At 70.3% G+C, this 54,377-nt stretch carries 57 protein-coding genes and 1 pseudogene (2 of these 58 running past the window's edge); 32 read left to right on the top strand and 26 right to left on the bottom strand.

Features of this window, described 5'->3' with window-relative positions; translation table 11 throughout:
* From glgX to AB0K35_RS14340, 9 genes and pseudogenes are all read left to right on the top strand, one after another.
* Nucleotides 1-1,861, top strand: the 3' portion of a protein-coding gene (gene glgX, locus AB0K35_RS14380) for a glycogen debranching protein GlgX (protein WP_238672071.1). The gene continues 257 nt to the left of window position 1, outside the view; the window shows 1,861 of its 2,118 coding nt (coding positions 258-2,118); its start codon lies beyond the left edge, outside the window; it ends in the stop codon at nt 1,859-1,861.
* Between the two features lies 1 nt (nt 1,862).
* Nucleotides 1,863-4,169, top strand: coding sequence for a malto-oligosyltrehalose synthase (gene treY / locus AB0K35_RS14375; protein ID WP_363885570.1), 2,307 nt, complete (start codon nt 1,863-1,865; stop codon nt 4,167-4,169).
* Entirely contained in the window at nt 4,166-5,890 is a 1,725-nt protein-coding gene (treZ, locus tag AB0K35_RS14370) for a malto-oligosyltrehalose trehalohydrolase (protein WP_363885568.1), read from the top strand. The genes treY and treZ overlap by 4 nt, the downstream gene beginning before the upstream one ends.
* A 50-nt stretch (nt 5,891-5,940) precedes the next feature.
* Nucleotides 5,941-7,131 carry a helix-turn-helix domain-containing protein gene (locus tag AB0K35_RS14365; RefSeq protein ID WP_363885566.1) on the top strand — a complete coding sequence of 397 codons (1,191 nt, stop codon included), beginning with the start codon at nt 5,941-5,943 and terminating at the stop codon, nt 7,129-7,131.
* 124 nt (nt 7,132-7,255) lie between these two features.
* Nucleotides 7,256-7,417, top strand: coding sequence for a hypothetical protein (locus tag AB0K35_RS14360; protein ID WP_238672078.1), 162 nt, complete (start codon nt 7,256-7,258; stop codon nt 7,415-7,417).
* 349 nt (nt 7,418-7,766) lie between these two features.
* Nucleotides 7,767-8,159, top strand: a complete 393-nt coding sequence (locus tag AB0K35_RS14355) for a hypothetical protein (protein ID WP_363885564.1) — start codon at nt 7,767-7,769, stop codon at nt 8,157-8,159.
* A gap of 622 nt (nt 8,160-8,781) precedes the next feature.
* Nucleotides 8,782-9,972: pseudogene (locus AB0K35_RS14350) on the top strand (helix-turn-helix domain-containing protein).
* Between the two features lie 124 nt (nt 9,973-10,096).
* Nucleotides 10,097-10,258: a hypothetical protein gene (locus AB0K35_RS14345; protein WP_363885562.1), complete on the top strand. Its 162-nt coding sequence runs from the start codon at nt 10,097-10,099 to the stop codon at nt 10,256-10,258.
* The gene (locus AB0K35_RS14340) at nt 10,206-11,489 is read left to right on the top strand and encodes a helix-turn-helix transcriptional regulator (protein WP_363885560.1); all 1,284 of its coding nucleotides are present in this window, start codon (nt 10,206-10,208) and stop codon (nt 11,487-11,489) included. Before AB0K35_RS14345 ends, AB0K35_RS14340 begins: the two co-directional genes overlap by 53 nt.
* A gap of 40 nt (nt 11,490-11,529) precedes the next feature.
* Here AB0K35_RS14340 and AB0K35_RS14335 read toward each other — a convergent pair whose 3' ends face one another.
* Nucleotides 11,530-12,576, bottom strand: a complete 1,047-nt coding sequence (locus AB0K35_RS14335; RefSeq protein ID WP_363885558.1) for an aldo/keto reductase — start codon at nt 12,574-12,576, stop codon at nt 11,530-11,532.
* Between the two features lie 72 nt (nt 12,577-12,648).
* On the opposite strand from AB0K35_RS14335, the gene AB0K35_RS14330 reads away from it, so the two are divergent.
* Nucleotides 12,649-13,185 (top strand): TetR/AcrR family transcriptional regulator, encoded by a 537-nt coding sequence (locus AB0K35_RS14330; RefSeq protein ID WP_363885556.1) that lies wholly within the window; start codon nt 12,649-12,651, stop codon nt 13,183-13,185.
* Nucleotides 13,186-13,340: 155 nt separating this feature from the next.
* A complete protein-coding gene (locus AB0K35_RS14325) occupies nt 13,341-13,706 on the top strand; it encodes a VOC family protein (protein ID WP_363885554.1) in 366 nt (121 codons plus the stop codon).
* On the opposite strand, the gene AB0K35_RS14320 is transcribed toward AB0K35_RS14325, so the two are convergent.
* Both AB0K35_RS14320 and AB0K35_RS14315 read right to left on the bottom strand, forming a co-directional pair.
* The gene (locus AB0K35_RS14320) at nt 13,703-14,917 is read right to left on the bottom strand and encodes a DUF6357 family protein (RefSeq protein WP_363885552.1); all 1,215 of its coding nucleotides are present in this window, start codon (nt 14,915-14,917) and stop codon (nt 13,703-13,705) included. The two genes, AB0K35_RS14325 and AB0K35_RS14320, sit on opposite strands and share 4 nt — an antisense overlap.
* A gap of 4 nt (nt 14,918-14,921) precedes the next feature.
* A complete protein-coding gene (locus AB0K35_RS14315) occupies nt 14,922-15,575 on the bottom strand; it encodes a hypothetical protein (RefSeq protein ID WP_363885550.1) in 654 nt (217 codons plus the stop codon).
* Nucleotides 15,576-15,774: 199 nt separating this feature from the next.
* On the opposite strand from AB0K35_RS14315, the gene AB0K35_RS14310 reads away from it, so the two are divergent.
* Complete coding sequence (locus AB0K35_RS14310) at nt 15,775-16,116, top strand: GlsB/YeaQ/YmgE family stress response membrane protein (RefSeq protein WP_363885548.1); 342 nt, start codon at nt 15,775-15,777, stop codon at nt 16,114-16,116.
* A 42-nt stretch (nt 16,117-16,158) separates the two neighbouring features.
* On the opposite strand, the gene AB0K35_RS14305 is transcribed toward AB0K35_RS14310, so the two are convergent.
* Nucleotides 16,159-16,548 carry a hypothetical protein gene (locus AB0K35_RS14305; RefSeq protein WP_363885546.1) on the bottom strand — a complete coding sequence of 130 codons (390 nt, stop codon included), beginning with the start codon at nt 16,546-16,548 and terminating at the stop codon, nt 16,159-16,161.
* Between the two features lie 79 nt (nt 16,549-16,627).
* Between AB0K35_RS14305 and AB0K35_RS14300 the strand changes: the two genes are divergently transcribed.
* A complete protein-coding gene (locus tag AB0K35_RS14300) occupies nt 16,628-16,960 on the top strand; it encodes a hypothetical protein (RefSeq protein WP_238672090.1) in 333 nt (110 codons plus the stop codon).
* A 217-nt stretch (nt 16,961-17,177) separates the two neighbouring features.
* Here the strand turns inward: AB0K35_RS14300 and AB0K35_RS14295 are convergent, their stop codons facing one another.
* The 5 genes from AB0K35_RS14295 to AB0K35_RS14275 form a co-directional block, all read right to left on the bottom strand.
* Entirely contained in the window at nt 17,178-17,600 is a 423-nt protein-coding gene (locus AB0K35_RS14295) for a DUF2089 domain-containing protein (protein WP_238672091.1), read from the bottom strand.
* An 11-nt stretch (nt 17,601-17,611) separates the two neighbouring features.
* Nucleotides 17,612-17,869 carry a hypothetical protein gene (locus AB0K35_RS14290; RefSeq protein WP_238672092.1) on the bottom strand — a complete coding sequence of 86 codons (258 nt, stop codon included), beginning with the start codon at nt 17,867-17,869 and terminating at the stop codon, nt 17,612-17,614.
* Complete coding sequence (locus AB0K35_RS14285; protein ID WP_238672093.1) at nt 17,869-18,246, bottom strand: DUF2089 domain-containing protein; 378 nt, start codon at nt 18,244-18,246, stop codon at nt 17,869-17,871. Before AB0K35_RS14285 ends, AB0K35_RS14290 begins: the two co-directional genes overlap by 1 nt.
* Nucleotides 18,247-18,512: 266 nt before the next feature.
* The gene (locus AB0K35_RS14280; protein WP_363885543.1) at nt 18,513-19,397 is read right to left on the bottom strand and encodes a S41 family peptidase; all 885 of its coding nucleotides are present in this window, start codon (nt 19,395-19,397) and stop codon (nt 18,513-18,515) included.
* A 56-nt stretch (nt 19,398-19,453) separates the two neighbouring features.
* Complete coding sequence (locus AB0K35_RS14275) at nt 19,454-20,119, bottom strand: TetR family transcriptional regulator (RefSeq protein ID WP_363885541.1); 666 nt, start codon at nt 20,117-20,119, stop codon at nt 19,454-19,456.
* Nucleotides 20,120-20,221: 102 nt separating this feature from the next.
* On the opposite strand from AB0K35_RS14275, the gene AB0K35_RS14270 reads away from it, so the two are divergent.
* Nucleotides 20,222-21,136 (top strand): SDR family NAD(P)-dependent oxidoreductase, encoded by a 915-nt coding sequence (locus tag AB0K35_RS14270; protein WP_238672096.1) that lies wholly within the window; start codon nt 20,222-20,224, stop codon nt 21,134-21,136.
* Nucleotides 21,137-21,370: 234 nt separating this feature from the next.
* Here the strand turns inward: AB0K35_RS14270 and AB0K35_RS14265 are convergent, their stop codons facing one another.
* Nucleotides 21,371-22,045 (bottom strand): winged helix-turn-helix transcriptional regulator, encoded by a 675-nt coding sequence (locus AB0K35_RS14265; protein ID WP_363885539.1) that lies wholly within the window; start codon nt 22,043-22,045, stop codon nt 21,371-21,373.
* A 75-nt stretch (nt 22,046-22,120) separates the two neighbouring features.
* On the opposite strand from AB0K35_RS14265, the gene AB0K35_RS14260 reads away from it, so the two are divergent.
* Together AB0K35_RS14260 and AB0K35_RS14255 are read left to right on the top strand one after the other, a co-directional pair.
* Nucleotides 22,121-22,621, top strand: coding sequence for a pyridoxamine 5'-phosphate oxidase family protein (locus tag AB0K35_RS14260; RefSeq protein ID WP_363885537.1), 501 nt, complete (start codon nt 22,121-22,123; stop codon nt 22,619-22,621).
* Nucleotides 22,622-22,679: 58 nt separating this feature from the next.
* Nucleotides 22,680-23,246 (top strand): dihydrofolate reductase family protein, encoded by a 567-nt coding sequence (locus tag AB0K35_RS14255; RefSeq protein WP_238672099.1) that lies wholly within the window; start codon nt 22,680-22,682, stop codon nt 23,244-23,246.
* 5 nt (nt 23,247-23,251) lie between these two features.
* Here AB0K35_RS14255 and AB0K35_RS14250 read toward each other — a convergent pair whose 3' ends face one another.
* On the bottom strand, nt 23,252-23,971 hold the full coding sequence (locus tag AB0K35_RS14250; RefSeq protein WP_363885535.1) for a DsbA family oxidoreductase: 720 nt from the start codon (nt 23,969-23,971) through the stop codon (nt 23,252-23,254).
* A gap of 115 nt (nt 23,972-24,086) precedes the next feature.
* Here AB0K35_RS14250 and AB0K35_RS14245 point away from each other — a divergent pair, with 115 nt between their 5' ends.
* Nucleotides 24,087-24,518 carry a helix-turn-helix domain-containing protein gene (locus tag AB0K35_RS14245; protein WP_363885533.1) on the top strand — a complete coding sequence of 144 codons (432 nt, stop codon included), beginning with the start codon at nt 24,087-24,089 and terminating at the stop codon, nt 24,516-24,518.
* Nucleotides 24,519-24,523: 5 nt separating this feature from the next.
* Here the strand turns inward: AB0K35_RS14245 and bla are convergent, their stop codons facing one another.
* The 3 genes from bla to AB0K35_RS14230 all read right to left on the bottom strand — a co-directional run bounded on the left by bla (nt 24,524) and on the right by AB0K35_RS14230 (nt 28,964).
* Nucleotides 24,524-25,450, bottom strand: a complete 927-nt coding sequence (gene bla / locus AB0K35_RS14240; RefSeq protein ID WP_363885531.1) for a class A beta-lactamase — start codon at nt 25,448-25,450, stop codon at nt 24,524-24,526.
* Nucleotides 25,451-25,476: 26 nt separating this feature from the next.
* The gene (gene rph / locus AB0K35_RS14235; protein WP_363885529.1) at nt 25,477-28,098 is read right to left on the bottom strand and encodes a rifamycin-inactivating phosphotransferase; all 2,622 of its coding nucleotides are present in this window, start codon (nt 28,096-28,098) and stop codon (nt 25,477-25,479) included.
* A gap of 164 nt (nt 28,099-28,262) precedes the next feature.
* Nucleotides 28,263-28,964, bottom strand: coding sequence for a DUF4396 domain-containing protein (locus AB0K35_RS14230; RefSeq protein ID WP_238672103.1), 702 nt, complete (start codon nt 28,962-28,964; stop codon nt 28,263-28,265).
* 175 nt (nt 28,965-29,139) lie between these two features.
* Between AB0K35_RS14230 and AB0K35_RS14225 the strand changes: the two genes are divergently transcribed.
* The 5 genes from AB0K35_RS14225 to AB0K35_RS14205 all read left to right on the top strand — a co-directional run bounded on the left by AB0K35_RS14225 (nt 29,140) and on the right by AB0K35_RS14205 (nt 31,961).
* The gene (locus tag AB0K35_RS14225; protein WP_238672104.1) at nt 29,140-29,391 is read left to right on the top strand and encodes a hypothetical protein; all 252 of its coding nucleotides are present in this window, start codon (nt 29,140-29,142) and stop codon (nt 29,389-29,391) included.
* 99 nt (nt 29,392-29,490) lie between these two features.
* A complete protein-coding gene (locus AB0K35_RS14220; protein ID WP_363885526.1) occupies nt 29,491-30,237 on the top strand; it encodes an MBL fold metallo-hydrolase in 747 nt (248 codons plus the stop codon).
* Nucleotides 30,238-30,304: 67 nt separating this feature from the next.
* Nucleotides 30,305-30,832, top strand: a complete 528-nt coding sequence (locus AB0K35_RS14215) for a pyridoxamine 5'-phosphate oxidase family protein (protein WP_238672106.1) — start codon at nt 30,305-30,307, stop codon at nt 30,830-30,832.
* 20 nt (nt 30,833-30,852) lie between these two features.
* Complete coding sequence (locus tag AB0K35_RS14210) at nt 30,853-31,503, top strand: TMEM175 family protein (protein WP_363885524.1); 651 nt, start codon at nt 30,853-30,855, stop codon at nt 31,501-31,503.
* Nucleotides 31,504-31,517: 14 nt separating this feature from the next.
* Nucleotides 31,518-31,961 carry a DUF5990 family protein gene (locus AB0K35_RS14205; protein ID WP_363885522.1) on the top strand — a complete coding sequence of 148 codons (444 nt, stop codon included), beginning with the start codon at nt 31,518-31,520 and terminating at the stop codon, nt 31,959-31,961.
* 12 nt (nt 31,962-31,973) lie between these two features.
* On the opposite strand, the gene AB0K35_RS14200 is transcribed toward AB0K35_RS14205, so the two are convergent.
* Both AB0K35_RS14200 and AB0K35_RS14195 read right to left on the bottom strand, forming a co-directional pair.
* Nucleotides 31,974-33,065, bottom strand: coding sequence for a winged helix DNA-binding domain-containing protein (locus tag AB0K35_RS14200; protein WP_363885521.1), 1,092 nt, complete (start codon nt 33,063-33,065; stop codon nt 31,974-31,976).
* Nucleotides 33,066-33,074: 9 nt separating this feature from the next.
* Nucleotides 33,075-34,262 (bottom strand): DUF418 domain-containing protein, encoded by a 1,188-nt coding sequence (locus tag AB0K35_RS14195; protein ID WP_363885519.1) that lies wholly within the window; start codon nt 34,260-34,262, stop codon nt 33,075-33,077.
* Between the two features lie 187 nt (nt 34,263-34,449).
* Here AB0K35_RS14195 and AB0K35_RS14190 point away from each other — a divergent pair, with 187 nt between their 5' ends.
* Nucleotides 34,450-35,046: a hypothetical protein gene (locus AB0K35_RS14190; RefSeq protein ID WP_363885517.1), complete on the top strand. Its 597-nt coding sequence runs from the start codon at nt 34,450-34,452 to the stop codon at nt 35,044-35,046.
* A gap of 63 nt (nt 35,047-35,109) precedes the next feature.
* On the opposite strand, the gene AB0K35_RS14185 is transcribed toward AB0K35_RS14190, so the two are convergent.
* Complete coding sequence (locus AB0K35_RS14185) at nt 35,110-35,826, bottom strand: carbonic anhydrase (RefSeq protein ID WP_363885721.1); 717 nt, start codon at nt 35,824-35,826, stop codon at nt 35,110-35,112.
* A gap of 122 nt (nt 35,827-35,948) precedes the next feature.
* Here AB0K35_RS14185 and AB0K35_RS14180 point away from each other — a divergent pair, with 122 nt between their 5' ends.
* Entirely contained in the window at nt 35,949-36,455 is a 507-nt protein-coding gene (locus tag AB0K35_RS14180) for a hypothetical protein (protein WP_363885515.1), read from the top strand.
* 101 nt (nt 36,456-36,556) lie between these two features.
* Here the strand turns inward: AB0K35_RS14180 and AB0K35_RS14175 are convergent, their stop codons facing one another.
* Nucleotides 36,557-37,567 carry a saccharopine dehydrogenase NADP-binding domain-containing protein gene (locus tag AB0K35_RS14175; protein ID WP_238672114.1) on the bottom strand — a complete coding sequence of 337 codons (1,011 nt, stop codon included), beginning with the start codon at nt 37,565-37,567 and terminating at the stop codon, nt 36,557-36,559.
* Nucleotides 37,568-37,661: 94 nt separating this feature from the next.
* On the opposite strand from AB0K35_RS14175, the gene AB0K35_RS14170 reads away from it, so the two are divergent.
* Nucleotides 37,662-38,615 carry a helix-turn-helix domain-containing protein gene (locus AB0K35_RS14170; RefSeq protein ID WP_363885513.1) on the top strand — a complete coding sequence of 318 codons (954 nt, stop codon included), beginning with the start codon at nt 37,662-37,664 and terminating at the stop codon, nt 38,613-38,615.
* An 8-nt stretch (nt 38,616-38,623) separates the two neighbouring features.
* On the opposite strand, the gene AB0K35_RS14165 is transcribed toward AB0K35_RS14170, so the two are convergent.
* From AB0K35_RS14165 to AB0K35_RS14145, 5 genes are all read right to left on the bottom strand, one after another.
* Nucleotides 38,624-40,666 carry a glycogen debranching N-terminal domain-containing protein gene (locus tag AB0K35_RS14165; RefSeq protein WP_238672189.1) on the bottom strand — a complete coding sequence of 681 codons (2,043 nt, stop codon included), beginning with the start codon at nt 40,664-40,666 and terminating at the stop codon, nt 38,624-38,626.
* An 11-nt stretch (nt 40,667-40,677) separates the two neighbouring features.
* Nucleotides 40,678-41,040 carry an SCP2 sterol-binding domain-containing protein gene (locus AB0K35_RS14160; protein ID WP_238672116.1) on the bottom strand — a complete coding sequence of 121 codons (363 nt, stop codon included), beginning with the start codon at nt 41,038-41,040 and terminating at the stop codon, nt 40,678-40,680.
* Nucleotides 41,041-41,121: 81 nt separating this feature from the next.
* Nucleotides 41,122-42,330 carry a hypothetical protein gene (locus AB0K35_RS14155; RefSeq protein WP_363885511.1) on the bottom strand — a complete coding sequence of 403 codons (1,209 nt, stop codon included), beginning with the start codon at nt 42,328-42,330 and terminating at the stop codon, nt 41,122-41,124.
* Nucleotides 42,317-42,829, bottom strand: a complete 513-nt coding sequence (locus tag AB0K35_RS14150) for a sigma-70 family RNA polymerase sigma factor (RefSeq protein WP_238672118.1) — start codon at nt 42,827-42,829, stop codon at nt 42,317-42,319. Before AB0K35_RS14150 ends, AB0K35_RS14155 begins: the two co-directional genes overlap by 14 nt.
* A 72-nt stretch (nt 42,830-42,901) precedes the next feature.
* A complete protein-coding gene (locus AB0K35_RS14145) occupies nt 42,902-43,912 on the bottom strand; it encodes a carboxypeptidase-like regulatory domain-containing protein (protein WP_363885509.1) in 1,011 nt (336 codons plus the stop codon).
* A 242-nt stretch (nt 43,913-44,154) separates the two neighbouring features.
* Between AB0K35_RS14145 and AB0K35_RS14140 the strand changes: the two genes are divergently transcribed.
* From AB0K35_RS14140 to AB0K35_RS14130, 3 genes are all read left to right on the top strand, one after another.
* Nucleotides 44,155-45,105 (top strand): SRPBCC family protein, encoded by a 951-nt coding sequence (locus tag AB0K35_RS14140; RefSeq protein ID WP_238672120.1) that lies wholly within the window; start codon nt 44,155-44,157, stop codon nt 45,103-45,105.
* A gap of 29 nt (nt 45,106-45,134) precedes the next feature.
* Nucleotides 45,135-46,307: a zinc-dependent alcohol dehydrogenase gene (locus AB0K35_RS14135; RefSeq protein ID WP_357364941.1), complete on the top strand. Its 1,173-nt coding sequence runs from the start codon at nt 45,135-45,137 to the stop codon at nt 46,305-46,307.
* Between the two features lie 355 nt (nt 46,308-46,662).
* Nucleotides 46,663-47,238, top strand: a complete 576-nt coding sequence (locus AB0K35_RS14130; protein WP_363885507.1) for a GNAT family protein — start codon at nt 46,663-46,665, stop codon at nt 47,236-47,238.
* A 3-nt stretch (nt 47,239-47,241) separates the two neighbouring features.
* Here AB0K35_RS14130 and AB0K35_RS14125 read toward each other — a convergent pair whose 3' ends face one another.
* A complete protein-coding gene (locus tag AB0K35_RS14125; RefSeq protein WP_363885505.1) occupies nt 47,242-48,261 on the bottom strand; it encodes an LD-carboxypeptidase in 1,020 nt (339 codons plus the stop codon).
* 402 nt (nt 48,262-48,663) lie between these two features.
* Here AB0K35_RS14125 and AB0K35_RS14120 point away from each other — a divergent pair, with 402 nt between their 5' ends.
* Complete coding sequence (locus AB0K35_RS14120) at nt 48,664-49,050, top strand: DUF2267 domain-containing protein (RefSeq protein ID WP_363885503.1); 387 nt, start codon at nt 48,664-48,666, stop codon at nt 49,048-49,050.
* Between the two features lie 34 nt (nt 49,051-49,084).
* Here the strand turns inward: AB0K35_RS14120 and AB0K35_RS14115 are convergent, their stop codons facing one another.
* Nucleotides 49,085-50,563 carry a glutamate--cysteine ligase gene (locus AB0K35_RS14115; RefSeq protein ID WP_238672125.1) on the bottom strand — a complete coding sequence of 493 codons (1,479 nt, stop codon included), beginning with the start codon at nt 50,561-50,563 and terminating at the stop codon, nt 49,085-49,087.
* 153 nt (nt 50,564-50,716) lie between these two features.
* Here AB0K35_RS14115 and AB0K35_RS14110 point away from each other — a divergent pair, with 153 nt between their 5' ends.
* Nucleotides 50,717-51,055, top strand: a complete 339-nt coding sequence (locus AB0K35_RS14110; protein WP_112602008.1) for a DUF3817 domain-containing protein — start codon at nt 50,717-50,719, stop codon at nt 51,053-51,055.
* 60 nt (nt 51,056-51,115) lie between these two features.
* Here the strand turns inward: AB0K35_RS14110 and AB0K35_RS14105 are convergent, their stop codons facing one another.
* Nucleotides 51,116-51,664, bottom strand: coding sequence for a hypothetical protein (locus AB0K35_RS14105; RefSeq protein ID WP_238672190.1), 549 nt, complete (start codon nt 51,662-51,664; stop codon nt 51,116-51,118).
* Between the two features lie 142 nt (nt 51,665-51,806).
* On the opposite strand from AB0K35_RS14105, the gene AB0K35_RS14100 reads away from it, so the two are divergent.
* Together AB0K35_RS14100 and AB0K35_RS14095 are read left to right on the top strand one after the other, a co-directional pair.
* Complete coding sequence (locus tag AB0K35_RS14100; protein WP_363885501.1) at nt 51,807-52,931, top strand: Vms1/Ankzf1 family peptidyl-tRNA hydrolase; 1,125 nt, start codon at nt 51,807-51,809, stop codon at nt 52,929-52,931.
* A protein-coding gene (locus AB0K35_RS14095; RefSeq protein ID WP_238672127.1) for a thiamine pyrophosphate-binding protein crosses the window boundary here: on the top strand, nt 52,924-54,377 show its 5' portion. It continues 301 nt past the right edge of the window; 1,454 of the gene's 1,755 nt are visible here — the first part of the coding sequence; the start codon lies at nt 52,924-52,926; its stop codon lies off the right edge, out of view. Before AB0K35_RS14100 ends, AB0K35_RS14095 begins: the two co-directional genes overlap by 8 nt.

Here is a 54,377-nt window from a genome sequence, read left to right as displayed (position 1 = left end):
CTGCAACCCGCACAAGCTGCTGATCGACCCGTACGCCAAGGCCATTGACGGTGACGTCCACTGGGACCCGGCGGTCTACGACTATGACCTGAACGAGCCGGAGCGGATGTCGGAGACCGACTCGGCGCCGTTCATGCCGAAGTCCGTGGTGGTCAACCCGTACTTCGACTGGGGCAACGACAAGCCACCGCGCACCCCTTACCACCATTCGGTGATCTACGAGGCGCACGTGCGTGGGCTGACCATGCGGCACCCGGACATCCCGGAGGAGCTGCGCGGCACGTACGCGGCCATCGCCTCCCCGCCGATGATCGACTATCTGACCCGGCTCGGGGTGACGGCGATCGAGCTGATGCCGGTGCACCAGTTCATCCACGACAACCGCCTCGTCGACCTGGGGCTGCGCAACTACTGGGGTTACAACACCATCGGCTTCTTCGCCCCGCACCACGGCTACTCCGCGCTGGGCCGGACCGGCCAGCAGGTGCAGGAGTTCCGGGGCATGGTGAAGGCGCTGCACGCGGCCGGCATCGAGGTCATCCTCGACGTGGTCTACAACCACACCGCCGAGGGCAACCACCTCGGCCCGACGCTGAGCTTCAAGGGCGTGGACGCCCCGAGCTACTACCGGCTCAGCGAGGAGGACCGGCGCTACTTCGTCGACTACACCGGCACCGGCAACAGCCTCAACGTGCGCAGCCCGCACTCACTGCAACTGATCATGGATTCGCTGCGGTACTGGGTGACCGAGATGCACGTCGACGGCTTCCGGTTCGACCTGGCCGCCACCCTGGCCCGCGAGTTCTACGAGGTGGACAGGCTCTCCACCTTCTTCGAGGTGGTGCAGCAGGACCCGGTGGTCAGCCGGGTGAAGCTCATCGCCGAGCCGTGGGACGTCGGCCCCGGCGGCTACCAGGTGGGCAACTTCCCGCCGCTGTGGACGGAGTGGAACGGCAAGTACCGCGACACGGTGCGGGACTTCTGGCGCGGTGAGCCGGCCACCCTCGCCGAGTTCGCGTCCCGCATCTCCGGTTCCGCCGACCTCTACCAGGACGACGGCCGCCGACCGTTCCACAGCATCAACTTCGTCACTGTGCACGACGGGTTCACCCTCAACGACCTGGTGTCCTACAACGACAAGCACAACGAGGCCAACGGCGAGGAAAATCGCGACGGGGAGAGCCACAACCGGTCCTGGAACTGCGGGGTCGAGGGCGACACCGACGACGAGGCGGTCCTCGCCCTGCGGGCCAAGCAGCGGCGCAACTTCCTGGCCACACTGATGCTGTCGCAGGGCGTGCCGATGATCGGTCACGGTGACGAGTTGGGCCGCACCCAGCACGGCAACAACAACGTCTACTGCCAGGACAGCGAGCTGGCCTGGGTCGACTGGGACAACGTCGACGAGCATCTGCTGGAGTTCGTGCAGACGCTCACCGCGTTCCGCAAACGCCACCAGGTGTTCCGGCGTCGCCGGTTCTTCACCGGTCTGCCGGTGAACGGGCGCGGCATCGACGAGCCGCTGCCCGACCTGGCCTGGCACACCCCGGACGGGCGGGAGATGACCGGCGAGGACTGGGGCAACGACTTCGGCCGCTCGGTGGCGCTCTTCGTCAACGGCGAGGGCATCCGCGAACGCGGCCAGTACGGGCAGAAGCACCACGACGCGTCGTTCCTGCTCTGCTTCAACGCCCACGACGCGCCGCTGGACTTCACCATGCCCGGCAGCGAGTACGGCCAGAAGTGGGAACGGGTGATCAGCACCGCCGAACCCGAGCCTGGCGATGCCACGGTGATCAGCGCGGGCGGCACCATCCGGGTGCCGGACCGGTCCCTCGTCGTGTTGGAGAGGACGATCTGACATGCCGGCCACCCCTCCCACTTCCACCTACCGCATCCAGGTCCGCCCCGGCTTCGACCTGGACGCCACCGCCGCGGTCGTCGACTACCTGGACGACCTCGGCGTCACCCACCTCTACACCGCCCCACTGCTGACCGCCACGCCCGGCTCTCAGCACGGCTACGACGTGGTCGACCACCGGGCCGTCAACCCGGAGCTGGGCGGGGAGGCCGCCCGGCAGCGGCTGCTGCGCGCGCTACGCGACAGGCAGCTCGGCCTGGTCGTCGACATCGTGCCCAACCACGCCGGAGTCGCCGTCCCGGCCGCCAACCCCGCCTGGTGGGACGTGCTGCGCCGGGGGCGCGACTCGACGTACGCCGACTGGTTCGACATCGACTGGGACCGGGGCCGGCTGCTGCTGCCGGTGCTAGCCGACGACGAGGCAGCCCTCGACGACCTCAAGCTTGTCGACGGGGAGCTGCGCTACCACGAGCACCGCTTCCCGATCGCCGACGGCACCGGCGATGGCACCGCCGCCGAGGTGCACGACCGGCAGCACTACGAGCTGGTCTCCTGGCGGCGCGGTGACGCCGAGCTGACGTACCGCCGGTTCTTCGCCATCGCGGGCCTGGCGGGTCTGCGCGTGGAGGACCCGGCGGTCTTCGCCGCCACCCACGAGCTGATCCTGCGCTGGGCCGCCGCCGGGGAGGTCGACGGCATCCGCGTCGACCACCCGGACGGCCTGCGCGACCCGGCCGGCTACCTGGCCCGGTTGCGGGCCGCCGCGCCCGACGCCTGGCTCGTGGTGGAGAAGATCCTTGAGTACGGCGAGGAGCTGCCGGACTGGCCGGTGGACGGCACCACCGGTTACGACGCCCTGGCCATGGCCGGCGGGCTCTTCATCGACATCGACGCCGAGGGCGACTTCACGGTGCTGGACACCCAGCTTGCCGGCCGGCGTACCTCCTGGGAGAACCTGACCCACACCACCAAGCTGGCCGCCGCCACCCAACTGCTCGCCGCCGAGCTGACCCGGCTGGCCGCCCTCGTCCCCGAGGTGCCCACCGAGCAGGCCCGCGCGGCGCTCGCCGAGCTGGCCGCCGCGTTCGACGTCTACAGGGGCTACCCGCCGCACGGAGCCCGGCACCTCGCCGCCGCCCGCTCCGAGGCCGGCCGCCGCCGCCCCGACCTGGCCGCCGCCCTGGACGCGATCACCCGACGGCTGCGCAACCCCGACGACGAGTTGGGCATGCGGTTCCCCCAGCTCACCGGCGCGGTGATGGCCAAGGGCGTGGAGGACACCGCGTTCTACCGCTGGACCCGGTTCGTGGCGCTCAACGAGGTCGGCGACAGCCCCACCCGCTTCGGGGTGCCACCGGCGGAGTTCCACCGCTTCGCCGCCGCCCAACAGGTCCGTTGGCCGGCCAGCATGACCACCCTCTCCACCCACGACACCAAACGCGGCGAGGACGTCCGCGCCCGGCTCGCCGTGCTCAGCGAGCTGCCGGGCCGGTGGGCCGAGCAGGTCAAGACCTGGATGGAGTACGCCCCGCTGCCCGACCCGGCGTTCGCCCACCTGCTCTGGCAGACCGCCGTCGGCGCGTGGCCGATCGAACGGGAACGGCTGCACGCGTACGTCGAGAAGGCCGCCCGGGAGGCCGGGGCCTCGACCAGTTGGGCGGACCCCGACCCGGTCTTCGAGCAGGCGCTGCACGACGTGGTCGACCTGATGTACGACGACCCGAGCCTGCACGACGAGCTGACCGAACTCGCCGCCGCCATCGCCCCGGCCGGCTGGTGCAACTCCCTCGGGCAGAAGCTCATCCAGCTCACCATGCCCGGGGTGCCGGACACCTACCAGGGCACCGAGCTGTGGGACAACTCCCTGGTCGACCCGGACAACCGCCGCCCTGTCGACTTCGACGTACGCCGAGAGTTGCTGGCACGCATCGACGGCGGCTGGCGTCCCCCGATCGACACCGACGGAGCGGCGAAGCTGCTCGTCGTGTCGCGGACCCTGCGGCTGCGGCGGGCGCACCCGGAGCTGTTCACCACCTACCGGCCGGTCCCGGCGCAGGGGCCGGTGAGCCGGCACGCGGTGGCCTTCGACCGGGGCGGGGTGATCGCCGTGGCGACCCGACTTCCGCTGGGCCTGGCACGTGTCGGCGGGTGGTGCGACACAGCCCTGTCACTTCCCGTTCACGAGATGAAGGACCTGTTCACCGGCCGGGTCTACAGTGGCGGAGAGACGCCGCTGGACAATCTTCTGGCCGATTACCCCGTCGCTCTGCTGGCTCCTCCCACCGCTGCCGAGGAGGCCGTTTCATGACCGAATTCTCCGTCTGGGCACCGGACGCCACCCGGGTGCGGCTGCGCCTGGCCGGCGACACCGACCACGAGATGCGCGCCGCCGACGACGGCTGGTGGCGGGTCGAGGTGCCCGACGCCGGCCTCGACTACTCCTTTCTGCTGAACGACGACGAATCCCCACTGCCCGACCCCCGGTCACCGTGGCAGCCTGCGGGAGTGCACGGGCCGAGCCGTCGCTACGACCATTCCGCGTTCCAGTGGACCGATTCCTCGTGGACGGGCCGGCAGTTGCCCGGCAGCATCCTCTACGAGCTGCACATCGGCACCTTCACCCCGGACGGCACCTTCGACGCGGCCATCGACCGCCTCGACCACCTGGTGTCGCTGGGCGTCGACCTGATCGAACTGCTCCCGGTCAACGCCTTCAACGGCGAACACAACTGGGGGTACGACGGCGTCTGCTGGTACGCCCCGCACGAGCCCTACGGCGGCCCCGACGGCCTGAAACGGTTCGTCGACGCCGCCCACGCGCGCGGGATGGGGGTGATCCTCGACGTTGTCTACAACCATTTCGGGCCCTCCGGGGCCTACGCGCCGCAGTTCGGGCCCTACCTCGCCGAGCAGAGCAACAGTTGGGGCCGCTCGGTCAACCTGGACGGCCCGCACTCCGACGAGGTACGCCGCTACATCATCGACAGCGTCCTCATGTGGCTGCGCGACTACCACGTCGACGGACTACGCCTGGACGCCGTGCACGCCCTTCACGACTCGCGGGCCGTCCCCATCTTGGAAGAGCTGGCGGTCTCCGTCGAGTCGCTGTCGACGCACCTGGGGCGGCCGTTGTCGCTGATCGCCGAGTCGGACCTCAACGACCCGCGGCTGATCACGCCTCGGGAGGCGGGCGGCTTCGGGCTGCACGCCCAGTGGAACGACGACGCCCACCACGCGCTGCACACATTGCTGACGGGGGAGCGGCAGGGGTACTACGGCGACTTCGGCTCTCTGGAGACGCTGTCGGACGTGCTGACGGGTGGGTTCTTCCACGCGGGGACCTGGTCGAGCTTCCGTAACCGGCACCACGGGCGGCCCTTGGACTCGCGGGTGCCTGGGCATCGCCTTGTCGCTTACCTCCAGAACCACGATCAGATCGGGAACCGGGCCACCGGGGATCGGATCTCTGTTTCGTTGTCGCCTTCGCTGCTGCGTGTTGGAGCTGTGCTGCTGCTGACGGCGCCGTTCACTCCGATGCTGTTCATGGGGGAGGAGTGGGCGGCCTCCACGCCCTGGCAGTTCTTCACGTCGCACCCGGAGCCGGAGTTGGCTTCCGCGGTGCGCACCGGGCGGCGGCGGGAGTTCGCCTCGCACGGGTGGCCAGAAGGGGACGTGCCGGACCCGCAGGACCCGGAGACGTTCGTACGGTCCCGGTTGGACTGGGCTGAGCTGGACAAGCCTGAGCATGCTTCGATGTTGTCGTTCTACCAGCGGCTGATCGCCTTGCGTCGGTCCTCTTCGGACCTGTCGGATCCACGGATGCACGAGGTGTCGGTGCAGCACGGGGACCAGTTCCTGGTGATGCGGCGGGGGGACACGCTTGTGGTGGCGAACTTCGCCGGGCGGGGGCAGGGTGTGTCGCTGCCTGGGGTGGCGCGGCGGGTGCTGCTGGCTACGGGGGAGGGGGTCACGGTGATGCGGGACCGGATCGAGCTTCCGGCGGAGACTGCGGCGATCGTGGCGCTCTGACGTCGATGCCAGTTGCCTGAGGGGATGCACACCTGGGGGTTCGCGAAATCATGGTGACGAAGCCAGACACCATCGGTGCCAGGATCCGGTACTGGCGGATGCGTCGTGGGGGGATGACTCAGGCCGTCTTGGCGGGGCTCGCTGGTGTCACCCAGTCATACGTGTCGCAGGTCGAGTCTGGTCGGAAGACCATCGACCGTCGCTCCACTCTGGTGGCTCTTGCTGCCGCACTTCAGGTCACGGTGGCCGACCTGCTCGGTCAAGGCACAGAGTCCGGCGACCCGGCCCGTGAGAGCGCCGCCGAGTACGTGCCGGCGATCTGGTCGGCCCTGATCGAGATCGAGGACGGCGAGCGCCGCCCGTCGACCTACACAACGGAGCGCCTGGCCGCCGAAATTGGCCGTGCCGAACAGCTCCGCACGTCCTCCAACTATCCAGCAATGGCTCGTTTGCTCCCCGGCCTGCTGCTTGAAGCCGCCGCCGTAGGCGGCACCGTGCTCGTCCAGGTGGCCTACCAGGCCGCCACCTGCCTGCGGAATCTCGGCTACCGCCACCTGGCCCTCAACGCCGCCCGGCTCGCTGGGGCGGTCGCCGAAGACGCCGAAGACCCGGCGTGGATTGCTGCCTCCCGCTTTGCCTATGCGCAGAGCCTACCCATCGAATCCGCATCAGTGGCGGCCCGTGCAGCCGACCGGTCACTGATCGAGCTGCAAGCCGACGCTGCCGATGAGCGTGTGCGACAGATGCTCGGACAACTACATCTCTCGGCCGCGTTGACGTCGACGGTGAGCGGTCGTCTAGACGTGGCACGCGATCACCTTGCCGAGGCGGCCCGCGAGGCGGCGACGCTTGGGGATCCAGCCGACGGCGCTGGCTTCAACGGCTGCGGATTCGGACCGACAAACGTTGGGCTGTGGGAGATGTCGATCGCGGCCGAGCAGGGCGAGTCCGGCCGGGTCATTGAGCTGTCTCGGACAGTTCGCCCGCAGGTTCTCGCGGCGTCGATCCGCCAGCAGTCTTACTGGCTCGACCTCGGTCGCGCCTTGGCGGACGGCGGGCGGCGGGATCCCGAAGCCCACGCCGCGTTCGTGCAGGCCGAGCGGGCGGCGCCGATCCCGTTCGCCATCAATCCCCTCGCCCGCGATGCCGTGGTGACCCTGGCCCAGCGCGCTCAGCGCCGAGCCATCCCCGACGAGTTGCGCCTGCTCGTCGGCCGCATCGGTATCAACCTGGCCGCATAACCGGAAGTAATCAGCCCATCACCAATCAGCCCTACTGTCCGGTTTGGGACGTGAACGCGTCCTGATGGTCCAGCGCGGCAACGGTCGATCCTGAGCTGCTGGGCCTCCATCGGAGGAGGCGGGGATGAGCGGTCAGGACGACAACGCTCCGGAGGACAACGGCGAGGCGGCCGAGCGGGAAGCTGCCAAACAGCGGCTCCTGGCTCAGGCCGAGGCGGAGCGCGTGCCCGTGGATGACGCGACCCGCGCGGTCCCGGACCGGCGGTGGCGGCGTGACCAACGATGACCTCCCGATCGGCCGCCGGGTGGCGAGCTGGCGGGTGCGGCGGTCGATGACGCAGCAGATGCTTGCCGACCGGTTGCGCAGGTCGAAGAGCTGGTGGACAAGATTGAGCGGGGCGCCGTCGGGTGAGAGCACGGTCGGCTCCACCGTGGGCGGTGATCGGATGCGGGCAGGCCGTGGTGCCATCCGACAGATACCACTCTGAAACTACCTCAATCGTCATCAGACTCAGGTGGACGCCAGCTTCCGAGTGACCCGCCCGGACTACGTCGTTTCAGGTGGTTGACCTGTCAATTTTCCGCCGGTAGTTTAAATCCACAACGACAGACATCTATCTAAGAGCAGGTGAACCGTGCTGTTGAAATCCATCGCCATCGCCATCACCGCGTCCGTCGCAGGCGCGCTGGCCGCCGCCCCCGCCGCCTCGGCGGCAGCACCCGGAGTGTCGGTACAAGGCGCGGGGTCCGGGAACTGCCCGCAGGGCATGCTCTGCATCTGGCCCAACTGGAATCACCCGCCGCAGGGTCCCGTGGAGACGCCGTCTCTGACGACCAACAGCGAGTGGACCGGCAGCATCCAGGGATTCAACTTCTACAATGGCACAGGCCGCGACGCCGTAATATCCGGGTTCATGCTCGGCTCGTCGATTCCCTTCAAGAACTGCGCTCCTGCCGGCGGGACCGGGGGCGACCTGTATATACCGGTCAACGTGACGAAGGTGACTTGGCAGCTGACCCCCTGCTGATCCTCCACTGGGCCTTTCCGAGTAGTGGCTTGGAGTAGCTGGCTCGATCAGCGGTCCGGACGCGCCCGGATTCGTTGCCCGCAGAACCCCGTATGAAGGTGGTCCTTCCCAGGATCACCGTCATCGAGGTTCTGCGTCGCTATGAGCGTCGTGGGCAATCGCCGACAACGGCCTCGTCGTGGGCTCCACCACCGATTCTCGACTGCGCCCAGCGAGTTGAACCGACTGCTGAGAAGGCCGGCACCAGGGTCGAGCGCGCTGAACCATCAAGCGGAGCAGCGCTCGAGCGATTTCTCATTCAAATGACAGCGCTTGTCGAGGCGCGTGGTGTATTGCCTGCGAACGACGACGAGCAACCTTCCGTGGTGATGATCGGATGCCGGTCATCGGCGGATTCGGGGGCCGTGCGGGCACCAGTACTAGGCACTCGGCTGGCTCGTTCAGGTCATCCGGCAAACCCTAGCCAACTCTGACGATTGAGTTGGGCCAAGTGCAGATGAGCCTGCGACGCCTCTCGGGGCATTCAGCGGCATCACTTGGCTGCTGTCGGTGTACCGTCCAAACGTGCGGGATAGCATGGCGTGGCCGCTGTCCTGGTCCTCTACCTGGGGTGGGTGTAGGCATGGTGACGAAGCCGGACACCATTGGGGCCAGGATCCGGTACTGGCGGATGCGCCGGGGCGGCATGACGCAGGCCGTTCTCGCTGGGCTCGCGGGCGTCACCCAGTCGTACGTGTCGCAGGTCGAGTCGGGGCGGAAGACCATCGACCGCCGCTCCACTTTGGTGGCTCTCGCTGCCGCGCTCCAGGTCACGGTCGCCGACCTGCTTGGCCAGGGCACGGAGTCCGGAGATCCGGCCCGTGAGGGCGCGGCCGAATGCGTGCCGGCGGTCTGGTCGGCCCTGATCGAGATCGAGGACGGCGAGCGCCGCCCGTCGACCTTCACAACGGAACGCCTGACGGCCGAGATCGCCCGTGCCGATCAGCTCCGCAATTCGTGCAACTACCCGGCCATGGCCCGCATGCTTCCGAGCCTGCTGCTCGAAGCCGCTGCCGTGGGAGGTGCCTCCCTCGCTCAGGTTGCTTACCTAGCCTCTACCTGTCTTCGGCACCTCGGCTATCGCCACCTGGCCCTCAACACCTCCCGGATATCCGTGTCGGCTGCTGAGGACGTCGAAGATCGAGCGTGGATCGGCGCATCCCGGTTCATCTACGCGCAGAGCCTGCCGATCGAGTCCGCCCGCTTGGCCGCCAGAGTCAGTGACCGGTCGCTGGTGGAGCTTCAGGGCGACGCCTCCGACGTCCGGGTGCGGCAGATGCTTGGTCAGCTCCACCTCATGGCAGCGCTGGCCTTGACCGTGGACGGTCGCCCGGACGTTGCCCGCGACCACCTCGCGGAGGCCGGCCGTGAGGCGGCGAGTCTGGGAGATCCGGCCGACGGAGGCGGCTTCAACGGCTGCTGCTTCGGGCCAACCAATGTGGGGCTCTGGAAAATGTCCATCGCGGCTGAGTAGGGCGAGTACGGCAAGATAATCGAGCTGTCCCAGACGATCCGCCCGCAGGTGCTCAAGGCGTCCAACCGGCAATTGTCGTACTGGCTCGACATTGGGCGAGCGCTGGCAGACGGCGGTCGGCGAGATGCAGAAGCCCTCGCCGCATTCGTGCAGGCCGAGCGGGCGGCGCCGATCCCGTTCGCCATCAACCCCCTCGCCCGCGATGCCGTGGTGACCCTGGCCCAGCGCGCCCAGCGCCGAGCCATCCCCGACGAGTTGCGCCTGCTCGCCGGCCGCATCGGCATCAACCTGGCCGCGTAACTGCCAGTAATCACTGCATCACCAATCCGCCCTACTGTCCGGTTTGGGACGTGAGCACGTCCTGATGGTCCAGCGCGGCAACGGTCGACCCTGAGCTGCTGGGCCTCCACCGGAGGAGGCGGGGATGAGCAGTCAGAACGACAACGCTCCGGAGAACAACAGCGACGCGGCCGAGCGGGAGGCCGCCAAACAGCGCCTCCTGGCCCAGGCCGAGGCGGAACGCGTACCCGTGGATGACACGACCCGCGCGGTCCCGGACCGGCGGTGGCGGCGTGACAAACGATGACATCCCGATAGGCCGCCGCGTGGCGAGCTGGCGGGTGCGGCGGTCGATGACGCAGCAGATGCTCGCCGATCGGTTGCGCAGGTCGAAGAGCTGGGTGTACAAGGTCGAGCGGGGTGCCCGCGCCCTGGACCGGTACTCGGTGATCCAGGAACTGGCCCACGTCCTGCGGGTCGACCCGGAGGTGCTGCTCGGCCAGCCGCGGAGCACCCCGGCGGGCACGCCGGACGGGGTGGACGACATCCGGGCCGCGCTCGCCCGCTATGACATCGCGCAGGCTCCACCGCAGACGGACGAGCTGAGACGGCAGATCGGGCATGCCTGGTTGACCTATCAGCACGCGCACTACGGGCAGTTGGTGCGCCTGCTGCCCTGTCTGCTCGACGCCGCCCAGGGTGCGCGGTCGGCGGAGCTGCTGGTGCAGGCGTACCGGATCACCTCATCGCTGCTGGTCAAGCTCGGCGAAGCCGACCTGGGGTGGCTGGCCGCCGACCGGGCGATGACCGCAGCCGGCGACGACAGGCTCCTCGCGGCGGCAGCAACCATCGAGGTAGCCCAGGCGCTCCGCGCGCAAAACCGCGACCGCCTGGCCCTAACCGCGCTGCTCCCCACCGCCAACCGCGTCCTCCCACAGTTAGCCAACCCCGGTGATCAAGAGGTTTGCGGGCTCTTTGGCGATCAAAATTGCCCGAAACCTCTTGATCACGAGAGCGGGAGCGGGGGTGATGGGCAGGGCGGCCACCGGGGGAGGGCGGTGGGTGGGACGTTGCTGGCGCAGGCCGCGCTCGCTGCCGCCGGCTGTGGCGAGCACCGCCGCGCCGACGAGCTGACCGACCGGGCGGCAGGGATCGCCGCCAGCCTGAGGGGGTACGACGACACGCACCGCACCAGCTTCGGGCCGGTCGCCGTTGAGCTGGCGCGAGTGCTCGTGGCGGCACAGCGGGGTGACGCCGCCGAGGCGCTGCGGAGGCACTCGACAGTGGTGCGGCGGGAGGGGTGGCGGCGGTTGCCGGCCGAGTACCGGGGCGCGTACCTGGTCGACGTCGCGCGGGCGTACCTCCAGGTGGGTGACCTGCGTGGGGCGGCACGCGCGTTGGTGGACGCGGACAGTGTCGCGCCGGCTGAGGTTCGGTGCCGGCCGTTGGCGCGTACGGTGATCGCCGATGTTGCCCGCGCGCGGCCGGCGCCGGCCGGCGTGGCGCGACTGGCGACGCTGGTCGGCCTCACCCGCTGACCATGCGCTGTGCCGGCAGCCTGGGGACGATGCCGCGTCCTCAGATGGCGGGAACGGGAGGAAGGTCGAGCAGGGTGCGGTCACCGTCGACGCCCTGATCCAGTGCGGCCGCGACATCCTCGTGCGGGGCTCCGGGCCGGACGGCACTGACGTCGTCCAGACGCCGGTAGTGCTGGTCGCTGAGGTCGAGGTCGAGAGACGTCAGGTATTCCTCCAGCTGGGTCAAGGTGCGCGGGCCGACGATCGGGATCATGGCCGTGGGGGCCAGCGCGGCCCGGCGATGCAGCCAGGCCAGGGCGACCTGGGTCGCGCTCACACCGAGTTCCTCGGCAATCGCCAGTACGGCGTCGACGACGGCGGTGCGCTGCGCCGTGCCTTCGACCCTGTCGCCCCGGGCGGTCAGCCGGCCCTGTGCACCCTGTCGATACTTGCCGGTCAGCAGGCCGCCGGCCAGCGGGGAATAGAGGACCGCGCCCAGGCCGTGGGCCTGCGCCATCGGCAGCAGCTCCCGGTCGGCGGAGCGTTCGGCCAGGCTGTATTCCGTCTGTATGCCGACCAGGGGGGCCAAGCCGCGTAGGTCGGCGTGGACTGCGGCGCCGGCGACTCGCCAGGCGGGGAAGTTGGACAGGGCGCCGTGCAGGATCTTGCCGGAGCGGATCAGGTCGTCGAACCCGGCAAGGATCTCCTCGATCGGTGTGACGCCGTCGGGGAAGTGCGGCATGAAGATGTCGACGTAGTCGGTGTTCAGGCGGCGCAGACTCGCCTCGAGAGACCGGACCATGATCTTGCGGCTGTTGCCGGTTGTGCCGGGGCGCGGCTGGGCTTGCCTGCTCCCGCTGTACTTGGTGATGATCACGAAGTCGTCCCGCTGACGCCCGAGTAGCCCGCCCAGCACGCTCTCGGCCTCCCCGTCCCGGTACAGGTTGGAGGTGTCGAAGGTGGTGCCGCCGGCGCTGACGAAGGCCTCGAAGATCTGTCGTGAGGCCTCCGGGCCGGCGCCGGCGTCCGAGGTGCTGAAGTTCGCTGTCCCGAGCGCGTACTGCGACACGCGCAGTCCGGTCAGGCGGCCGAAGGTCTGGTAGCGCATGGAGGGCTCCTGAGTTCCGGTGCGAGGAGGTACGCTCTCGACAGTAGCAAGAAAAACGAGGGGTCACTCTTTATGCCCAGGGTTAGTCAAGCGCATCTCGACTCTCGCCGCCAGCAGATCGTGGACGCCGCCCGCGCTCGGTTCGCCAGCCACGGCTTCGCCCACACGTCGATGGCCGACATCGTCTCCGAGTCCGGGCTCTCCAATGGAGCCATCTACCGGTACTTCACGAGCAAGGACGAGATCGTCGTCGCGGTCTGCGAGCAGGGGACCGACGCGCTGCCGAGGGCGCTCACCGCCGAGGCGGTGGGGGGTTTCCTCGAGCATGTGCGTACCCAGGCCCGGGACGCCCACCATGCCCGGTTGGTTGCCCAGATCTACGCCGAGGCGGCGGTATCGCCGCTGCTGGCCGCAGTTGTGCAACGACAGCTCTCCGCCATGCGGGCCGCGATCGCCGAGCTGGTGCCCGACCGTCAGCGCCCGCGAGCCGGACAAATCGCCGAAGCGTTCGTGGCCCTCTGCGTCAGTTACAGCCTGCAACTGGCGGTCCGCGGCGACGTGGACCCCGCACCCTATGCCGCAGCGTTGATGGCGATCATCAACGACTAGGCGGGCGCGCTGCGCCGGATCGCTGCCGGCCCGCGAACCCTCGTCCGGCGTCCGGGTGTCGGACGGCAACCTCGCGGAGGTGGTCGAGCGCAAAAAAGAGCAGACCGTCATTTTGAATGCTAGGGTCGATCAGTATCCCGCCCTCTGGAGGAGCCATGCCGGTAGCTCACATCGCCGCGATCAACCTGGACTGCCCCGACCCGGCCGACCTGGCCCGCTTCTGGGCCGCCATGCTCGATGGTGAGGTCGCGGTCCAGACACCGGACTTCTGTGCGGTCAAGGCGCGTTCGCTGATCCTCGGCGCCGTTCGCGTCGACGACTACCGGCCACCGACCTGGCCCTCCGGCGAGCGGTCGCAGCAGATCCACTTCGACCTGGCCGCCGACGACCCCGACACCCTCGACGACGCTGAGGCGCGCGCCATCGAACTCGGAGCCGTCAAAGAAGAGCAGCAGTTCGGGCCGGACCGTTTTCGCGTCCTGCGCGACCCGGCCGGCCATCCCTTCTGCCTACGCCGCTAACCCGGCGGGTCCGACATCCAGGGGCCGTGTTGGTCGAGTGCGGCGCAGCCGCCGCGGACGAAGGCGCTCACCAGGTTGCGGTACCCGCCGATCCCGTCGACCAGGCGGTACTCGACCTGGTACTGCGGATCCGACCCAGCTTGTCGCACGGTCGTGATCCGGGCGATGGAGTCCGCGTAGAAGTGCAGCTGGATCCCCTCGCCCATCTTCTCGTCCTCGATGGTGAACACGTCGTTGTCCCCGGCGGAGCGATCGGCGACGAACTCCCAGAATTCGGCGGAGGCGGTGCGAGGGCCGTCCCGTAGCCACGTCTTCCCGACGCCCTTGTCGTCGGTGAAGGTCAGGGGCGTCTTTCTCGCGCTCTCACCGAGGCCGCCGGCAGCCTCCGGGTCGTCCACCGGGCCGCTGCGGGAGCGGTCCGCAGCCTCCGAGCACATCAGGAAGCTCACCGTCCGCACCGCGTCGTCGACGAGTTCGGGGTACGCGCGGCGCACGGCGTTGTCGACCGTCGCCGTCATCCGGCCCCAGTCGCGCTTGTCGGTGGCCCGGTGTCCCCGCCGCGGGTCGAGACCGATCCGCATCCCGGCGCACGCCTGCTCGGCAACGGCGATCACCTGGATGACCTGGGGCAGGAGTGCGGGGTCGACCGCGTCGGGGCTTCGCCGTGGAATTGTCGCGCCGTGCAGGTACTGGCCCGTGTACCGCAGGATCTGCGCGTCGAGTGGCCCGAGGGTCACGCCCCGCTCGGCACGTTGGCGGTCCGCGTGATGCTCCTGCGCACGCTTCTCGTTCGCCTCCTCCGTCGCCGCGCGCACCGCCTCGCAGACCTGACCGCGCTCCAGGAGGCGGATGTCGGCGCCGTGGGCGACGAGCCGGGTCCGGTCCCACCGGAGGCGCCGAAAGAGCGCGTCGACGTCGGCGGGCGGGGAGAGCAGGACCGGGTCCAGTAGCGCTACGGCGGCGTTCTCGTCGAGCGAGCCCCGGGTGCCGGCGGCGTCGCACAGCGGTAGGACCGCGCTCCACAGCAGCAGGTGCCTGGCCAGGTCCACCCTGATCACCGCAAGGTGGGCTTCGGAGATCGGGAACGTGAAAGTGCGCGGCTCATGGTTGGCGTCGGCACCGGCGGCGAGCATCAGCTTCAGCTCGCCGTCCTCCCGAATGACGCTCGGGATCCAGAGGCTGCCGCTGCGTGCAAAAACGATGTCTGTCACCTGTTCACGCCCACCGTTCGCATTCGGCGTCGAGGCGTGGGTCGCTGCGCACCCAGACCTCGCCCCCGGCGGCATCGGCCGGGGCGTCGACCCGTTCGAGACCGAGGAACTCGATCAACGTGAGCAGTTCGGCTCGTTCGGCCCGGTCGTCGTCGATGTCATGCGAGTCGAAGAAGATGTAGTACTGGTCGGTCGGGTCGACGTAGCCGGAATCCGCCCAGATCCGGCCCACCTCGTCGATCGCCGCCGCCTCCGTCGTGAAGGTGGCGGCGCGGGCGGCACCCCGCATCTCCGGTGCCGCGTCGAGGTCGGAGAGGTCGGAGAACCACTGGCCAAAGTGGTCGAGGCCGGCGTACCCGTTCTCGAAGAACAGCATCGCGCTCGGCAGGTAGCGGTTGGGTCTGTCGACCCGGAGGTGTTCCGACCGAGGGTGGTCCGCGTCAGTGATCCGGGAGATCACTCCCAGGCTGGGCATGAGGACCAAACTCTGCCTCGCCGCTTCGTCGGTGACGGTGTAGGTGTCGGACTCCCGGCCCCGGAAGAACGCGGAGAACGCCACGTAGGCCTCCTGAGGGTCGCCCACCGAGACATGGTGATCGTTGCCATCACCGACGGCGAAGACGAACTGCTTCGGGCCGGGTTTGTAGGGGCGGGCCATGTGCGTCCTCCGCTCAGGTGTCAAAGCTCCGGCAGCGTATTGGATCAGAGCGACATTCCCGCCGGCCCTGATCGTCGGTGTGCTGGGCGCGAGCGACCAACCACCGGCAGGCCCTGAACCGGACCGCGACCGGGGCGGGGTTTCCGGGAACGTGAGATTCGGGCATGTATCTGGGCACTGCTGGAGGGGAGAGACAGCAATGCTGGTAACTGGTTATCTCGGCGCGGTGCTCATCGGCGCCCTCGTCGGCCTGCTCGGACGACTCATCCTGCCGGGGAGGCAACGGATCGGCGTCGTCGCCACGTTCGTCATCGGCGTCGGCTCGGCGGTGCTGGGCACAGTGGTCGCCAGGGCGCTCGGCATCGACGACGGAGCCGGCGTCCAGGTGTGGGTGCTGCGCTGGGACTGGGTGGTGCTCGCGATCCAGGTCGGCCTCGCGATCATCGCCGTGGCGCTGGCGAACATGCTCACCTTCACCCGGCTAGCCGGCGGCGACGACAAGCCCCGTCGGCGGACCCGTCGCAGCCAGGCCAAGAGCTGACCAGCCGAGCCATGTCAGGTAGTCCACCGGTTTGGGCGGTGGTCAGGGAGCTGTCGTCCGCGTCCTACGCCGGGCGAGTGCGTCACGGATGGCGAACACGACGAGGGCGAGCGGCACGAAGACCCAGAGCTGAAGCACCGTGTAGCGGCGCAGTTCCCCGTTGGTGTCGACGCCGGTCAACTCGGAGTCGAGGGCGCCGGGCCGCATCAGCGCGAGCGCGTACAGGGACAGTGGCGCGTAGTTGAGACCCGCGCCGACCAACCACAGGCCGAATGCTCGGGTGCCGAAACCGTTCGCTGACGCCAGTAGCCAGCAGCCCCACGTCACCATCAGCACCACGCCGACGAGGAACTCGGCCAGAATGATCCGCCGTCGGCGCGTGGTTCCTCGGCTGCCGTACATGTCGATGGCCGCCAGGCGACGAACGTTCATCGGATCGATGATGCCATCGGCGGGCAACCTGAGATCGTGGCTCGGGGCGGCCTGGCCAGGCCGCCGTTAGGATGCGGGAATGGGCAGGTTTCTTGCGCTCTTCAACGGCGCGGCTGATGAGGTCGGCAAGGCCGAACTCACCGAACAGCAGCAGACCGAGTTCATCAACGCCTGGGCGTCGTGGGCGCAGGCCAACGAGAAGGCCATCGTCGACCCCGGCGCTCCACTGAACGCGAAGAAGCTGGTCACCGCGCAGGGTGTCGAGGACTTCACCGACGCGCTGACCGGCTACACCATTGTCGAAGCGGGCTCGCACGACGAGGCGGTTCAGATCTTCTCCGGGCACCCGCACCTGACGCTGTTCGCCGGCAACTCGATCGCGGTCCTGGAGTGCCCGCCCCCGCCCAGCTGATCCGCGTCTTCACGTCCCCACGATTCCGCGCACCATCAGGGGTGTTGGTGCCTCACGGCAACCAGCGGAGGGACCACCCGTCCGAGTGGTCCCTCCGCTGGTTGCCGGTGAGTGGCTAGACTTCAGGTTGGCAGTTCACCTGTGCTCTGCTGCGGCGGGCGCAGCCTCGGGAGGGTGTTCCAGCACCCTCTCGAGGGGCCGTCCCATCGGACGACGCCTATTCGCAGAAGACCCGCACTGTGGCATCGGGGGAGTCCACCTCCACCGTCACGTCGTCGAGGTGCTCCACGAGCGCCTCCAACTGCTCGGGCTTGAGCTGCGTCAGGTCGATCGGCACACCCGAGTCGCTGAGTGAGGCGTTGGCCTTGACCAGGGCCTGCGGCGGGACCAGCGCCGCCAGCCGTACGCCAGCTCGCAGCAGTTGCAGTGGCACTCGCACGTTGACCCGCGACGGCTCGCCGTTGTCGGTGGCGTCCACCACCACCCGCAGGTATTTCACCTTGCCCTTCGGCTTGGCGTCGTGGCCTGCCACCGCCGGTGCCTGGTCCCGTTCGAGGGCGGCGATGAGCTGCTCCGCCTCCTCCGCGGTGATCTTGCCGGCGGCCAGCATGTCGAGGATGTCCTTGCGTTGTTCGGTCATGCGAACCTCTCCTATCGGATAGCCACGAGCACGGCCGTGTGGCAGTGCTCGATGTCGAAGCGGGCGCCGGGCAGCGCGGAGATGACGCGCCAACCAGCGCCGAGTGCCCGCACCACACCGATGCGGAACACCAGGCAGGCCACGATCGCCGCGAGCACGACCAGGACCACGACCGGGAAGAGCAGGAGCGCCACGGGGAGCACCGGAACCCAGAAGCGCAGGGGCCGACGGTCTGGGCGGTTGACCTTGACGGTCACCAGCTGCGGCATCACGTCCGGCCGCCCAGCTCGGTCAACGCCTGCTGTGCGGTGATCTCACCGCGGCGTAACCGGTCGATGATGTCGGCCCGCGACGGCGCCGGGTCGGTCTCGACGAAGTCGAGCATCTGTGTGATCCGGTTGAGACGTGACTTGATCGTCGGGTAGCTCACCCCGAAGATGCGTTCCATCTCCTTGATCGAACCGTGGCTGCGCACGAACGCCGTGACGAAGACCTGGTCCTCGACGTTGAGCTGAGCCAGCTGCGGCAGCTCGAACTCGCCCTCGATCGCGACGCCGTTGCTCGCCAGGCGCACCCGCTCGACGACCAACGGCTGCCCCCGAGTCAGGCTGGTCAGCTCCTGCCAGTCCATCGGCTGTTCTGTCATACCTAAAGTTGTATCTTAAGAATCCTCAACTTCCAAGGTCTGGGCCTTAACTTTCTTAATTCCGACTCCAGGTGCTGCGGGTGATCCACTCGCGTTCACGGAAACCGGGGTGTCCGGGCTCGGCGGACACCCCGGTTTCACGGAACCCGAGTCGATCACGCCGGGCCGGAAACGAGCCGCGGCGACGTCTCGGCAGCGAGCCGCGGCGACGTCTCGGGTGTGTGTCGTCGTGCCGTTTTCGGGTGGGCGGCCGCCGACGCGCGTGCCTAGGTGCCGGAGAGGGCCTTGAGCGCCGTGTCGAGTGCCTGGTCCGCCGGGACGGGTACGTCGGGGACCACTCCGACGCCCTCCCAGTTGGTGCCGGTGACGCTGTTGATCGTCCGGGCGGTCGGCACTGTCACGAGGATGTGTGCGGTGACCGGGTGACGGGCCGTCGGATGCGCGCCGCCACGCGTCGTCTCACCGACGACCACGGCCCGGCCGTGCGCCTGAAGGGTGTACGCCACGTCCTCGCCCCCGGAGAACGTCATCGCGCTGGTGAGCACGGAGACCGGGCGGTCCGCGTAGCGCGGTGCGGGCAGGTGCGCGGTCGTCCAGAACTGGCGGGTGGCGCCGGTGGACCGCTCGTAGAAGTCGTTGAGGTGCACCTGGTCGTCGCGGAAGAAGTAGCTGCACCACATCGCGGCGCCCTCCGGTGTTCCGCCGGAGCAGGCGCGCAGGTCCAGGATGAGCGCGGAGCTGAGGGCGACCAGTTGCATGGCCGCGCCGATCGCGGCGGCGCCTTCGTCGGCGTACGCGATGCGCCGCACGTCGATGAGCCCGACGTTGCCGTCCAGGTGCTCGACCCGGCGGATTCCCTGGTTCTCCGTCCTGAGGAGCGCGAGGAACGCGGCCCGTCCGCCGTCCTCGTCGGCGGGATCCAGCGACTGCGGCTGGTCCGACCACAGCAGCCGCAGATGTTTGTCCGGACACGCCTGCTGAAGGTGGGCGGTCACCGTCTCGCAGAGCGCCGGCCCGTCCAGGTCGTTGTACTCACCTGCCGCGAGACGACGGCGGATCGCGGCGTCGATGTCCGCGACCTTCTCGGGGAAGACGTACCCGGCCTCGATCCGGTCCAGGGCCTGTCCGATGATCTGTTCGTTTGAGAGCACGGCGGTCCACGGTAGACCCCGAACGGCCTCGTGACCACCGAGTTTCCCGCAACGAATCAGGGGCGCGGCAGCATGCCCACGAGCGACGTGATGATCGCGACCCGCAGGGCTGTCCGCAGGTCGACGTGATGGACGGCGAGCGCCGGTTCGGACTCGTAGACGGCGAGCAGGCTCGGCGGCGGCGAGGTGTAGGCGGACAGTGCGCCAGCCATCATCAGGGCGTTCAGGCAGAACAGCTCGGCGTTGTCGCCGAGCTCCGGCAGGTGCCGGAGGACGAGGTCGGCCATCACCGCGAGGTTGCCCAGTGCGGCCCGTTTGTGCCGGCGGACCGCCTCGACGGAGACGTTGTGTTCGAGCACACCGCCCTGCGCACCGAAGAGATCACAGAGCACCGTGTGGGCGGCGAGCGAGCGGCTGAGCACGTCGGCCGTCTGCTCCGCCCGTTCCGTCGCGGGCCGGCTCAGGTCGACGCCGTGGGTCAACTCCTGGTCCAGCTCGGCCAGCCAGGTCGTCGTCCGGTCGTCCAGCAGGTCGAGCAGCACCGCCTCGCGGGACTCGAAATAGCGCAGCACCGCCGTCTTGGCCAGGCCGACCCGACGACTCAGCTCGTTGAGGGTCACCTCGGCCACCGGCATCTCGTCGAGCATCGCCGAGGTCGTCTCCAGGATCGCCCGGCGCCGGACCTCACGCTGCTCCTCGCTGCGCGCCCGCTGGAACGTCATGACGCCAACCCTAGCTTAGGTACCGGCGGTCCCTTGACAAAGTACCGGCGGTACATTACCGTTTCGAGCATAAGTTACCGGCGGTACATTGGGGAGCCTGAGATGAAGTGGACCGAGCAGCAGATTCCGCGCCAGGACGGCCGGGTGGCAGTGGTCACCGGCGCCAACACCGGGCTGGGCTTCGAGACCGCCCGGCGGCTCGCCGAGCGGGGGGCGTCGGTCGTGCTGGCCGTTCGTGACACAGCGAAGGGCAAGCTGGCCGCCGCCCGGATCAACGGCGACGTCTCCGTGCAGGAGTTGGATCTGACCTCGCTGGAATCGGTGCGCGCCGCCGCGGCCGACCTGCGCGCCACCCACCAGCGGATCGACCTGCTGATCAACAACGCCGGCGTGATGTACACACCGAAGCAGACCACCCGCGACGGCTTCGAGATGCAGTTCGGCACCAACCACCTGGGCCACTTCGCGTTCACCGGCCTGCTGCTCGACCTGCTGCTGCCCGTGCCCGGCTCCCGGGTGGTCACGGTGAGCAGCGCCGGCCACCGCATCCGCGCCGCCATCCACTTCGACGACCTTCAGTTCGAGCGTTCCTACGGCCGGGTCGCCGCCTACGGCCAGTCGAAGCTCGCCAATCTGATGTTCACCTACGAGTTGCAGCGCCGGCTCGCTCCGCACGGCACCACCGTCGCGGTGGCCGCGCACCCGGGCGTCTCCAACACCGAACTGGTCCGCAACGCCCCGGCGGTCGTCCGCGCGCCGATCACGTGGCTCGCCCCGGTGATCACCCAGCCCGCGACGGCGGGCGCGCTGCCCACCCTGCGGGCCGCCACCGACCCGTCAGTCCTCGGCGGGCAGTACTACGGCCCCGACGGCCTGGGTGAGGTGCGCGGCTACCCGAGGCTGGTCACCTCCAGCCCCGAGTCCTACGACGTGGGCGTGCAGCAACGCCTCTGGGCCGTCTCGGAAGACCTCACCGGCGTGCGGTTCCCGCTGGGTCGGGCAGCCGCGACGGCGTGACAGTGCCGCGTCCCGCTGTCAGCACGATCCACTCGGGTTCACGGAAGTCGGGGCGTCCCGCCGCCAAGGACGCCCCGATTTCACGAAACCCGAGTCGATCTCCGCCACCGCCGGGAGAACGGGACGGGTTGTCCAACCACGAGGGCCGTGGCGATCTCCGTCATCGTCAGGTGGTCGCCGGGAGTCAGCCCGCGCCGAGGGTGGCGTTCTCCGGAGGGGGCGGATCGCCGGTCGTCAGGGCGTGGCGGGCTGGGGTGCGGGGGTGAACGGCGCAAGGAGCAGATCGGTGAGGCGCCGCCTGGCATCCTCGTCACCGCTCATCCGCACCACGCCGGAATCAACCGCCGCCGCCATGGTGATCTCATGGCCACAGACGGCTCGAAGGGTGTCGATGTCGGTGCTGAGCGTCGCGTCGGGGTCGGTCGCCGTGCCGCGCCGGAGCCGCACCGTCTCGTTGGCGACGTCGGCGAGGTAGGTGTCGGCGTCGATGTGGAACGCGTAGCTGCCGGCGAGGTCCGAGGCGCGCGCCGGATCGAAGGCCGCCTTGATGCTGAGCAGCAGGGAGTCGACGCCGAGGGGGCCGTCGGGGAGTTGGGGGGACTGGCTTCCCCAGCGCCCGAACTGCAGCAGGATCGGCTCCAGGGCGCGGCCCCATTCGGTCAGCTCGTAGAGGTGCACGCGCGTCGGCGGGCCCAGGTCCCGCCGCCGGACGACGCCGTACTCGGTCAACTGGCGCAGTCGCTGGCTCAGCACGTTTGGGCTCACCCCGGGTAGGCCGCCGAGCAGATCGTTGAACCGCCTCGGGCCGAGCAGTAGGTCGCGTACCACCAGCAGCGCCCACCGCTCGCCGATGATGTCCAGTCCACGTGCGACACCGCACGGATCCCCATAGCTACGCATGCCGACCATGGCCATCAGCGTACCCGGATCCTTTTTTAGGAGTGCCACTTGTTCTGTAGGAGTTGACCCCCTAGCGTGAGTGGCATGGACCTGCCGCCGCAAGGTGACGTGACGTTGCTGGACACCCCGTTGGCGCAGCGGTTGCTCGCCACGTCCCCGGTGGCGCGCCTCGCCTACACCAGCCGGGACGGAACGCCGCGGTTGATCCCGGTGAACTTCCTGTGGACCGGCGAGGAGTTGGTCGTCGGTGCGTTCGCCGGCACTTACAAGATCCGCGACCTGAGCGCCCGCCCCGACGTGGCGGTCTGCATCGACACCGCGGACGGTCTTCCGGAGGTGCTCATGCTGCGCGGGAAGGTCACAGTGGCCGAGGTCGAGGGCGTCCTGCCGGAGTACGCCACCATCCAGCGTGCGGGGATGGGCGACGAGACGGGCGACGCCTACCTGGCGGCGATAGATCAGCCGGGCCTGCGGATGGTCCGGATCGGCCTGCGCCCCACCTGGGTCGGAGTCGTCGACTTCCAGCAGAGGTTCCCGGGCCGGACGCCGGAACCCGTCCGAGCCGCGCTCAGCGGCGGCCAGTAGTCGGCACCGCCGAGGTCCCGGATCCCCGGGGCCCACCGCACCATGACGGAGGACGACGTTGCGCAAGATTGTCGTGTCGATGTGGACCACCCTCGACGGGTTCGTCGCCGGCCCCGACGACGAGATGGACTGGCTGCTGATCGACGACCATCTGCAAAAGTACGAGCGGGACCTGGTGGACAAGGCCGGAAGCCTCATGCTGGGCCGGGTCACGCACGCCGACTTCGCCGGACACTGGCCGCTGGTCGCCCAGGATCCCGACCAGCCCGACGACGTACGGGGTTATGCCCAGCGGCTCGACGCGCTGGAAAAGATCGTCGTCTCCGCCTCGGGCGACACCGCGACCTGGGGTGACAGTCGCCGGCTCACTCACATCGAACCCGACGAGATCGCCCAGCTGAAGCGTGATCCCGGCGGCGACATCGTGGTCTACGGCAGCCTCACGCTGATCCGGTCCCTTGCCAACCTGCGGCTCATCGACGAGTTCCACCTCCTGGTGCATCCCCTGTACCTGCGCCGGGGCAAGGCGCTGTTCGACGGTGATCAACCCCCGGCACGACTGGAGTTGGTCTCCGCCGAACCCTTCGCCTCCGGGGTCGTCCTCCTGAAGTACCACCCCGCCTGACGAGTTCAGGCGGTGCGGTCGGGTAGCGCGCAGCCATCCGGGGCGCACATGCCCTCGGCGACACCGACCACCGGCAGTGGCTGCGGCGTCGGGTGGCTCTCGGCCCACGCCTTGTCGATGACCGCGAGCAGGTCGTCGAGGCCGATCGCCCCGGGCACGGCGAAGCGGCCGTCGAAGACGAGGAACGGCGCGCCGCGGGCCCCGAGGCGCTCTGCCTCACGCTGGTCGGCCGCCACCCGGGCCCGGTAGCGGCGGCTTCGCAGGGCGTCGGCGGCCCCGGCGCTGTCCAGACCCACCTCGGCGGCGAAGTCGAGGACCTCCTCAGCGGTCCACAGCTTGCGGGCCTGCCCGAAGTGCGCGCGGAACATCGCCGTCCAGATCTCGGTGCCGCGACCCTGGTCGGACGCGTACGCGAGCAGTTCGTGGGCGAGATCTGTCGGCCCGAGCGTGCGGTCCACCGCGTGGTAGGGCGTCAAACCCTCCGCCTCGGCCGCCCGCTCGATCGGCCGTAGAACCCTGTCGACTGTCGTCGCGGGAGCCCCCGCCATCGTGATCAGCTCCCGTTGACTGACACCCGCGCGGGGCAGGTCGGGATGCAGCTGGAACGACCTGTGGATCACCTGGACCTGGTCGCCGTACGGGAGCCGGTCCACTGCCCGGTGGAGCCGGTGGTCCATCAGCCCGCAGTACGGGCAGACGATGTCCGACCAGAACTCGATCTTCATGGCGCTCCTCACTGATTCTCACTTCTTGTTCGTAGCGCCATGATGCATCAGAATTGGAGGGCCACAAAAGGTACATTCATGTGCGTAGCGCGGACTGCGCGGAGGGGCGGCGGGGATGAGCGCAGGAGAACTCCGGCGCAGGCGCACCAACGTCCGGGGGAACGTTCGGGCCGCTCCGGGGCCCTGCGCCCACTGGAACGACGAGGACGCCGACTTCATCCGGGAGGTCCTGGACCTCGTCGGCGACAAATGGAGCGTGCTGATCATCGGCACACTCGCCGACGGCCCCGTCCGTTACTCGGACCTGGGCGACGCGATCCCCGGCATCTCCCAGCGCATGCTCACGCTGACCCTGAAACACCTCCAGCGCACCGGCCTCATCACCAGGACGTCGTACCCGGAGGTGCCACCCCGCGTCGAATACGCCCTCACCGGGCTGGGCAGGTCACTGCTCTCCACCGTTCTGGCCCTGGCGGCCTGGTCCGCCGACCACCACGCCGAGATCCGCCGCCACCAATCGGCCTACGACAGCCGCGCCGCGACCTGACGGACTCATGCTCGCAGGTGGGCGACGACCACCCGGGTGGCCTGGGCGATGAGGCTGTCGTCCGGGCTGGCGTCCTTCCTGTCGCGGCTGGACAGCACGGCGAGCACGATCGGGGCCCGGTCGGGCGGCCAGATCACCGCGATGTCGTTGCGGGTGCCGTACCCACCGGTCCCGGTCTTGTCCCCGACCACCCAGCCGGCCGGCACCCCGGCGCGGACCAGCGCCGCGCCGGTGGTGTTGCCCCGCAGCCAGCCGATCAGCACGTCGCGGTCCGCCGGTTCCAGGGCAACCCCCACCGTGTACGCCCGGAGGTCGCCGGCCAGGGCCCGCGCGGTGCTGGTGTCCCGCCTGTCGCCGGGTGTTCCCTCGTTCAGCGCTGTCTCGTAGCGGGCCGCGTCGGTGACAGTGTCGCCCAGCGCGCGCAGCTTCGACTCGAACCCCGCCGGCCCGCCGAGGTGGAGCAGCAGCAGGTTGCCGGCCGTGTTGTCGCTGTAGCGCACTGCGGCGTCGGCGAGGGCCCGCAGGCTCATGCCCTCGCCGACGTGCTTCTCGGTGATGGGGGAGTGCGCCACCAGGTCCCGCGCCGAGTACCGCACCACCCGATCCAGCTGGGCGTCTGTGGTGCCGTCGAGCACCTCGGCGGCAGCGAGGGCCTTCCACGTCGAGGCGTACGCGAACCGCTCGTCGGCGCGGTACTCCACAGTGCGGCCGGCGCCCGTGTCGACGGCGTAGATCCCCAGCCGCGCCCCGAACTGCTCCTCCAGCCGGCGGAACTCCTGATCGGCGGCCGGCGACGGGGCGAGCGTCACCTGCGGGCTCGGCGTCGTCAGCGCCTCGGTGGCGTCGCCGCCGCCGCTGCTGCACCCCGCCACCGACACCAGTGTCGACGCCGTGGCCACCATGATCGCCAGCCGTCGGACCGAAACCGCCACTGTCGTTCCTCCTGAGGTGCCGTCGGTCAGGAAAGGATCTCCACGTACCCGTCGCTGCCGTGCACGCGGATCCGCTGCCCGTCGCGGATCAGCCGGGTCGCGTCGAGCACGCTGACGACGGCCGGCAGGCCATACTCCCTCGCGATCACCGCGCCGTGCGTCATCAACCCGCCGACCTCTGTCACCAGGCCGGCGATGCCGACGAACAGCGGCGTCCAGCTCGGGTCAGTGTGGGCGGTGACGAGGATGTCACCCGCTTCGAGGTCGGCCTGTGCCATGTCCAGGATGACGCGGGCGCGTCCTTCGACAGTCCCGGCGGACACCGGCATCCCGGCCAGGGCGCCGGCCGGCAGGTCGTCGCGTCGGTACGCCCCGGTGATCGCCTCGCCGTCGGAGGTCAGCACCCGGGGCGGGGTGAGCGCCTGGTACGACAGGAACTCCTCCCGACGCCGCCGGATCAGCTCGTCATCCACCCGGTGCGTGCGCACCACCTCGTGGAACTCCTGGAACGTGAGGTAGAAGACGTCTTCGGTCTCGGCGAGCACGCCGGCGCGTACCAGGCGCTCGGCCTCTGCCAGCAGGGCCTGCTTGTAGATGAAGTAGCGGCTGATGATGTCGTACTTCGGGTACTCCCGGTAGCCGATGAAGGCCCGCACCCGGTCGATCATCCGCGCGGTCTCGTCGGCCTTCTGTTGCCCGTCCGGCAGCGCCCGCAGGCGCGTCAACACCTCCTGCGCCTGCTGCCGTGCCCGCTGCTGGCCCTGCTCGAAGCGCCGCCGGGCCGCGCCCGGCTCGAAGAGCTTGACGTTGTCCAGCAGCACCGGCACCAGCGTGCTGGGGCGTTCGCTCCACCGCGGCCTGGTGATGTCGATCTCGCCGACGCAGCGCATGCCGTACCGGTCGAGGTACGCCTTGATGGCGGCGCGCGCCTCGGCCCCGCCTGCGACCTTCGGCAGCTCGTCGAGGAAGTCGTCGTGCGCGACGTCCTGGAGGAATGCCACCACCTCCGGGTAGGGGCGGATCACGTCGGCGACGTCGAGCAGCGCCAGCCCCATCTCCGACGTGACGTTGCCGGGCGCGGAGAGGGTGAGGGTGTCGGCGGCGTTCTTCTCACCCAGCCACTCGTGCAGCCGGTCGTTGAGCCACCAGGTGGCCTCCATGCCGGCCATGATCGCCTGCATGTTCAGCGGATCGCCGAGGACCCGCTTGTGCTCCTTGAACGCCTCCAGCAGGAAGTCGAACAGCGCCGTACCGGTCACCGTCGCGATGTCGCGTCGCAGGGCGGCTATGGATGCCCTGCTGCGCTCGATCAGCTCGGTGACGATCGCCGGGTCGGTTTCGATCGAGGTGGACGCGCCGCCGGTCGTCAGCCTGGCGGGACCGCCCCCGTCCGGAAGCGTCGGAATGAAGTCGGGGCGGTCGAGGAGCGTCTGCAACGCGTCGCGCATCAGGGGATCGGACTTCCCGACCATCTCCAGGAAGCCGGCGCGGCTCGTGGGCGAGGCCAGCAGCCGGGTGGCGTCGACGAACAACCTCCCGCCGGCCTCCAGCATCACGGCGATGGCCGTCAACTGCCACATCGAGAGACCCAGCGGCCGCATGGCGTCGGTCATCATCTGCTGGTGACCGACCGAGAGGTAGACGTGGTTCTCCTGGTCGTCGGCCGCCGGGATGGGGAACAGGGTGGTGATCGGCCGGCTCTGCACGATCTGGAAGTCGTCGTCCACCAGGCACCACTCGATGTCCTGCGGGCGGCCGAAGTGCGCCTCGATCCGTCGCCCGAGCTGCACCAGCCGTAGGACCTGCGCCTGCGTCAGCGCCGGCTGCTCCTGCCGCTGCGCCTCGATCGCCACCTCCCGCGTTCCGCCGCCGGGCAGCGCGGTGACGGCGCGCTGCTTGGCGGCGACAGTGCCGGCGACGACCTCGCCGTCGCGCACCGTGAAGACGTCCGGGTTCACCAGGCCGGACACCAGGGCCTCGCCGAGGCCGAAGCTGGCGTCCACCGTCGCGACAGTCCGGTTGCCAGTCACCGGGTCCGCCGTGAACAGGATGCCTGCGGCATCCGAAAAAACCATCTGCTGTACGACGACAGCCATCTGAACCGTGCGGTGGTCGATGCCGTTGCGAAGGCGGTAGATGACGGCCCGCTCGGTGAACAGTGACGCCCAGCACCGGCTGACGTGCCGCAGGATCGCCTCCGGCCCCACCACGTTCAGGTAGGTGTCCTGCTGGCCGGCGAAGGACGCCGTGGGCGTGTCCTCCGCAGTCGCGCTGGACCGCACGGCGTAGGCGGCCTGCTCGCCGAACCGGTCGAGCGCGTCGGTGATCGCGGCGGCCAGGTCGCCCGGAATCAGGGTCTCCTCGACGCTGCGGCGGATCTCCGCGCTGAGCGTGCGAATCGCCTCCCGCTCGTCCGCGCTCAGGCGCGACAACTGATCGAGTCGATCGCCCATCGACGGCGTCTGCGCCATGATCCGCCGGAAGGCGGCAGTCGTGACGCAGAACCCCGCCGGCACCCGGATGCCGTCGATCCGCGACAGCGCGCCCAGGTGCGCGGCCTTGCCGCCGACGACCGACACCTGCTTCTCGTCGACCTCTCGAAGATCCAACAGTGGTGCCTGGCCGGCGCGGTCCTCGTCCCTCGACAACACACCCACGTCTCGCCCCCGTTACCTCGTTTGTGCTGGTCCGGCCGCCGATTCTGCGCCACGACCGGGGTCTTGCGGCAAGCCCCCAGGTGCGGTATACGTTAGAAGTGGCAGGGAGAGTGATCTCCTTGCCGCTTGTTTTTGTCGGGGCGGCCGGGCCCTGCTCAGTCGTAGGGGAGTCGGCGCGGCTCGAATCTCAGCCCTCGGCCGAGCTGCCAGGAGGCGGTGGGCCAGGCCGCGAGGAAGCCAGCTATCAGCCCGAGCTGACCGGCGAACCAGAACGTCGGGCTGTCGGGTCGCAGGTGCGGCTCCGAAAAGACCACCCGATGCGCGAGGGTCAGCCACACGAACAACGCCACCTCGAACACGGTGATGGTCAGCAGCTCGATCCTGCCGACGCTCGACAGTGCGTGCCAGACCTTCGTCAGGCTGCGACCCGGCCCGGCGAAGTACCGGAAGAGAACGGCGATCGTCACCGCCATCAGATAGTCGCCGGCGTAGCCGACCCACAGCGGGTCCTCGGCCGGGTCGAATCTCACGGCGTACAGGGCGACCTCGGCGACGATGAACCCGAGAGCGCAGTGCGCGCCGCAGCGGGACACGTGGGTGACGACGATGCCCCGGCGCGGCCGTCGCGGTTGACCCTCCTGCCGCCGTTGAGAGAACGCCTCGGGCCTGCCCCAGTTCCAGTAGAGGCGGACGGCGGCAGGGCCGATGTAGAGGACGGTCACCAGCCAGACGATCTCCATGACCCGGACCGGCTGCCGGTGCCCGCGGAGATAGGTGTCGGCGATGACGACCGCGAAGCTGACGACGCCGAACGCGAGCGAAGCCCACGAGAGCGCTACGAGCCAGGTTGGTTGCATCCCCGCCCCTTCCGCCAGCCGGGCGAGTCTTTCACGGCGTACTCGTTCGGATCGGCCGATCGGGCGTTCCCGCGCGCCGACGCGGACGGATTCACCCTCCCCGGCCTCGGTTGGACGGTGGAGTGGCGTCCTGGCGACAGCCATCGGTGTCGGGTTCGGCGTCTTCGGTTGGCGAGTGGTCGGCCGCTCGCGCCGTGACGCGAGTCGGCTGGCCGCCGCCGGTGTCGCCGCGACGGCGGAGATTGTCGCGGTGGCGAACCACCTGGGCGGAGAGAATCCCGAGCTGGAACTCCACCTGCGCATCAGCGGGCCGGGGTTCGCCACCTTCGAGGCGGACACGATCCGTGCGACCGACCCAGCCCTCGTTCCCGGCGCGGTGCTGGCCGCCGTCGTGGACCCCGCCGACCGTCTCTTCGCGATCATTTAGCTTCTTCTTGCACCCGCCGGATTCCATCTCGATCGCGACAGGCGCGAACCGTGATTCGCGGGGTCGAAGCGGCATCGCTGCGCTGGCAGACTCTCGGGCATGGTCGACTGGTATGCCCGGGTCGAAGTGGACGGCGACGTCGTCCGGATCTCGGAACCGCACGTCAACGAGCTGCTGTCGGCGAACTTCTGGTGGTTGCGGGGCACCGATCGGGACATCGTGATCGACGCCGGGCTCGGTGTCGTCGCGCTGCGGCAGGCGATTCCGGGCCTGTTCGAGCGTGATCCGATTGTCGTGCTCACCCACGCGCACCTGGATCACGTCGGTGCGGCGGCGGAGTTCGGTGACCGGGCCGCCCACCCTGCCGAGGCGGGGATCCTCGCGGCGGGCGTACCGGCGAGCCTGTACGGCGCGGAACTCTTCGACAAGCTGGGCATCGACGCCGCCGGGGAAGCCGTCCCGGAGCTCATGATCGATGTTCTGCCCGATCCCGGGTACGACCCGGCTGCCTACCGCGTCGCACCGATGACCCTGCACCGCCTGCTCGACGACGGCGACCGCATCGACCTGGGCGGGCGGGTGCTGACGGTGCTGCATCTTCCGGGCCATACGCCCGGGAGCATCGCCCTGCTGGAGGAACGCACCGGGACCCTGTACTCCGGCGACGTCGTCTACGAGGGTGCCCTGATCGACGATCTGCCGAACTCCGACGTGGCAGCGTACCGGCGGAGCATGGAGTTCCTCGTCGACCTCGACGTGTCCGTCGTCCATCCCGGTCACGGGGAGAGCTTCGACAGGACACGCCTTCGTCAGTTGGCGGAGACCTACCTGCGCAGGACGGCGTAGAGCACGCCCTGCCGATCTTGACGGCGGGTTACGCGGTTAGGGTGTTCGCCATGATCGAGGACGTTGTATGCCGCTGACGAATCCGTGGCTGTCGGAGCCCACGCCGCCGAAGCGGCTCGATCGCGAACGGCTCGAAGAACGCCTTCTCAACCTGTTGTCGTCGCAGAACATGTGTGTGCTCGCGACCACGGGTCCGGACGGACCGCTGGCCACGCCGGTGCGGTACTACCCGCTCGGCTTCGCGGTGCTCTTCACCGCCGCGCCACGATCGCCAAAGATCCGCAACATTGCCGCCGACCCGCGCGTGTCAATCGGCATCTTCGCGCCGCTGGTCGGACTGGCCAGCAGCCGTGGTGCCCAACTGTTCGGGACGGCAAGGGTGCTTGCTCCGGAGCATCCGGACCGCGCGCACTACTGGGCGGCGGTTCGGTGGGAGAACGAGCACGCCGAGCGGGGGCGGGCGCTGTCCGAGCCGCCCGAGGACACCCTCGTGGTCGTCGAGGCGGAGCGGATCGTCTACACCGAGCACTGGCTGCGACGTGAGGGTTTCGCGCCACGCCAGTTCTGGCGTCGCTCCACCAGTGACGAAAGCTGATCTACTGCATAATTCGGTACGTGCCTCTCAAAGGGGAAACTTCACGGCTGACCCGTAACCCGGGCCGCTTGCTGGCCTTCAGCGACGGTGTCTTCGCGATCGCCGTGACGCTGCTGGTGCTGGAGATCCAACCGCCCCACGACTTCGAGCGCCTCGCCCGGGGGCTCGGTGCGCTGTGGCCGTCGTACCTGGCGTACACGCTGAGCTTCCTGCTCATCGGGCAGGTGTGGGTGAATCACCACGTCATGTTCGATCGCGTCCGGCACGTCGACCGAGGGGTCCTGTTCCTCAACACGTTGCTCCTGATGGTCATCGCGTTCCTGCCGTTCTCCACGTCACTGCTCGCCGAAGCGTTGCGCGCGGAGCAGGGGCTGCGCGCGTCGGTCGTCGTCTACGGCGGCACACTGTGGACGGCGGCGGCCCTCTTCAACATCGTGTGGGCGTACCTGCGCCGCGCCAAACTGCTGGACCCGGGCCTCGGGCCGTTCGGCGCGCGGGCCATCGGTCGCCGGTTCGCGCTCGCGCTGCTCTGGATCGGCTCCGGCATCCTCGTCGGCGCGTTCGTGCCGATCGCCGGTGTGGCCATCATCGCCGGGTTCCTGCCCGCCTACTACCTGCCCATCCGCGGCGAGTACGGCGAGGACGACACCGCCGAGCAACCGGCCGACTAACTAGAGTCGGTGCCATGCGGATCAGGATCGACGGCAGCGATCTCCCAGGTCAGCGCCCCGGTGCGGAGGCCGACGCGCTGCGGGTGGGAAACGTGCACGTCGGCGTTCAACGCAAGGCCGAGGTCGTCGATCAGGTGCCGGCCGACGCGGCAAGCGCCACCTGGTCCTTCGAGGTGTCCAGCCGTGAGATCGACGGAGCACTCGACGTCGGTGGCCCCTGGGTGCACGGCCGCCCCGGGGCGCGGTTTCTCTATCTGAGCTGGGGCGCGGTGACCCAGGACGGCTTCGCCATGTTCCGACGAGCGAAGCTGATGTTCACCGACGTGCCGACCGAGCTGCTGCGCGCCGCCCACGAGGGCGACGGGACGCTGGTCGGCCGGGTCGGGTTGACCGATGCCGCCGGTGGGCCCATCTGCGCTCGGGTGCGCCCGCCCGCCGTCGCGTGGGCGGTGCAGTGAGCGTCCTCGAAACTAGCTGCCGAAGTCGACGCCGCTGAGGGAGACGGAGCGGTACGCGGCGAGGCGTTCGGCCTGCGCGGTGATGGCTTTACGCGTCGCGTCCGACAGTCGGTGCCACGGCTCGACGGCGACAGTGAACGTCCTGCCGGACTTGCGGGGCCGCCAGGTGCCGACCAGCTCGCCGTCGACCAGGACGGCGCCGGGGCGACCCAACACCGGCCACAGCTCCTTGACGTGGGCGGCGTCCGGCACCAACGTTGCCCGGTCCTTGGCCTGCAGGAACAGATCGAACGGGCCGAGCAGTCGGGTGCCCCTGCCGTCGGCCGACTCCAGCGCCTCCTCGTCGGCGGCCAGCAGCGAGCGCACCTCGCGGTCGACCGTCACCTCGATCACGTCGTCGGGCCAGCGCGCCTTCACGTCCTTCACCGGGGCGTCGAGGTAGTCGGCGACCTGTTTCGGGGTGGCCGGACCGAGCAGGCGAAGATACCCGCGGATGAGGTCGAAGCGGTCACCCGCGACGGCTGCCTTCCTGAACCCGGTGATGCGCCGCAGGACCGGGGGTGAGGTGTCGAGCTGCAACTCCAACCCGGCCCGCACGGCGGCGAGCCGGAACGGCATCTCGAAGAGGTGCGTGGCGTCGCACGGCCGGCAGAACCGCAGATACGGTTCGGGCAGCATGGTGGCCAGGCGGCCGGACACGTCCCCCTTGACCGTCGGCGCCCTGACGATGGCCCGCATCCGGTCGGCGATCTCGTCCAGGGCCGCGAGAGTGTCGATGCCAGCGGCCTTCAACGGTTTCGCGGCATCGTAGATGCGCTTGCCCGCGTCGGCTTCGGAGAAGGGTTCGACAGCGGCCGCCACCTTCGCAACGTCGGCCCGGCGGTAGAGGTGGGGAGCGCCCCGCACCGTCCACAGCAGGACCAGATCGGCGTCGGACAACGCTGTCACGTCGACCCCGCGTACTGCCAGCGCCCAGCGCGCGCCGTCCGGACCGGTGTTCTGCACCCCGAGGTCCAGGACGGCGGTGTCGGCGAGTATGCCCTCGTCCCGGTCCAGCTGCTGGGCCCGGACCCGGAAGTTCATCACCTGGCGCCGATCGACCATGTCAGCACCCTAGTTGGGGCGGCGCGCCCGGTGGGTCCAGGCGCGCAGCGCCCATTCAACGGGGCCGTACCGGAACCGTCGCAGCCACCACGAGCTGACCACCAGCTGCACCGCGAAGATCACCAGTGCGATCAGCAGTGTCTGTGCCGGCGAGGTGCGGCCGACCAGGCCCCACCCGACACCGGTGAAGACGAGCACACACACGAGCGACTGGGCCAGGTAGTTCGTCAGGGCCATCCGTCCAGCCGGCGCGAACGCGTCCGCGAGGCGCGGCCGCCGGGTGAACAGGCGCAGCAGGGTCGCGGCATAGGCGGCGGCCAGGAACGGCGCGGTGACGATGCTGACCATCAGTCCGGTCAGGTTCGCCGTGGAACCACCGACTGCGAACACGACGGCGCCGGCCAGACCGACCGGGTACCCCACCCGTTCGCATCGGCGCAGCAGGTCCTGGTGGGCGGGCACTGTGGCGAGCAGCTTGTGCTTGCCGGCGGCGAGGCCGACGAGGAACGCCGCGAACGCCAGCGGCCCCTGCACGGCGAGACCACCGATCATCGCCGGCATCGACCGCAGGTGCTCCAGGACGACATCGCCGAGGCCGCCGCCCAGCGCCAGCGTCGAACGCGCACCGGCACTGAGTGCGGCGGCCTCGTCCGGAACCAGCGTGGCGCCGAGGACCGCGGCGATCCCGACCACGACGGCGATGCCGCCGATGATGGACGCCGCCACGACGAGCGCGGTGCGGGGCTCGATCCGCCGGACCGCGAGCAGCACGAGACCGAGCAGCGCGTACGTGGTGAGGATGTCGCCGTGGAACAGCAGCACCGCGTGCAGCACACCGAGCACGAACAGCCCGGAGAGCCGGCGCAGGAACGCCGGGCGGAACGCCACTCCGCGCCGAGCAGCGGAGTCGAGTTGCAGGGTGAAGCTGTAGCCGAACAGAAAGGCGAACAGCAGGTACGCCTTCATCGCGAACAACAACTCCACCGCGCCGACGATCAGCAGGTCGACGGGGCCGTGCGCCGGATCGTCCACCAGGTGGAAGTCGTAGCCGGAGCTGAAGAACGCTATGTTCACCAGCAGGATGAGCAGCAGCGCGCTTCCGCGCAGTGCGTCCACGACTGCGATGCGGGCGAGGGTGTCCCCGGGCGAGGGCTGTCGGTGGCCGTCGCCGGGTCGGTCGAGCCCTGTCACATTCATGCTGTCCAGCCTCCGGAGCGCGGCCCGCTGGCGTGAAGTGTTTCCGTCACACGGACCGTCGTGACGAAAAGACGCCATCCCCGCGGCGGGGGAGGCGATGTCCCTCCGCGCGGCGATCCGCTCGCCTCGCCGTTCGGCGACGGTGATCTCGGATGTGTCAACGCCCACCGCTGATGGAGACGACGCCGTGACTCGAACACCACACCCGAACGCCGTGCCCGCCCCGCCGCCGCCCTGGGCCCGCCGAGCTGGGCACGTGGCCTGGATCGCCCCCGTGCTGGGGTTCATCCCGCTGCACGTGCCGTGGATTCTCGGCATTCCGCTGTTCGCCAATCCCGACCCGTTCCGCGAGTGGTACCACGGTCGCGGACCCGGGGTCGGGGATCACCCGGTCGATGGCTTCCTGGGCCTGCCGGCCGGCGCGTTCTACCTGGGCCTCCTGTGCGTCCTCGCCGGGCTCGGCGGCGTTCTGGCGCTGGGGCTCATTCAGGACTGGGGCCTGGTCTTCCCCCGGTGGGTGCCGTGGCTGCGCGGACGTCGGGTGCCACAGTGGATGCCGCTGACGCCGACGGTGCTGGGATCCGCCGTGATGATCGGGTACTCCGCGACTCTGCCCTGGCAGTTCGCGGCAGACCTGGGGGAGTCCAGCGCGGACGACATCTTCACCCCGACCGGCGTCCTGATCGGTCTCCCGCTCCTGCTGGCCTGGGCGGTCGCGTTGCCGCTGGCCGGTTGGTCCTACTACCGCCGTACCCGTCGGCCGCGACGCGAGCGGCGGCGCTGATCGGCGGCAGTGGATGACCGGCCAAGCGTCGCCGTCCGGGTGGCCCAGCATCGGGTGACGGCCTCAGGCCACCAGGGAAACCCGCCCGTTGTCCAGGTCGTAGCGGGCGCCCACCACCCGCAGCGCACCCTCGTGCACCTTCTCGGCGATGATCGTGCTGCGTGCGCTGAGCGCCCGCACCTGGGCGGCGATGTTGGCCCGGACCCCGTTCTCCACGGGGTCGCCGGGCTGCTCCAGCACCGGCTCGACGACCGGGCGCAGGGCATCCACGATGGTGCCGATGTGCCCAGGCGCCGTACCGCCGGTGTGGATGGCATCGATGGTGGCGGTGAACGCGCCGCAGCGCTCGTGGCCGAGGACGACGATCAGCAGGCTGCCGAACTCCTCCACCGCGAACTCGACGCTGCCGAGCAGCAGGTCATCGACGATGTTGCCGGCCACCCGGTTGTCGAACAGGTCACCCAACCCCTGGTCGAAGAGCACCTCGGGAGCCACCCGGGAATCCGCGCAGCCGACCGTGATGGCGAACGGGTGCTGGCCGGAGGCGAGCCGGTGTAGGTCGGTCAGGCCCTGGTGCGGGTGCCGGCCGTGGCCGGAGGTGAACCGCCGATTGCCGGCCTGTAGCCGACGCAGCGCCTCGGTCGGCGTGTCGACGGGGTTGTCGGCTGGGGCAGCGGAGCCTGCGGACGGGCTGGCTAGGGCCCCGCCGAGCGCCACCGCGGCGGCGCCACCGGCGGTCAGCAGCGAACGGCGGGACAGGTAGGAACGTGCCACGATCATCTCCCTGAAGTGAGGCAACATGCCTCTTCCTACCAACCCACGGTCCACATAGGTGGCCGCTGTTCCAGCGATCGGTGGCGCGCAATTGATCATCGTTTGAACATCGGCTATCGTCCGCGTCCGTGAAATCTTCCCGTCTTGCCTCCGCCATGTTGATCCTTGCCGTTTCGACGTCCCTCGCCGCCTGCGGTGACGGTGACAAGGCGACGACCGCCGCACCCACCGCGTCCGCACCGACGTCCGCCGCCCCATCCGCCGTAGCCACCTCCGCTGCCGCCACGCCGGCCTCGCCACCCGCCGCCGGCGCGGCGACCGACAAGCAGCTCTGCGAGGCGGTGAAGAAGGCCAGCGACGAGATGAGGACCGAGATGGTCAAGGTCGCCACGACTGGCGACGCGTCGGCGGCGGACTTCAAGAAGATCCTGGCTGGGCTGGAGCAGAAGGTGACCACCGTCGCCTCGACCGGCGACGGTAAGGTGGCCGACGCCCTGCGGACGTTCGCCGCCGAGGCGGCCAAGGCAGCGGCCGCGGCGGACCCGGCGACCGCCGCCGACAACCCGGTCTTCGAGAAGGCCGGCAAGGAGATCAGCACCGCGTGCAAGACCCACGGCGTCAGCATGGTTCTCTGACCGTCGCGGCCCGATCAGGTCGGGTGTGATGACGGACGGCCCCCACGCCTGAGCATGGGGGCCGTCCGTTTTAGTAAAGAATTGCGGCTGAATTGTCGGCGTCAGTCGCTGACCGGTTCGACGCGGATGGCCGGCGACAGCGCGCGCAGGAAATCAGGCGCGTCGAACATCTCGCCGGCGGAGGCGACGCCGCTGGTCCTCGTCCGACCATCGAGGACGCGCCGAACCGCCTCCACGGCCAGAGGCGCGCTGACGGCGTAGATGTCCCGACCAGTGGCCACGACGCGTCGGCGCACGTCGCCGCGACGCACGACGACGTCGACAGTGAACGTCTGCGCTGACCGGCCCAGCTCGTCGACCGCGACCGGCGCCGCCGCAGCGGCGAGGTCGGTGGTGGCGTCGACGGTCATGTAGGTGCGGACCTCGGGGATGTCCAGGTGACGGGGGATGGTGACGACGTCGGCCATGGTGAACTCCCCGAGGACGGTGCGCCGGCCCAGCGGCGCGGGGAAGGCCCAGTCCACCCTCGGCAGCTCCCCGCCGGAGTGGTACTCCAACCGGCCCCCGGTGTAGCGGACCCGCCGGCCGGCGCGGCGCTCACGGGAGACGACGCCCGCGGCGACCGTCCCGGCCGTCGGGTGCCAGCTGCTCAGTCCGTACGCGACGTGCGCCTCGTCGGCCGACGTCCAGTCGCCCATCGCCGTCGTCGCGAGCAGGTCACCGAGCCCGCCGAAGAAGGCCATCGCCGGCACCACCGCGACACCCGCCGCCCGGGCGCGCTCGGTGAAGTGCGTGAACGTGTCGACGTTGGCCTCGATCTCGGCCGCCACGTCCACGTACGGGATCCCGGCGCGCAGCGCGGCCTCGATCACGCCCGCGGCCGTCGACGCGAACGGGCCGGCGCAGTTGATGACCGCGTCGACGCCGGTCAGCGCCACGTCGAGCGCGGCCGAATCGTCGGCCGACGCCACCCGGTAGTCGCGCCCGAACGCCTCCAGCCTGCGTGCGTCGCGGCCCACCGGAAGCGCACCGAACCCGCGCTCGCGCAGCTCCGCCATCACGAACCGCCCGGTGTGCCCGTACGCCCCGAACACCGCCACCTGGTAACCCATGGATGCCCCCTCGAAAGATCGACTGGGACCAGCCTCGCGCAGCGGTCGGCGGCCGACCAGTGTCGGGAACGCCAACTCCCGTACAGTTTCGGACATGGCCCTTGTCGCGATCGCCGCCACCGACGGGATGCTGCACTTCGAGCTGGCCCTGGCCTGCGAGGTCTTCGCCCACGACCCCTCCGGCCTGGCCGATCCCTGGTACGACGTGGCGATCTGCGGCCCCGGCCCGGTCCGGGTCGGCCGCTTCCTGGTGGCGCCCGACGACGGGTTGGACCGCCTCGCCCGAGCCGACACCGTGATCGTTCCGTCGGTCGAGGACGTCGACGCGGACGTGCCCCCCGACCTGCTCGACGCCGTCCGCGCGGCCCACCGGTCGGGTGCCCGGATGGTCTCGCTGTGCACCGGCGCGTTCGTGCTGGCTGCCGCCGGGGTGCTCGACGGACTGCGGGCCACCACGCACTGGGCCCACACCGAGGCGCTGGCCGCCCGCCATCCCCGGGTGCGGGTCGATCCGGACGTGCTCTACGTCGACAACGGCACCGTGCTCGCCTCCGCCGGCAAGGCCGCCGCGATCGACCTGTGCCTGCACCTGATCCGCCGCGACCACGGCTCGACCGTCGCCAACGCCGTCGCCCGCCGCCTGGTCGTGCCACCGCACCGCGCCGGCGGTCAGGCCCAGTACCTCACCACCCCGGTGCCCGCCCGTGACGACCACCCGCTGGCCACCCTGTTCCCCTGGGTGCTGGCCCGCCTGGACCGGCCGTTGACCGTCGAGGACCTGGCCCGGCAGGCGAACATGAGCTCCCGCAACCTGGCCCGCCAGTTCCGGTCCGCCACCGGCACCACTCCACTGCTGTGGCTGTCGACGCAGCGGATCCGCCGCGCCCAGGAACTGCTGGAGCAGACCGACGACAGCATCGACGCCATCGCCCAGGCGGCCGGCATGGGCACCGCCGCGACGCTGCGTCGACACTTCCACCGCACCGTCGGCGTGCCCCCGGACGCCTACCGGCGCACCTTCCGGGCCACCGGGCCCGCCGTCGGTTGACCGTGCCGTCAGCGCTGGTCCGGGCGTTGGCGGGCGAACGCGTCGCGCTTGCCCCAACGGCCGGGGATGTCCAGGAGCGCGATCCGCCCGAAGGCGGTGGGCAGCGCGGGGTCCACGGCCAGGTGGTCATCGTGCGGGTTGATACCGAGCATGGTGCGGATCAGCAGCATCGTGGCGCCGCTGGACCAGGCCTGCGGGCTGCCGGCGGTCGGGTACCGGATCGGAAACCGGGTGGTGTCGCGGTGGAACCCGCCGAACGCCTCGGGTAACCGACCCTCGAAGTAGGTGGCGGCGGAGAGGATGCCCTCGGCGATGCGGGCCGCCTCGTTGCCGAACCCGTAGCGGCGCAGACCCCAGGCGATGAACGAGTTGTCGAACGGCCAGACCGTGCCGTTGTGGTAGCCGAGCGGGTTGTAGCGGCGCTGCCCCTCGGCGAACGTCCGCACCCCCCAACCGGAGAAGAGCGCCGGCCCCATCAGGTGTTCGACCACCCGCGCAGCCCGCTCCGGTGGCACGATGCCGCTCCACAACAGGTGCCCGATGTTTGACGACAGGCTGTCCACGGGAGTGCCGTCGTGGTCGAGCGCGAGGGCGTAGAAGCCGCGGTCCTCAAGCCAGAAGTCCCGGTTGAACCTGTCGTACAGGGCCGCCGCCTCGCTTTCCAGCCGCTCCGCGAAGGCAGGATCACCCCAGAACGTACGGGCCAGTCGTGCCCCCCGCATCTTCGCGTCGTAGGCGTACCCCTGGGTCTCGCAGGTGGCCCTCGGGAAGCCCGGCAGCCGGCCGTCGGCGTAGGAGATGCTGTCCCAGGAGTCCTTCCAGCACTGGTTGTCCAGGCCGGTGGCGCGGTTTCGTCGCTGGTACCAGACGTAGCCGGTGGAGGTCAGGTCCGCATACCTGTCGATCCAGGCCAGAGCCGCGCGGGCCTCCTGCTCCAACTCCCGCACCAGCGTTGTGTCGCCGCTCCACCGCTCGTACTCGTCGAGCAGCACCACGAACAGCGGCGAGGCGTCCACGGTGCCGTAGTAGGGGGAGTGCGGCTGCTCCTCGAACGCGGCCGACTCCCCGTAGCGCAGCTCGTGCAGGATCCGGCCCGGGTCCTCCTCCAACACGTCGTCGGTTCGGGCGCCCTGCAGCGACGCGAGGATCCGCAGTGTCGGTGGGGTCAGCGACGGGGTGACCGGCAGGGTCTGCAGGCAGGTCAACAGGCTGTCGCGACCGAACAGGGTCATGAACCAGGGCAACCCGGCCGCGGGCACGCTCGCCCCGCCGAGCGAGAGCGGAGCGAAGCGCAGCGCCGCCAGGTCCACCAGGCTGCGGTGGTAGACCTGCTGGAGGCCGACGCTGTCGGTGTCCAGGGTCGGGGCCGCCGCTACCCAGGCCTGCATGCTCCTGGGCAGTGTGGAGTCGTCCGGCCGTTGGGCCCGCAGGGCGCTGCGCAGGTCGACGCCGTCCGGGCGCAGCGCCAGCATGACGGCCTGCAACTGGGTGGACCACTGCTGCTCGGGGCGCAGCCGGACCGCGAACCGGAGGCCACCCGGGTCGTACTCCGCGGGCTCACTCGCCGACACGACGACCTCACGTCGGAAGGTGCCGCGCCGGTAGCCCAGTCGCAACTCGTTCGTGCCGACGTGCGTGTAGTACGCGCCGCTCTTGTCGCCGATGTCGAACTTGATCTCGAAGATGTCGGCGAAGTCGGCGGCCACCTCCAGACGCACGTCGAGCGTCATGTCCCGCTCGCCGTAATTGAAGATCGTCAGCGACTCGGTGAGGTCCGGGCCGATGCGCCTGCGCCGGATGGCCGAAACGTCGGCCTCCACGTAGTCCACCGCCGCGCCGGGCACCGCGAAGAACGTGACCTCGAAGTACTGGCTGTCGTCCACCGACAGCGCGGTCATGCACTCGCCGTTGACAGTGAGCCGCCAGCGGGACAGAAAGCGCGTGTCAGCGGCGAAGAGGCCGACCGGGGTGCTCGGGGACGGCTGCACGTCGCCGCTGGCGTCGGACACCATGAAGGTGTTCCCGTCGATGCACGCCACAGTGCCCGCGATGTCCCTCACGGTCACGTCCCACTGTCGGGAGCGTCGCGTTGAAGCCGCCCGGGCTCTCGCGGAAACAGCCGCCCGATGCGCAACGCCAGGGCGAGATCACCGTCGACCATGATCTCGCCCCGGGTGATCGCCGCGAGCCCGTTCACCTCGCCCCGCGCCATCGCCTCCGCGACCTGCGCGGACACCTGGATCACAGTGGTGGCGGGGGCGCCGCTTCGGGTCACCCGCATCCGGCCATGATCGATGTCCAGCAGCCACTGCTCCAGGGTGCCGTCGTCGCGGATGTCGAATCGCACGCTGCCGCAGACCTTGCTGAACCGTGGATCCTGGCCAGCCCCGGTCAACCGCTCGAAGAAGGCGCTGGTCTCCGACATCCCACCTCCTCCGGCGCTGGTAAGAGCGGATGCCGGCTACCCGCTGCCGCGCACTTGTAACGCCGGGTGGTGCCCCCATGTTCAGGGTGCGAGCGAGAAACGCGTCCAGGTGGTCGCGTCCGTGGTGACGAGGACGTGGTCCGGCTCGCCCGTCGACCCGTCGTCACGCCCGAAGAGCCAGGCGTAGCCGGGCGCGACACTGACCGCGCCGACGAGCCGGCCGTACTCCCGGGCGACAGTGAACTGCCGCCCGTCGTCCCGGCTGACCAGCAGCCGCGCGCGGCGGTCGGGTTCGGTGCCCGCACCGGGCGTGATCGCCAGCAGGGACCGGTCCGAGCCCACCGTGAGGTCGTAGTGCGCCTGCGCGGGCAACTCGGCGCCGGTGTCCGTCCAGGTCTTCGCGCCGTTCGTGGTCCGCAGCAGCCGCATCCCGCCGCCCGCCGTCGACGGTTCGGTCAGCACGTACCCGTTCCGGTCGTCGAGCCCGACCGCTGCGATCACGTCCCCGCCGTCGCCCACCTCCCAGGTGGTCCAGGTCGCGCCTCGGTCGGCGCTGCGCGCGACGGTTGACCCCTGGGCGCTCGACGTCCGGTACGTGGCCCAGATGCTGCCGTCCGCTGCCGGGTAGAGGCTGAACAGCGGACGCTGCGTGGGCGCCCTGGCGGTGAGGCGGTACACCGTTCCACTCGACGGGTCCACCGCCAGCGGCTCCGACACCGGTGCGCAGCCGAATCCGCAGAGGACCGGTCGGGCCGTCGCCGGAAACGTGGGTACGGCGACGATCGCGGAACCCGCGTCCCGCCAGGTGCGGCCGTAGTCAGTGGAGAGGTGGGCCAGCCCCGAGTCGGTGACCAGGTAGGACCGCTCACCGAGGACGGAGAAGTCAGTGCCGCTGCCCGGCGTCCCGGCCGCGGTGCCGGCCGCGCATCTGGTGCCCTCGAAGCGCGCCGCGTCCCAGTCCGACCAACTGCGGCCACCGTCGCCGGTGTACGAGAAGCGCACGACGCAGCCGTCCTGCCGCACGTCGACCCCGGCGTCGGGCCCGGTCAGCGTGAGTTGGCTGAACTGCCCGTCTGACGGCGTCGGCGGGTCGGCCGGCGCGGCCCGGTCCGGCTCGACCACCAGCGGTACGACCGCCAGCCCGGCCAGTACGACCAGCGCGGTCGCCACCATCGCGACCGACCGGTGCCGACGGGACCGGGCGGTGGTGCGCAGCTCGTCGAGGGGCGGCGGTGACACGGCCTCGGTGACGGTGTCCACGTCGAATCCGGAAAACTCACGACCGGACATCGATCCTCCCGGTTTCCGTAGCGTCGGCGTCGGCGAGCAGTGCCGCCAGGGCCACCCTGCCCCGTGACAACCGGGACTTCACCGTCCCGGACGACACGCCCAGCGTGGCGGCGACCTCGTCCACCGGCAGGTCGACGAGGTAGTGCAGGGCCAGCGCGTGTCGCTGCCCCTCGGGTAGCACGCGCAGCGCGGCGAGCAGGGCGAGGTGCTCCGGGGAGTGGTCGGCGACGGCCGGCGGCGGGCCGATCCGGCGCAGCAGGCCGTCCAGCATCCGACGACGGCGGTACCGGCTGCGGGCCCAGTTCACGGCGACCCGACGCAACCAGGCCTCCGGGTTCTCCAGCCCGGCGAACCGCCCCGGCGACACCAGCGCACGGGTGAACGCCTCCTGGACCGCCTCCTGCGCCTCGGTCAGGTCGCCGGTCACCGCGTACAGCTGGACCACCAGGCGTCGGAAACAGCCGGCGTAGAGCTCGGAGATCAGATCGCCGTCGGACACCGCCACCCCCCTTCTCCACCATTCCCACCAACGGGCCGGGGAGAAGGTTCCGGTGGACGACCAGAATCCGGGTCAGCCGAGGTCGAAGTCCACCACGACCGGGGCCCGCCCGACCCGCACCGGGGTCGCGGCGTCGAAGCCGGCGGCGTCGCGGTGCCAGACCGGCGGGGTGTACGCGCAGTCGCAGCGCAGCTTCACCCGCTGCCCTGGGAGCAGGCGCAGGGCGTAACCGCTGCCCACGTCCGCGACGCCGGCCAGGTCCCCGGTGGCCGGGTCGAACGCCATCACCTGGGCGTAGGTGAGCAGCTCGTCGACCCGTACCGCCCCGCTGAGCGGCGTCCCGGCGGGTAGCGCCTGGTTCAGGGTCACCGTCTGGTGGCTGCGGACCCGCACCGGCCGCGCCTGCTGCCGACTGCCCACCCCACCGGACCACACCGTCGCCAGGCCGGCGGCGGCAAACTGCACGGGCCAGTGGTACGGGCCGAGGCCGGTGATCGTGTAGCGGCCGTCGTCGTCGGTGGTCGGGCCGTGGTCGCCGTACTTCGGATCCGGCACGTACGGCACCACCATGACCCGGGCGCGCGGAACCGGGGCGCCCGTCGCCGCGTCGGTCACCACTCCGACCACGGTGCCGGGCGGGTCGAGCCGGATGTCCGGCACGCCGGTCACCGCACCGGCGCGTACCTGGACCACCCGGGCCCGCTCACGCTCACCGGTGCCACCGTGCCGGCCCACCCACTGCCAGCCGTGCACCGTCGTGTCGTAGGGGCGCACCAGCAGCCGGTACCTCCCCGGGGCGACGTCCCCGGTCACCAGGACTCCCTGCTCGTCGGCGCAACCCCCGTACCGTCCGAGCTGGTCCTCGCCGAGCGTGACCGCCGCCAACGCCGCGGCGTCCACCGGGACGAGCGCGGCGCAGGCCCGGGGGACCGGTGCGCCGGTCGTCGCGTCGCGGACCACGGTGCGGACACCGCCGGGCGCGGGCGACCCGGGGGTACGCGCGGCAGCCGGCGCGGCGGCCTCCCCGACGAGCAGTACGACGGCGATGGTGGCGGTCAGCTGGCGCAGCAGAGCGCGGCTCATGGGGATGTCCTTCCGGCGGCGCGACGGGTTGGGCCGACGGTAACGGCATTCAAGTGATCCAAATCGGTCAATGTCGCGATGCCGACCGATGCCGTAGGCGTTCTCGCCCACACCGCCCGCGTCGGACGTTCTCCCCCGAACCCGGCGCGCGCGGCACCGGTACGACATAACGTCACGGGGGCGGGGACCACCGCCGCCCCCGCCGGCGGGCCGGCGGCGACGCCCACCGGAAGGGACCGGACATGAGTCGTGTCGACACTGTGCTCCTGCCGGAGCTGGACCGGCCGGTGCCGGCGACGCTGCCGAGCGCGCTCGGCCTGCTGAGCCTGGCCCTGGGAGTGGGCGCGCTGGTCGCGCCCGGACCCGTCGCGCGACTGACCGGGGTGGACGACTCCCCGGCCGCGCGGTCCGTGCTTCCGGCCATCGGCCTACGGGAGTTGGGCAGCGCCGCCGGCCTGCTCAGCGGTCGTCGTCCGGCCAGCTGGGCCTGGAGCCGGGTGGCCGGCGACGCCATGGACCTCACAGTGCTCGGGCGGGCCCTCGCCGACCGCAGCGGTGAACGCCGCCGCCGAGTCGCGCTGACCACGCTCGCCATCGCCGGCATCACCGCTGTCGACGTGCTCGCCGCCGTCCGCGTCGGGCGGGCTGGACGGGCCCGCGCCCGGCTGATCAGGATGCAGATCGCGGTGACTGTGAACCGGTCGCCCGCCGAGGCGTACCGGTTCTGGCGGGACATGGAGAACCTGCCCCGGTTCATGGCGCACCTGGAGTCCGTCCGCGCCGACGACCTGCGCCGTTCGCACTGGATCGCCAGTGGCCCGGCCGGGCACCGCGTCGAGTGGGACGCCGAGATCATCGACGACCAGCCGAACAAGTCGATCACCTGGCGGTCGCTGCCGGGGACCCGGGTGCCCAACGCCGGCCGGGTCCGGTTCGTGCCCGCGCCCGGCGACCGGGGGACCGAGGTGCGGGTGGAGCTGCGCTACGCGCCACCGGCCGGCGCGCTCGGCCGAGCGGTGGCGAAGCTCTTCGGCGAGGAACCCGAGCAGCAGGTCCGTGACGACCTGCGCCGCTTCAAGCAGGTGCTGGAGACCGGCGAGGTCGTCCGCTCCGAGGGCAGTCCCAACGGCATCTCCGTACGCCAACAGGCCATGCAGCGACCCGCCCAGCCGCTGCCGGCGTCCCGCCGCTGACCGCCCGAGCTCTCCGAAAGGGACCGAGAATGAAGGCCACCGCCTGGATGGGCGCCGACAGCGTCAAGGTCATCGACGTACCCGACCCGAAGATCATGAACTCCCGGGACGCGATCGTCCGGATCAGCACCACCGCGATCTGCGGCTCCGACCTGCACCTCTACCACGGCTACATCCCCGCGATGCGCAAGGGCGACATCCTCGGCCACGAGTTCATGGGCGAGGTGGTGGAGGTGGGCCCGCAGGTCCGCAACCTCGCCCCCGGCGACCGGGTGGTGGTGCCCTTCCCGATCGCCTGCGGGCACTGCTCGTCCTGCCAGCGTGGCCTCTACTCGGTCTGCGAGAACTCCAACCCGAACGCCGGCATCGCCGAGAAGATCATGGGGCACTCGCCGGCCGGCATCTTCGGCTATTCGCACCTGCTCGGCGGCTACGCCGGTGGCCAGGCCGAGTACGCCCGGGTGCCGTTCGCCGACGTCGGTCCGGTCAAGGTGCCCGACGAGATCAGCGACGACCAGGCGGTGATGCTGGCCGACGTGTTCCCGACCGGCTACATGGGCGCCGAGATGTGCGACATCAAACCCGGGCAGGTGATCGCCGTCTGGGGGGCCGGGCCGGTCGGGCTGCTCGCCGCGGCCAGCGCCCGGCTGCTCGGCGCGGAGCGGGTGATCGTCATCGACCGGTTCCCGTACCGGCTGCGGCTGGCCGAGGAGCACATCGACGCCGAGACGATCAACTACGAGGAAACCGACGTGCTGGACGCCCTCAACGAGATGACCGCCGGCCGGGGCCCCGACGCGTGCATCGACGCGGTGGGCATGGAGGGCCACCACGGCAACGCCGCCATGTACGCCTACGACCGGGCCAAGCAGGCCGCGCGGGTGGAGACGGAACGACCGTTCGCGCTGCGACAGGCGATCCTCGCCTGCCGCTCCGGCGGGGTGGTCTCGGTCGTCGGCGCGTACGGCGGCTTCGTCGACAAGTTCCCGATGGGCGCGTTCATGAACCGCTCGCTGGTCATGCGGACCGGTCAGTGCCACGTCCAGCGCTACACCCGGCCGCTACTGGAGCGCATCCAGCGCGGCGAGATCGACCCGAGCTTCATCGTCAGCCACCGGATGCCGCTGCGGGACGCGCCGAAGGGCTACAAGATCTTCCAGAAGAAGCAGGACGACTGTACGAAGGTGCTGCTCAAGGTCTGACCGGCGGCGAGGTCTGCCGGCGGAGAAGTTCTTCGCACGCTGCCTTTGGAGTTGATGTCGCAAACGATTCAGCCCGGCTGGTTTGGCTGCCTCTGCCAGAGAGTCCGGCGGCTGGGCCGGGCTGGGTCGGGGTGGGCTGGGCTGGGCCGGGGTGGGCTGGGCCGGGCTGGGCTGGGCCGGGCTGGGCTGGGCTGGGGTGGGGTGGGCTGGGGCAGGCGGGGGCTCGGGCTGGGGGTGATGTCGTCAACGATTCAACTCCAAAGGAGCCGACCAGAGCCTCGGCTACCAACGCCGGTCGCTCTGCGCGCACACGCCCCGAACCCAGCTTCGGCTCTGCGCAAGCTAGCGTGGCGCCATGGAGAGTGGCGGTATGTCGGTGGCTGTCTCGGTCGATCTCACTGTCCGGCTACGGCCGGTTGCCGAGCCCGACCTGGCGATGCTCCGGCGGTTCTGCACCGAGCCGGGCCTGATCGGTTTGGACTGGGCCGGCTTCCGGGACGCCGGGGCGCCGGCGCGGCGGTTCGCCGTCGACGGCTACCTCGGCGAGGACGACGGACGGCTCGTCGTGGAGGTCGAGCAGAAGCAGGCCGCCGCCGGCTTCGTCAGCTACACCGCTGGGCGTTACGCCGGCCGGGCATCGTACTGGGAGATCGGCATCGTCCTGCTGCCGCAGTGGCGGGGGAGGGGCATCGGCTGGCGCGCCCAGGCGTTGCTCTGCGACTACCTCTTCCACCACAGCCCGGCCCAGCGCATCCAGGCCGGTACGCACCCGGAGAACGTCGCCGAGCAACGGGCGCTGGAAAAGGCCGGCTTCCAGCTTGAGGGCGTCGTGCGGGCCAGCGAGTTTCGGGCTGGCCAGTGGCGCGACGGCTACCTGTACAGCCGGCTGCGCGACGACCCGTCACCCTGGGACCCGACGCCGCAGGCCTGAGCGCTAGCGCGGGCGGACCCCCGGCTCCACGGTCAGGGTCCCCGCCGCGGCGTCGATCGTGGCGCGCGAGCCCAACGGAACGGTGAGCTGCCCGTTGCCATGCCCCAGCCGTAGCCCACCCAGGACCGGCACGCCCAGGTCGTACAGGCGGTCCTTGAGCACCGATGCCGCGTCCCACTCGCCCGGCTCACCGACACTGTTGGTGATCTGGCCGATGACCACACCGGCGACCCTGCGCAGCACGCCCACCCGGCGCAGCTCGGTCAGCATGCTGTCGATGCTGTACGGGGCCTCGTCCACGTCCTCGAAGAAGAGGATCGCGCCGTCGAACTTCGGGGAGTCCTCCGCGCCGAGCGAGGTGGAGATCAACGTCAGGCAACCGCCGAGCAGAGGCCCCGAAGCCCTCCCCGGCACCACCACGGAAGCGGCTGTCTCGGCCGGGTCCCGGGAGATCGTGACCGGTGCTGTGGTCATCACCGCGGTGCGCAGCGCCTCGGCCGAGTCGGGGCCGGTGCGGTCGTCACTCCAGTTGACCATGGGGCCGTAGAAGGTGACCAGGCCCGTCTCGCGCCAGAGCTTGCCGTGGATGCTGGTGATGTCGCTGAAACCGACGACCACCCGGGGGTCCCTGCGCAGAACAGACACGTCGATCTGGTCGACGATCCGCTGCGTGCCGTAACCACCGCGGGCGGCGAAGACGGCCCGGACGCCCGGGTCGGTGAGGGCGGCGTTCAGGTCGGCCAGCCGCTGCGCGTCGGTGCCGGCCAGATAGCCGTACCTGGTGAAGACGTGCCTGCCCAGCTCGACCTCCAGGCCCCAGCTCCGCAGGATCTCGATGCCGCGAGCCATGTTCGTGGGGTCGGGCGTGCTGCCGGGCGAGACCACCCGGACCCGGTCACCGGGTGCCAGCGCCGGCGCCCGCAGGACGCGCTTCGCGCCAGCCTGCGCGGCCTGCGCGGACGTTGCCTCCGCCGAGCCGACGAGCACCGCGCCACCGGCCGCCGCCGCTCCCATCCGCAGCATGTGTCGACGGGACAGGGGAACCCGCGTGGGCTCCTGGATCGCGGCTGGGTCTGTTCCAGAAGTGGCCATCGGCGTGCGTCCCCTCATCGTGATCAGACGATGTGTGCGAGCTGCCACAGCCTACGACGGACTTCGATCGCCATGGGGGTCCACAAAGGACAGTATCCGTCCGCGCGGACGCGCGGTGGCCCTGTGTCAGCGGGCGAGCCTCCGGCACGGCCCGACCCGGCTCAGCCGGCAACCCGAGTGACGTGACTGGCATGTTTTGTGCGGCCCCGCCCGCCGATGGCGGGGAGTCCGGATCCGCGCGTGACCCCGTTTGCCGCCAGGGAGCCGGGGAACTCGCCCCGTTCGTCCGCAGGCAGGCCTGACGGCATGCCGACGAGACCGAAGGAGCGGGGCATGGAGTACGAGCAGATGATCGCCACGGTACGACAGCGCGCGGGCCTCGGTGAGAACGAGGCCGTGCGGTCCATACAGGCCGTCCTGTCGGTGCTCGGTGAACGGCTCGCCGGGCAGGAGGCAGACAACCTGGCGGCACAGCTACCGGAGCGGCTGAACGATTCCGTCACCCGCAACCCGCAGGGCCGCCGGTGGGACGTCGGCGAGTTCCTGAAGAACGTCGGCGACCGCGAACAGGTCGCGAACGCGGACCAGGTGCGTCAACACGCCCAGGCGGTGTTGCGTACCGTCGCCGAGGCGCTGAACGACGACGAGCGACACGACCTGCTGGCCCAGCTTCCCGGCGGCATCACCGATCTCTTCGGTGTTCCCACCCCGCGAGGCTGAGCCCCGCGCCGATCGGGCGACCCATCCGGTGTGCTCACGGGATCGGCCACTCGTGCACCGGCCGGTTGCTGTGCATCAGGTCGACGTAGTGTCGGACCACCTCGCGCAGCGCCTCCGGCCGGTCCAGGTGGTCGGCCGACTCCAACCGGTGCAGCGTCTCCACCTGCCAGGTCGCGCCGTTGCGGCCGGTCAGGCAGCGCTGCTCGATGATGCCGAGCAACCGGTCACGCTCGGCCGGGTCGAGCCCCCACCGGTCCAGGCCGTGATGCGCCATCGGCAGCAACCGGCGCAACACCAGCTCGGTGACGGGCAGGTAACCGAGACCGGGCCAGAAGACCTGCGCGTCGACGCCGTGCCGGGCGCAGCTGGTGAAGTTTTCCTCTGCGGCGCTGAACGACATCTGCGACCACAGCGGCCGGTCCGACTCGGCGAGGGCGCGCACCAACCCGAAGTAGAAGGCGCCGTTGGCGATGGTGTCCAGCACTGTCGGGCCGGCGGGCAGCACCCGATTTTCCACACGCAGGTGCGGCCGGCCCCGTGACACGTCGTACACCGGGCGGTTCCACCGGTAGACGGTGCCGTTGTGTAGGCGCAACTCGGCCAGATTGGGCACTTCACCGGCCGCGAGGGCCTGCGCCGGGTCCTCCGGGTCGCAGACCGGCAGCAGCGCCGGGAAGTAGCGCACGTTTTCCTCGAACAGGTCGAACACGCTGGTGATCCAGCGTTCGCCGAACCAGACCCGGGGGCGTACCCCCTGGGCTTTTATCTCCTCCGACCGGGTGTCGGTGGCCTGTTGGAACAGCGGAATGCGGGTTTCGCGCCACAACTCCCGGCCGAAGAACAGCGGCGAGTTCGCGCCGACCGCGACCTGGACGCCGGCCACCGCCTGGGCGGCGTTCCAGTAGTCGGCGAACTGGGCCGGGCTGACCTGGAGGTGGAACTGGGTGCTGGTGCAGGCCGCCTCCGGGGTGATCGTGTCGGCGGTGACCGCCAGACGTTCCACCCCGCTGATGGCGATCGGCAGGTCCTCGCCGCGGGCCGCGAAGATCTGCTCGTTGAGCAGCTTGTAGCGGGGGTTGGCCGACAGCGTCTCGGCGGTCAGGTGCTCGGGGCGCAGCGTCGGCAGGATCCCGATCATGACCATGTGCGCGCCGATCGCCCGGGCCTTCACCTCGGCGGCGTTGAGGCTGGCCCGCACGTACTCCTCGAAGTCGGCGGTGCCGGTGCCGGTCAGCCGGCGCGGCGGCACGTTGATCTCGACGTTGAACTGGCCCAGCTCGGTCTGGAAACTCTCATCGGCGATGGCCGCCAGCACGTCGGCGTTGCGCATCGCCGGATTCGAGGCCTCGTCGACAAGGTTCAGCTCGATCTCCACGCCGGTCATCGGCCGGTCGAGGTCGAAGCGGGACTCGCGCAGCATCTCGGCGAAGACATCCAGGCAGCGGCGGACCTTGTCGCGGTAGCGGGCTCGATCCTCTCGACTGAAGGTTCGTACGCCGACGTCCTCGCCCATGGTCACCACCCCGTCACCGCTGGTCCCCCTAACCTCGCACGTGATCGGCGGGCGGGGGAAGACCCGAGGACCCTTTCCTACCCAACTGCCCGCCCTGTTAGCCCAGTCAGACAGGACCGATAGCATTGCGGCCCGAGAGGTGGTGGCGTGCGGATGCGCGAGAAGGTGACCCGGCTGTTCGTCGCGGCGGCGATCGCCGAGGCCTGCTCCTGGCTGGCCCTGCTGGTCGGCATGCTGGTCAAGTACGGTCCGCCCGACAACGAGCTGGGCGTCAAGATCTTCGGGCCGATCCACGGCGGCCTGTTCGTCGCCTATGTCCTGCTGGTGCTGGCCGTGGCCCGGCTGCACCGGTGGAGCCTGCTGGCCACGGCGGTGGCCCTGGCCAGCGCGGTGCCGCCGTTCGCCACCCTGGCCTTCGAGCGCTGGGCCCGCCGCCGGGGCATGCTCGGCGTCGACCGGCAGCCGGCCCGCGAGCCCGCCCCGGTCGGCTGAACCGCCGACCCGACCGCGCACCCGTCGCGGTCGGCTGAAGCGCCGACCCGCCCGGGTCGATCAGGTCAGCGCGGAGCAGGCCGCGATGCCCGCCAACAGCAGCGTGCCCAGGAAAGCCTGCAACAGCAGTGGCGGCCCGAGATGCGACCAGAGCGTCGCCGTACGCGGGGTCAGCAGCTGCCCGGTGGTGAGGTTGACGATCCGCTCGATCCGGGGCGGCAGCTCCGGGTCGCGTTGCGGGCGCAGGGTGAGCTGCACCTGGTCTGCCGGGTGCAGGGCGCTCTGTGGCAGGTGCCCGTGCAGCTCCACCTCGCAGAGCTGACCGGCGGTGTTGCGTAGCCGCACCGGGGTGACCAGGTATTCCGGACCCTGCTTCAGCTCCTTCCAGCGACGGCGGGTGCCGCCGCCGCCGAACGAGAAGAGCGAGCGCAGCAGCAGGGCGGGCAGCCGGGCGAAGGCCGCCGCGGTGAGCACCGCCACCAGCACCGGCTGACCGATGCGCACCTCACGGGTGTAGCCGTCGAGCAGGCGGATCAGCCGCCCGGTGACGATTCGTTCCGTCGGGTGCACGATCCGTCGGGTGTCGAGTCCGCTGTCCATTTCCACCACCGAGAGTCCGCTTGTGTTCACAGATCGTATCGACGTCCTCGGTTGAACGACGTGAATGAAACCTGGTCACGGGCTCACGGCCGCGAGGTGACATCCCCCGCGACCCGGGTAAGCGGGGGGCCGAGCTGGAAAGGGGTCGAGCATGCAGCTGTCCTTCCTGCGCCCGCTCTACGACCGTCCCGGGCCGTGGTGCTCGGTGTATCTGGACGCCTCCGCGGACACGGAGGACGCCAAACCCGCCCTGGACCTGCGCTGGCGTGCCCTGGAGCGCAGCCTGGCCGAACAGGGGGCGGACGAGGCGAACATCGCCGCGCTGGACCGGGTGGTCCGAGGTCATGATCCGATGGTCGGGGACTACGGCCTGGCGCTCTTCGCCAGTCACGGCCAGGTGGTGCTCTCCGAGTACCTGTCCGCGCCGCCACTGCGGGACATGGCCAACGTCGGCCCGTTGCCGCACGTGATGCCGCTGCTCGCCCAGCGCGGCGAGCAGGTGGCCTGGGTACGTGTGATCGCCGACCGTCTCGGCGCCGACGCGATGGCGGTCAGCGCCGGCGGGGTGCCCCGGCGTGCGCACGTCGCCGGCCGCGACGAGTACCCGCTGCGGCGCACGAAGCCCGGCGGCTGGTCCCAGTCGCGCTATCAGCGGGCGGCCATGGAGGCGTGGCACCAGAACGCCGGCGACGTCACAGCGGCGACAGTGCAGCTGGCCGACCGGGTCGGCGCGGACGTGGTGGTGGTCGCCGGTGACGTCCGGGCCACCGGGATGATCGCCGCCCAGATGCCGGAGCGCTGGCAGGACCAGGTGGTCCGTACCGATGCCGGGTCGCGGGCCGGCGGCGCCGACCAGACGATGCTGGACGACCTCACCGTGCAGACCATCGCGGAGATCGCCGACCAGCGGATCAGCGCCGCGCTGGACAAGTTCGGCGTGCAGGAGGACGTGGGCGGCGGCCTCGACGCTGTCGTCTCGGCCCTGCAACGCAACCAGGTCGACATGATGATCATCGTGGACGACCCGTCGGCGAACGGTGAATTGTGGATCGGGGCGGAACCCACCGAGATCGCCGTCGACCCGGGGCAGTTGGCCGCGATGTCGGTGGCCGACCCGCAGCGGGTACGCGCCGACGCGGCGCTGGTCCGAGCTCTCGTCGGCACCGACGCGGCCCTGACCGTGCTCGGCCCCGACGAGGCGCCCGACCTCGCCGACGGCGTAGGCGCGGTACTGCGCTACGTCGACCCCAGCACACCCGGGCGCGGCAATGGTTGACCGCACAGTCGCGGACGTGGTCGTGGAACGACTGCTGGCCTGGCGGGTGCCCCGCGCCTTCGGGTTCCCGGGTGAGGCGATCGCTCCACTGGTCGACGCGCTGGACCGCACCGGCGGCGAGCCGGCGTTCATCCCGGCCCGGCACGAGGAGACCGCCTCGTTCATGGCAACCGGGCACGCCAAGTTCACCGGCGGCATCGGGGTCTGCCTCGCCACCCAGGGGCCCAGCGCCGTCCAGCTGCTCAACGGCCTCTACGACGCCAAGCTGGACAGCAAGCCGGTGGTGGCCATCGTCGGGGAGGACATCTCCGGGCCGCTCGGCGGCGCACACCAGGAGATCGGGCTGAGCCGGCTCTTCGGGGACGTGTGCAACCAGTTCGTCAGGTACGGCCGCAGCCCCGACGAGGTGGGGGCGCTGCTGGACCAGGCGTTCCGGACGGCGGCGGCGACCCGCAGCCCGACGTGCGTGGTGCTGCCCCGACAGTTGCAGGAGGCGCTGGTGCCCGACCTGCAGTCGTACGGCGCCGGGGTGATCACGGCGACCCCCGGCGAGCCGCTGGCCCGGGTCCTGCCGCACGAGGTGGACCTGGACGCCGCCGCGCAGCTGCTCAGCGGCGGCCAGCGGACCGCGATCCTGGTGGGCCAGGGTGGTCGGGACGCGGCCGCCGAGATCATCGAGATCGCCGACCGGCTGGGGGCCGGGGTGGCCACCTCGCTGCTCGGCAAGCCGGTGCTCGACGAGCGGTTGCCGTTCCACACCGGGGTGCTCGGCGAGGTCGGCACCCCGGCGGCGGCCGAGCTGATGGGTGGGTGCGACACGCTGCTGATGATCGGCACCAACGACCCGTGGACCGACTACTTCCCGATGCCCGAGCAGGCGCGCACTGTGCAGATCGACATCGACGGCCGACGCATCGGCACCCGCTACCCGGCCGACGTCCCGCTGGTCGGCGATGCCGCCGAGACGCTGCGGGCGCTGCTGAGCCGGTTGCGCGGCCGGTCCGAACAGCAGTGGCGCGCCACAGTCGAGAGCTCGGTGGACCGCTGGCGGGAGGTCGCCGCCGAGCGGGCGGCCGCCGCCGCGGACCCGGTCAACCCGCAGCTCGTCCTGCAGGAGTTGTCCGCCCGGATGCCCGGCACCGGCGCGGTCGCTGTCGACGTCGGGTCGGTCCTCTACTGGTACGCCCGGCACCTGACCCTGCCGCCGGGGGTCAACGCGCAGCTGTGCGGCACCCTCGGCTCGATGGGCTGCGCGCTGCCGTACGCGGTGGCGGCCAAGCTCGCCGCCCCCGACCAGCCGGTGGTCGCGCTGGTCGGAGACGGGGCGATGCAGCTCAACGGGCTCGCCGAACTGATCACCGTCTCGCACCTCTGGCAGCAGTGGCGCGACCCGCGGCTGGTGGTGCTGGTGCTCAACAACCGGGACCAGAACGGCATGGGTGGTGG

Origin of the sequence: Micromonospora sp. NPDC053740 (assembly GCF_040677775.1) — a bacterium.
Taxonomy (GTDB): Bacteria; Actinomycetota; Actinomycetes; order Mycobacteriales; family Micromonosporaceae; genus Micromonospora; species Micromonospora alfalfae.
This window is presented reverse-complemented; position numbering and strand designations above follow the sequence as displayed.

Excerpts from the sequence above, each read along its gene's own strand:
- treY (WP_363885570.1), top strand. The coding sequence starts at position 1,863 with ATGCCGGCCACCCCTCCCACTTCCACCTACCGCATCCAGGTCCGCCCC.
- treZ (WP_363885568.1), top strand. The coding sequence starts at position 4,166 with ATGACCGAATTCTCCGTCTGGGCACCGGACGCCACCCGGGTGCGGCTG.
- AB0K35_RS14365 (WP_363885566.1), top strand. The coding sequence starts at position 5,941 with ATGGTGACGAAGCCAGACACCATCGGTGCCAGGATCCGGTACTGGCGG.
- AB0K35_RS14360 (WP_238672078.1), top strand. The coding sequence starts at position 7,256 with ATGAGCGGTCAGGACGACAACGCTCCGGAGGACAACGGCGAGGCGGCC.
- AB0K35_RS14345 (WP_363885562.1), top strand. The coding sequence starts at position 10,097 with ATGAGCAGTCAGAACGACAACGCTCCGGAGAACAACAGCGACGCGGCC.
- AB0K35_RS14340 (WP_363885560.1), top strand. The coding sequence starts at position 10,206 with ATGACACGACCCGCGCGGTCCCGGACCGGCGGTGGCGGCGTGACAAAC.
- AB0K35_RS14335 (WP_363885558.1), bottom strand. The coding sequence starts at position 12,576 with ATGCGCTACCAGACCTTCGGCCGCCTGACCGGACTGCGCGTGTCGCAG.
- AB0K35_RS14330 (WP_363885556.1), top strand. The coding sequence starts at position 12,649 with ATGCCCAGGGTTAGTCAAGCGCATCTCGACTCTCGCCGCCAGCAGATC.
- AB0K35_RS14325 (WP_363885554.1), top strand. The coding sequence starts at position 13,341 with ATGCCGGTAGCTCACATCGCCGCGATCAACCTGGACTGCCCCGACCCG.
- AB0K35_RS14315 (WP_363885550.1), bottom strand. The coding sequence starts at position 15,575 with ATGGCCCGCCCCTACAAACCCGGCCCGAAGCAGTTCGTCTTCGCCGTC.
- AB0K35_RS14310 (WP_363885548.1), top strand. The coding sequence starts at position 15,775 with ATGCTGGTAACTGGTTATCTCGGCGCGGTGCTCATCGGCGCCCTCGTC.
- AB0K35_RS14305 (WP_363885546.1), bottom strand. The coding sequence starts at position 16,548 with ATGAACGTTCGTCGCCTGGCGGCCATCGACATGTACGGCAGCCGAGGA.
- AB0K35_RS14300 (WP_238672090.1), top strand. The coding sequence starts at position 16,628 with ATGGGCAGGTTTCTTGCGCTCTTCAACGGCGCGGCTGATGAGGTCGGC.
- AB0K35_RS14295 (WP_238672091.1), bottom strand. The coding sequence starts at position 17,600 with ATGACCGAACAACGCAAGGACATCCTCGACATGCTGGCCGCCGGCAAG.
- AB0K35_RS14290 (WP_238672092.1), bottom strand. The coding sequence starts at position 17,869 with ATGCCGCAGCTGGTGACCGTCAAGGTCAACCGCCCAGACCGTCGGCCC.
- AB0K35_RS14285 (WP_238672093.1), bottom strand. The coding sequence starts at position 18,246 with ATGACAGAACAGCCGATGGACTGGCAGGAGCTGACCAGCCTGACTCGG.
- AB0K35_RS14275 (WP_363885541.1), bottom strand. The coding sequence starts at position 20,119 with ATGACGTTCCAGCGGGCGCGCAGCGAGGAGCAGCGTGAGGTCCGGCGC.
- AB0K35_RS14270 (WP_238672096.1), top strand. The coding sequence starts at position 20,222 with ATGAAGTGGACCGAGCAGCAGATTCCGCGCCAGGACGGCCGGGTGGCA.
- AB0K35_RS14265 (WP_363885539.1), bottom strand. The coding sequence starts at position 22,045 with ATGGTCGGCATGCGTAGCTATGGGGATCCGTGCGGTGTCGCACGTGGA.
- AB0K35_RS14260 (WP_363885537.1), top strand. The coding sequence starts at position 22,121 with ATGGACCTGCCGCCGCAAGGTGACGTGACGTTGCTGGACACCCCGTTG.
- AB0K35_RS14250 (WP_363885535.1), bottom strand. The coding sequence starts at position 23,971 with ATGAAGATCGAGTTCTGGTCGGACATCGTCTGCCCGTACTGCGGGCTG.
- AB0K35_RS14245 (WP_363885533.1), top strand. The coding sequence starts at position 24,087 with ATGAGCGCAGGAGAACTCCGGCGCAGGCGCACCAACGTCCGGGGGAAC.
- AB0K35_RS14230 (WP_238672103.1), bottom strand. The coding sequence starts at position 28,964 with ATGCAACCAACCTGGCTCGTAGCGCTCTCGTGGGCTTCGCTCGCGTTC.
- AB0K35_RS14220 (WP_363885526.1), top strand. The coding sequence starts at position 29,491 with ATGGTCGACTGGTATGCCCGGGTCGAAGTGGACGGCGACGTCGTCCGG.
- AB0K35_RS14215 (WP_238672106.1), top strand. The coding sequence starts at position 30,305 with ATGCCGCTGACGAATCCGTGGCTGTCGGAGCCCACGCCGCCGAAGCGG.
- AB0K35_RS14205 (WP_363885522.1), top strand. The coding sequence starts at position 31,518 with ATGCGGATCAGGATCGACGGCAGCGATCTCCCAGGTCAGCGCCCCGGT.
- AB0K35_RS14200 (WP_363885521.1), bottom strand. The coding sequence starts at position 33,065 with ATGGTCGATCGGCGCCAGGTGATGAACTTCCGGGTCCGGGCCCAGCAG.
- AB0K35_RS14195 (WP_363885519.1), bottom strand. The coding sequence starts at position 34,262 with ATGAATGTGACAGGGCTCGACCGACCCGGCGACGGCCACCGACAGCCC.
- AB0K35_RS14185 (WP_363885721.1), bottom strand. The coding sequence starts at position 35,826 with ATGATCGTGGCACGTTCCTACCTGTCCCGCCGTTCGCTGCTGACCGCC.
- AB0K35_RS14175 (WP_238672114.1), bottom strand. The coding sequence starts at position 37,567 with ATGGGTTACCAGGTGGCGGTGTTCGGGGCGTACGGGCACACCGGGCGG.
- AB0K35_RS14170 (WP_363885513.1), top strand. The coding sequence starts at position 37,662 with ATGGCCCTTGTCGCGATCGCCGCCACCGACGGGATGCTGCACTTCGAG.
- AB0K35_RS14160 (WP_238672116.1), bottom strand. The coding sequence starts at position 41,040 with ATGTCGGAGACCAGCGCCTTCTTCGAGCGGTTGACCGGGGCTGGCCAG.
- AB0K35_RS14155 (WP_363885511.1), bottom strand. The coding sequence starts at position 42,330 with ATGTCCGGTCGTGAGTTTTCCGGATTCGACGTGGACACCGTCACCGAG.
- AB0K35_RS14145 (WP_363885509.1), bottom strand. The coding sequence starts at position 43,912 with ATGAGCCGCGCTCTGCTGCGCCAGCTGACCGCCACCATCGCCGTCGTA.
- AB0K35_RS14140 (WP_238672120.1), top strand. The coding sequence starts at position 44,155 with ATGAGTCGTGTCGACACTGTGCTCCTGCCGGAGCTGGACCGGCCGGTG.
- AB0K35_RS14135 (WP_357364941.1), top strand. The coding sequence starts at position 45,135 with ATGAAGGCCACCGCCTGGATGGGCGCCGACAGCGTCAAGGTCATCGAC.
- AB0K35_RS14130 (WP_363885507.1), top strand. The coding sequence starts at position 46,663 with ATGGAGAGTGGCGGTATGTCGGTGGCTGTCTCGGTCGATCTCACTGTC.
- AB0K35_RS14125 (WP_363885505.1), bottom strand. The coding sequence starts at position 48,261 with ATGCTGCGGATGGGAGCGGCGGCGGCCGGTGGCGCGGTGCTCGTCGGC.
- AB0K35_RS14120 (WP_363885503.1), top strand. The coding sequence starts at position 48,664 with ATGGAGTACGAGCAGATGATCGCCACGGTACGACAGCGCGCGGGCCTC.
- AB0K35_RS14115 (WP_238672125.1), bottom strand. The coding sequence starts at position 50,563 with ATGGGCGAGGACGTCGGCGTACGAACCTTCAGTCGAGAGGATCGAGCC.
- AB0K35_RS14110 (WP_112602008.1), top strand. The coding sequence starts at position 50,717 with ATGCGCGAGAAGGTGACCCGGCTGTTCGTCGCGGCGGCGATCGCCGAG.
- AB0K35_RS14100 (WP_363885501.1), top strand. The coding sequence starts at position 51,807 with ATGCAGCTGTCCTTCCTGCGCCCGCTCTACGACCGTCCCGGGCCGTGG.